This is a genomic window from Streptomyces sp. NPDC111656 (assembly GCF_055656965.1).
Window position 1 is genome coordinate 984,048 of sequence record NZ_JBVKCA010000002.1, and the last position, 42,003, is coordinate 1,026,050.

Annotated in this window: 41 protein-coding genes and 1 rRNA gene (1 of these 42 cut by a window edge); 18 read left to right on the forward strand and 24 right to left on the reverse strand. The window is 70.0% G+C overall.

Annotated elements, in window-relative coordinates; genetic code table 11:
• Positions 1-667, reverse strand: the 5' portion of a protein-coding gene (locus tag ACZ7M3_RS10075) for a LysR family transcriptional regulator (protein ID WP_472062105.1). Its footprint begins 230 nt before the window's first position; 667 of the gene's 897 nt are visible here — the first part of the coding sequence; its start codon is at positions 665-667; its stop codon lies beyond the left edge, outside the window.
• 62 nt (positions 668-729) lie between these two features.
• Here ACZ7M3_RS10075 and ACZ7M3_RS10080 point away from each other — a divergent pair, with 62 nt between their 5' ends.
• Positions 730-1,686: an alpha/beta hydrolase fold domain-containing protein gene (locus ACZ7M3_RS10080; protein ID WP_472062107.1), complete on the forward strand. Its 957-nt coding sequence runs from the start codon at positions 730-732 to the stop codon at positions 1,684-1,686.
• A 58-nt stretch (positions 1,687-1,744) separates the two neighbouring features.
• Here ACZ7M3_RS10080 and ACZ7M3_RS10085 read toward each other — a convergent pair whose 3' ends face one another.
• Positions 1,745-2,629, reverse strand: coding sequence for an NADP-dependent oxidoreductase (locus ACZ7M3_RS10085; RefSeq protein ID WP_472062109.1), 885 nt, complete (start codon positions 2,627-2,629; stop codon positions 1,745-1,747).
• A gap of 144 nt (positions 2,630-2,773) precedes the next feature.
• Between ACZ7M3_RS10085 and ACZ7M3_RS10090 the strand changes: the two genes are divergently transcribed.
• Positions 2,774-3,238 (forward strand): winged helix-turn-helix transcriptional regulator, encoded by a 465-nt coding sequence (locus tag ACZ7M3_RS10090; RefSeq protein ID WP_472062111.1) that lies wholly within the window; start codon positions 2,774-2,776, stop codon positions 3,236-3,238.
• Here ACZ7M3_RS10090 and ACZ7M3_RS10095 read toward each other — a convergent pair.
• Positions 3,163-3,708 carry a MarR family winged helix-turn-helix transcriptional regulator gene (locus ACZ7M3_RS10095; RefSeq protein ID WP_472062113.1) on the reverse strand — a complete coding sequence of 182 codons (546 nt, stop codon included), beginning with the start codon at positions 3,706-3,708 and terminating at the stop codon, positions 3,163-3,165. The genes ACZ7M3_RS10090 and ACZ7M3_RS10095 overlap by 76 nt on opposite strands.
• Positions 3,709-3,794: 86 nt before the next feature.
• Positions 3,795-4,271: a hypothetical protein gene (locus ACZ7M3_RS10100; RefSeq protein ID WP_472062214.1), complete on the reverse strand. Its 477-nt coding sequence runs from the start codon at positions 4,269-4,271 to the stop codon at positions 3,795-3,797.
• 190 nt (positions 4,272-4,461) lie between these two features.
• Between ACZ7M3_RS10100 and ACZ7M3_RS10105 the strand changes: the two genes are divergently transcribed.
• From ACZ7M3_RS10105 to ACZ7M3_RS10130, 6 genes are all read left to right on the forward strand, one after another.
• Positions 4,462-4,800: a YnfA family protein gene (locus ACZ7M3_RS10105; RefSeq protein WP_351313423.1), complete on the forward strand. Its 339-nt coding sequence runs from the start codon at positions 4,462-4,464 to the stop codon at positions 4,798-4,800.
• A 92-nt stretch (positions 4,801-4,892) separates the two neighbouring features.
• Complete coding sequence (locus ACZ7M3_RS10110) at positions 4,893-5,669, forward strand: SDR family NAD(P)-dependent oxidoreductase (RefSeq protein WP_472062115.1); 777 nt, start codon at positions 4,893-4,895, stop codon at positions 5,667-5,669.
• Entirely contained in the window at positions 5,669-5,875 is a 207-nt protein-coding gene (locus ACZ7M3_RS10115) for a hypothetical protein (protein ID WP_472062117.1), read from the forward strand. The genes ACZ7M3_RS10110 and ACZ7M3_RS10115 overlap by 1 nt, the downstream gene beginning before the upstream one ends.
• 37 nt (positions 5,876-5,912) lie before the next feature.
• Entirely contained in the window at positions 5,913-6,296 is a 384-nt protein-coding gene (locus ACZ7M3_RS10120) for a tyrosine-protein phosphatase (protein WP_472062119.1), read from the forward strand.
• Positions 6,275-7,162, forward strand: coding sequence for a GNAT family N-acetyltransferase (locus ACZ7M3_RS10125; RefSeq protein WP_472062216.1), 888 nt, complete (start codon positions 6,275-6,277; stop codon positions 7,160-7,162). Before ACZ7M3_RS10120 ends, ACZ7M3_RS10125 begins: the two co-directional genes overlap by 22 nt.
• A gap of 144 nt (positions 7,163-7,306) precedes the next feature.
• Positions 7,307-8,140: a hypothetical protein gene (locus ACZ7M3_RS10130; protein ID WP_472062121.1), complete on the forward strand. Its 834-nt coding sequence runs from the start codon at positions 7,307-7,309 to the stop codon at positions 8,138-8,140.
• 45 nt (positions 8,141-8,185) lie between these two features.
• Here the strand turns inward: ACZ7M3_RS10130 and ACZ7M3_RS10135 are convergent, their stop codons facing one another.
• Positions 8,186-9,379, reverse strand: coding sequence for an RtcB family protein (locus ACZ7M3_RS10135; RefSeq protein ID WP_472062217.1), 1,194 nt, complete (start codon positions 9,377-9,379; stop codon positions 8,186-8,188).
• A gap of 213 nt (positions 9,380-9,592) precedes the next feature.
• Here ACZ7M3_RS10135 and ACZ7M3_RS10140 point away from each other — a divergent pair, with 213 nt between their 5' ends.
• The 3 genes from ACZ7M3_RS10140 (at position 9,593) to ACZ7M3_RS10150 (ending at position 13,017) form a co-directional block, all read left to right on the forward strand.
• Positions 9,593-10,441 (forward strand): DUF3558 domain-containing protein, encoded by an 849-nt coding sequence (locus tag ACZ7M3_RS10140; RefSeq protein ID WP_472062123.1) that lies wholly within the window; start codon positions 9,593-9,595, stop codon positions 10,439-10,441.
• A gap of 147 nt (positions 10,442-10,588) precedes the next feature.
• Positions 10,589-11,485 (forward strand): DUF3558 domain-containing protein, encoded by an 897-nt coding sequence (locus tag ACZ7M3_RS10145; RefSeq protein WP_472062125.1) that lies wholly within the window; start codon positions 10,589-10,591, stop codon positions 11,483-11,485.
• 203 nt (positions 11,486-11,688) lie between these two features.
• Complete coding sequence (locus tag ACZ7M3_RS10150) at positions 11,689-13,017, forward strand: DUF2637 domain-containing protein (RefSeq protein WP_472062219.1); 1,329 nt, start codon at positions 11,689-11,691, stop codon at positions 13,015-13,017.
• A gap of 73 nt (positions 13,018-13,090) precedes the next feature.
• Here ACZ7M3_RS10150 and lysS read toward each other — a convergent pair whose 3' ends face one another.
• Positions 13,091-14,833, reverse strand: a complete 1,743-nt coding sequence (lysS, locus tag ACZ7M3_RS10155; protein ID WP_472062127.1) for a lysine--tRNA ligase — start codon at positions 14,831-14,833, stop codon at positions 13,091-13,093.
• A 146-nt stretch (positions 14,834-14,979) separates the two neighbouring features.
• On the opposite strand from lysS, the gene argS reads away from it, so the two are divergent.
• The 3 genes from argS (at position 14,980) to ACZ7M3_RS10170 (ending at position 18,857) form a co-directional block, all read left to right on the forward strand.
• Positions 14,980-16,752: an arginine--tRNA ligase gene (gene argS, locus ACZ7M3_RS10160; protein ID WP_472062221.1), complete on the forward strand. Its 1,773-nt coding sequence runs from the start codon at positions 14,980-14,982 to the stop codon at positions 16,750-16,752.
• Between the two features lie 460 nt (positions 16,753-17,212).
• Positions 17,213-17,764 (forward strand): lamin tail domain-containing protein, encoded by a 552-nt coding sequence (locus ACZ7M3_RS10165; RefSeq protein WP_472062129.1) that lies wholly within the window; start codon positions 17,213-17,215, stop codon positions 17,762-17,764.
• 178 nt (positions 17,765-17,942) lie between these two features.
• A complete protein-coding gene (locus ACZ7M3_RS10170; RefSeq protein ID WP_472062131.1) occupies positions 17,943-18,857 on the forward strand; it encodes a DUF4253 domain-containing protein in 915 nt (304 codons plus the stop codon).
• Between the two features lie 142 nt (positions 18,858-18,999).
• Here ACZ7M3_RS10170 and ACZ7M3_RS10175 read toward each other — a convergent pair whose 3' ends face one another.
• Both ACZ7M3_RS10175 and ACZ7M3_RS10180 read right to left on the reverse strand, forming a co-directional pair.
• The gene (locus tag ACZ7M3_RS10175; RefSeq protein ID WP_472062133.1) at positions 19,000-19,902 is read right to left on the reverse strand and encodes an SAM-dependent methyltransferase; all 903 of its coding nucleotides are present in this window, start codon (positions 19,900-19,902) and stop codon (positions 19,000-19,002) included.
• A gap of 81 nt (positions 19,903-19,983) precedes the next feature.
• Positions 19,984-21,234, reverse strand: coding sequence for a helix-turn-helix domain-containing protein (locus tag ACZ7M3_RS10180; RefSeq protein ID WP_472062135.1), 1,251 nt, complete (start codon positions 21,232-21,234; stop codon positions 19,984-19,986).
• A 211-nt stretch (positions 21,235-21,445) separates the two neighbouring features.
• On the opposite strand from ACZ7M3_RS10180, the gene ACZ7M3_RS10185 reads away from it, so the two are divergent.
• A complete protein-coding gene (locus ACZ7M3_RS10185) occupies positions 21,446-22,156 on the forward strand; it encodes a DUF4232 domain-containing protein (RefSeq protein WP_472062137.1) in 711 nt (236 codons plus the stop codon).
• Between the two features lie 4 nt (positions 22,157-22,160).
• Here ACZ7M3_RS10185 and hemB read toward each other — a convergent pair whose 3' ends face one another.
• The 6 genes from hemB to ACZ7M3_RS10215 form a co-directional block, all read right to left on the reverse strand.
• Complete coding sequence (gene hemB, locus ACZ7M3_RS10190; RefSeq protein WP_472062139.1) at positions 22,161-23,174, reverse strand: porphobilinogen synthase; 1,014 nt, start codon at positions 23,172-23,174, stop codon at positions 22,161-22,163.
• Between the two features lie 225 nt (positions 23,175-23,399).
• Complete coding sequence (locus ACZ7M3_RS10195) at positions 23,400-25,121, reverse strand: bifunctional uroporphyrinogen-III C-methyltransferase/uroporphyrinogen-III synthase (protein WP_472062141.1); 1,722 nt, start codon at positions 25,119-25,121, stop codon at positions 23,400-23,402.
• Positions 25,118-26,140: a hydroxymethylbilane synthase gene (gene hemC / locus ACZ7M3_RS10200; protein ID WP_472062143.1), complete on the reverse strand. Its 1,023-nt coding sequence runs from the start codon at positions 26,138-26,140 to the stop codon at positions 25,118-25,120. Before hemC ends, ACZ7M3_RS10195 begins: the two co-directional genes overlap by 4 nt.
• Entirely contained in the window at positions 26,137-27,906 is a 1,770-nt protein-coding gene (locus tag ACZ7M3_RS10205; RefSeq protein ID WP_472062145.1) for a glutamyl-tRNA reductase, read from the reverse strand. The genes hemC and ACZ7M3_RS10205 overlap by 4 nt, the downstream gene beginning before the upstream one ends.
• Entirely contained in the window at positions 27,903-28,667 is a 765-nt protein-coding gene (locus tag ACZ7M3_RS10210) for a redox-sensing transcriptional repressor Rex (RefSeq protein ID WP_355310957.1), read from the reverse strand. The genes ACZ7M3_RS10205 and ACZ7M3_RS10210 overlap by 4 nt, the downstream gene beginning before the upstream one ends.
• Before the next feature lie 352 nt (positions 28,668-29,019).
• Positions 29,020-29,319, reverse strand: a complete 300-nt coding sequence (locus ACZ7M3_RS10215) for a glutaredoxin family protein (RefSeq protein WP_075033738.1) — start codon at positions 29,317-29,319, stop codon at positions 29,020-29,022.
• A 128-nt stretch (positions 29,320-29,447) separates the two neighbouring features.
• Between ACZ7M3_RS10215 and ACZ7M3_RS10220 the strand changes: the two genes are divergently transcribed.
• From ACZ7M3_RS10220 to ACZ7M3_RS10230, 3 genes are all read left to right on the forward strand, one after another.
• Positions 29,448-30,398, forward strand: coding sequence for an HAD family hydrolase (locus ACZ7M3_RS10220; RefSeq protein WP_452974374.1), 951 nt, complete (start codon positions 29,448-29,450; stop codon positions 30,396-30,398).
• Between the two features lie 717 nt (positions 30,399-31,115).
• The gene (locus ACZ7M3_RS10225; protein WP_054230018.1) at positions 31,116-31,895 is read left to right on the forward strand and encodes an ECF subfamily RNA polymerase sigma factor, BldN family; all 780 of its coding nucleotides are present in this window, start codon (positions 31,116-31,118) and stop codon (positions 31,893-31,895) included.
• Positions 31,896-32,167: 272 nt separating this feature from the next.
• On the forward strand, positions 32,168-33,391 hold the full coding sequence (locus tag ACZ7M3_RS10230; RefSeq protein ID WP_472062147.1) for a DUF5667 domain-containing protein: 1,224 nt from the start codon (positions 32,168-32,170) through the stop codon (positions 33,389-33,391).
• A gap of 87 nt (positions 33,392-33,478) precedes the next feature.
• Here the strand turns inward: ACZ7M3_RS10230 and ACZ7M3_RS10235 are convergent, their stop codons facing one another.
• The 10 genes from ACZ7M3_RS10235 to rrf all read right to left on the reverse strand — a co-directional run.
• Positions 33,479-34,561, reverse strand: a complete 1,083-nt coding sequence (locus ACZ7M3_RS10235; RefSeq protein ID WP_261692289.1) for a lysophospholipid acyltransferase family protein — start codon at positions 34,559-34,561, stop codon at positions 33,479-33,481.
• Between the two features lie 14 nt (positions 34,562-34,575).
• On the reverse strand, positions 34,576-35,637 hold the full coding sequence (locus ACZ7M3_RS10240; RefSeq protein ID WP_067367753.1) for an NAD-dependent epimerase/dehydratase family protein: 1,062 nt from the start codon (positions 35,635-35,637) through the stop codon (positions 34,576-34,578).
• 406 nt (positions 35,638-36,043) lie between these two features.
• Entirely contained in the window at positions 36,044-36,142 is a 99-nt protein-coding gene (locus ACZ7M3_RS10245) for a 30S ribosomal protein bS22 (RefSeq protein WP_003948845.1), read from the reverse strand.
• Positions 36,143-36,307: 165 nt separating this feature from the next.
• On the reverse strand, positions 36,308-36,520 hold the full coding sequence (locus tag ACZ7M3_RS10250) for a helix-turn-helix domain-containing protein (protein ID WP_004984898.1): 213 nt from the start codon (positions 36,518-36,520) through the stop codon (positions 36,308-36,310).
• A 129-nt stretch (positions 36,521-36,649) separates the two neighbouring features.
• Positions 36,650-37,465 (reverse strand): phosphatase, encoded by an 816-nt coding sequence (locus tag ACZ7M3_RS10255; protein WP_452974381.1) that lies wholly within the window; start codon positions 37,463-37,465, stop codon positions 36,650-36,652.
• A gap of 428 nt (positions 37,466-37,893) precedes the next feature.
• The gene (locus ACZ7M3_RS10260; protein WP_472062149.1) at positions 37,894-39,066 is read right to left on the reverse strand and encodes an acetoin utilization protein AcuC; all 1,173 of its coding nucleotides are present in this window, start codon (positions 39,064-39,066) and stop codon (positions 37,894-37,896) included.
• On the reverse strand, positions 39,017-40,273 hold the full coding sequence (locus ACZ7M3_RS10265) for an MFS transporter (RefSeq protein WP_472062151.1): 1,257 nt from the start codon (positions 40,271-40,273) through the stop codon (positions 39,017-39,019). The genes ACZ7M3_RS10260 and ACZ7M3_RS10265 overlap by 50 nt, the downstream gene beginning before the upstream one ends.
• A gap of 60 nt (positions 40,274-40,333) precedes the next feature.
• Positions 40,334-41,056 carry a VC0807 family protein gene (locus ACZ7M3_RS10270; RefSeq protein WP_472062153.1) on the reverse strand — a complete coding sequence of 241 codons (723 nt, stop codon included), beginning with the start codon at positions 41,054-41,056 and terminating at the stop codon, positions 40,334-40,336.
• Between the two features lie 134 nt (positions 41,057-41,190).
• Entirely contained in the window at positions 41,191-41,835 is a 645-nt protein-coding gene (locus ACZ7M3_RS10275; protein ID WP_472062155.1) for an HAD family hydrolase, read from the reverse strand.
• A 74-nt stretch (positions 41,836-41,909) separates the two neighbouring features.
• Positions 41,910-42,003, reverse strand: a 5S ribosomal RNA gene (gene rrf, locus ACZ7M3_RS10280); the annotation flags it as partial.

Genomic DNA, 42,003 nt, shown 5'->3' on the forward strand with positions numbered 1-42,003 from the left:
CGCTCGCTCGCCTCGGACTGCCCAGCAGTTCGAGACACCGGTCGACGTGCCCCTGCCGTCCATCGGCGACGTCCACCACGATGTGCGCGCACTCCAGATAGTCCCGCAGCGACACGGCAGGGCGTTGTGCGAGCGGGTGGTGGCTGGAGACCAGGCAGGCGTAGTCCTCCTCGAACAGCACCCGCGAGCGCAGCGGCGGCGGAGCCGAACCACCGTGGACGAGCAGGTCCACCATGCCGTGCTCGGCGTCGCTGAAGACGGCATGGTGCCAGCGCGAGAAGAACACGGTCGAGCCCGGCGACTGCTCGAACACTCGGGCGAGCAGCGCCCCGCTGAGTACGGAGACCGTGTAGTCGGTTCCGGCCAGACGGAACGAACGTGCCGCTGTCGCAGGGTCGAACGCCTCGCCGGAGAAGACGTGTTCGAGCCTTGGCAGTGCGTGCTCCAGTTCGGCCCGGATCCGCTCGGCACGAGGCGTGAGCCGGTATCCGCCGGGCCCGCGCACGAGCAGCTCGTCGCCGAGGGTGGCCCGCAGGCGCTGGAGAGCCCGGCTCATCGAGGGCTGGCTCATGTGCAGCCGGCCCGCCGCGCGGGAGACGTGCCGCTCCTCGAGCAGCGCGTGCAGCGGCGCCAGCAGGTTCAGGTCCACCGAATCTATACGTGGCACGCATGCACCGTATGCAACATATGGCATTGCCGCATAGTCCCTGGATGCACAACGCTGAGGGCATGAGTAAAGAGCAGCGCGAAGCGCTCGACACCCTCTTCCGCAACTGCCCGCTCGACATCGGCGGCGACCGCGTGCAACAGCGCGAGATCTTCACCCGGATGCTCACCTCCCGACCGCTGCCCGACGACGTGGTGCTCACCCCCAGCAGACTGGGCGCGATCCCGGTGCTGGAGATCGACATCGACGGCGTCACCCCGGACGGCACACTGCTGTGGTTCCACGGCGGCTTCTACGTGCTCGGTTCGGCGCGCACCTCGGCAGGTCTGGCCTCGAACGTCGCCCGCCGGACCCGGACAAAGGTGATCCTGGTCGACTACCGGCTCGCGCCCGAGCACCCGTTCCCGGCCGCACCGGACGACGCCCTGGCCGCCTACCGCGCCCTGCTCGGCGAGACCGGAAGCGGCGACCCGGCGCCGATCGCCGTGGTCGGCGAGTCGGCCGGCGCCGGCCTCGCCGGGGCCCTGCTGCTGCGTGCGCGCGAGCAGAACCTGCCGATGCCGGCCGCCGGCGTGCTCTTCTCGCCGTACGCGGACCTGACGCTGAGCGGCGCGAGCATGACGACCAAGATCGCAGTAGACCCGTCGTTCACCCCCGATGCCGTCGCGGTCCGGGCCAAGGACTACACAGGTGCCGCGGACCCCGCGGATCCGCTGATCAGCCCGGTGTTCGCGAACCTGCGTGGCCTGCCACCGCTGCTGATCCAGGCCGGGTCGAACGAACTGCTGCTCGACGACGCGGTCAGGCTCGCGGCGCGCGCGGCCGCGGACGACGTCCCGGTCACGCTCGAGGTCACCCCGGGCGTCCCGCACCTGTTCCAGGCTTTCGCCCCGATGCTCGACGAAGGCGAGGCCGCGCTCGGTCGGGTGACCGCGTTCCTGCACGCGGCCTTCACCCTCCCGCCCCGGACACGCACGACAGCTCGGCCTCACCCCGACAACGTCGAGCCGAACGGGTGAGGGGCAGAAGCACCCAGGACTTCGAGAGCACCCCATGGCCCCTTCGGGCACCCGCGGCTCAGGGGATCAGGACCAGCCGCCCCCGCACCCCGCCCTCGGCCAGCCGCGCGTGCGCCTTCCCCGCCTCCTCCAGCCCGTACGTGCCGGCGACCCGGGTCGTGAGCACCCCCTCGTCGACGAGCGCCACCAGCTCCGCGAGGCGCGCCCCGTCGGCGCGCACCTCCACCGAGTCCGTCCGCACCCCCCGCACGGACGCCGGATGCGTCCCCGGGATGACACCCACGAACACCCCGCCGTCCCGCACCCACTCCAACGCCGCCGCGCCCAGAATCGCCGCGTCCAGCACCCCGTCCACGCCCTCCACGCCGCCCGGCGCGAAGTGGGCCGCCCCCAGCGACCGTACGAGCTCCTCGTCGCCCTCGCGGGCCACCCCCGTCACCACGAGGCCCCGGTGGGCGGCGAGTTGGACCGCGTACCCGCCGACCGCACCCGCCGCACCCGTCACCGCCAGGCTCTGCCCGGGCTCCAGGGCCAGCAGGTCCAGGGCCTGGTCCGCGGTGAGGGCGTTGAGGGGCAGGGTGGCCGCGTGGACGGGGTCCACCGAGCTCGGCGCCCCGGCCACCGCGTCCGCGTCCACGACCACGTGATCGGCGTGCGCGCCAAGGGACTTGACCGCCCCGTACGACAGCGCCACCACCTCGTCGCCGACCCTCCACCCCGCGTCCGCGCCCACCGCGTCCACCGTCCCGGCCACGTCCCAGCCCAGTCCGAGCCGCCGTCCCGCGCCCCCGAAGCCACCCGCGCGCACCCCGGCGTCGACCGGATTGAGCGCGGCGGCCGCCACCTTGATCCGTATCTGCCGGGCACCCGGCTCCGGCACCTCGACCTCCGCGATCTCCACCGCTTCCGGCCCACCGAACTCCGTCACGACCACTGCCCGCATGTCGGCTCTCCCTGTTTCCCGCGCCCAGCGCGTCGATTCACCTGATTCACCCGGGTTTCTCTCCCGTTGCAACAACCCTAGGAAGAGTTACTCTCCTTCGGTAAGTAGGCACCTGAAGGTGCGTACATCACCCGGAGGTGCGTCATGGCGACCACGACCGCGGCACAGCGGCGCGCGCAGGCACGGATCGAGTACGACGCGTTCATCCGCAGCTGCCCCACCAACCAGCTCCTCGACCGCATCAGCGACAAGTGGGTCAGCCTGGTCGTCAGCGCGCTCGCCCAGGCGGACGAGGCGTCGATGCGCTACAGCGACCTGGGCCGCAAGCTCGCGGGGATCAGCCCCAAGATGCTGACGCAGACGCTGCGTTCACTGGAGCGCGACGGCATCCTGGTCCGCACGGTGACGCCGTCCGTGCCCGTCCGCGTCGACTACGAACTGACCCCCCTGGGCACCAGCCTCGCCGGACTGCTCTCCGCCGTGAAGGACTGGGCGGAACGGCACATCGAGGAGGTCAACGAGGCGCGGGAGCGCTACGACGACGGCCAGGTCTCGTCCGAAGGCTCCGCAGACTCCATAGGCTCCGGACGGTCCTCGTCGGCCTCCTGAAGGTCCCCGTCCCGCAGGCGGGCGATCTGCTCCGCGCTCAGGTCCACCGTGCGGCGCATGTGCCCGATGATCAGGGCCAGTTCGTCGTCCGCCAGCTCGTCGAAGAGCGCGTACCAGCCGCCGCCCAGCCGGTCCCACACCCGCCCGAACTCGGCGACCTTCTCCGGCACGGTCGCCACCAGCACCCGTCGCCGGTCGATGGCGTCCCTCTGCCGTACGACATAGCCCGCCTTCTCCAGCCGGTCCACCAGCCGCGTCGCCGACCCGGTCGTCAGACCGGTCAGCTCCGCGATCCGGCCGGTCGTCACCGGCCCGCCCTCCAGACTGAGCAGGTTCACGCACTGCATGTCCGTGGGGTGCAGCTTCAGACGGTCGGCGAGGGCCTGGTTGAAGAGCGCGTACGAGGCCATGTAGCGGCGCGAGACGGTGGACAGCTCGTCGAGCAGCCGCGCACGCGCATTCCCTGGCATGGCACGCCCCTTCGCTGCCGCTTCACCCACCACGGACAAAGATCGTACGTGCAACCAGCACAACCACCCGGCGAACCGGACAGCTCCTAGAACACGTACGAGTCCCCGGTGTCCAGCACCAGCACCCGCTGCCGGTCGTTGCCGTGATTGCGGTCGACCGCACCGCCGCCCCACACCGTGTCGATCTCCAGCATCACCTCCGACGGCTCCCCCAGCAGCCGTACCGTCAGCCGCATCCGGTCCCCCGGCCCGTCCGCCGCCAGCGGCCCCGTACGGCACACCACCTCCCGTTCGCCCGAACGCGCGCAGTCACCGGGCAGCCGCTGCACATCCGCGAGCGGGGCCGACCAGCGCAGCCGGACCGTCGCGTCCTCGACGGTGCTCGGGCCGTGGTTCTGCGGGGTCAGCCACAAATCGACGAGCCCGGCCGCCATGGTCACCGAGCCGTGATAGGCGAGATCGGCCTCGGGGGCGAGGGCACCGACGGACGACGCCCCGCCCATCGCCAGGGCCGCCCCCACACCCACCACACCCATGCCCCGCACCCACGCGCCGTTCCCCATCCCCGACCGCGTCCCCGACCGCTCCCGCAATCGCATCCGCATCTCCATCATCCGCATGACGTCGCTTCCTTCGCTCGGGGCCCGCACGCACGCTCACGTGATCACCCGATGTATGCCACCCCAGACCGTCGACAGGCGCCGTCCATCAGGTGACGGAAGCGGCGGAAGCGGCCCGTGCGAGAGTGACGGCATGGTGATCGTCCGCTCCGCCGCCCTCTTCGTCATCGCCGCGCTCTTCGAGATCGGCGGCGCCTGGCTGGTCTGGCAAGGCGTGCGCGAGCACCGCGGCTGGCTCTGGATCGGCGCGGGCGTCATGGCGCTCGGCGTCTACGGCTTCGTGGCGACACTCCAGCCGGACGCCGAGTTCGGCCGCATCCTCGCCGCGTACGGCGGAGTGTTCGTGGCCGGCTCCCTCGTCTGGGGCATGGTCGCGGACGGCTACCGCCCCGACCGCTGGGACGTGACCGGCGCCCTCATCTGCCTCGCCGGAATGGCCGTGATCATGTACGCGCCGCGCGGCGGCAACTGAGCCCACGACCCCGCGAACGCCGACCGCCTGCCTATCCTGACGAGGACCGACCACACCACGTACGCCTGTCAGCCACGTCCTAGGAGCAACCCATGACGTCCGCCGTGCCCTCCGCCTCCTCCCGTATCGCCGTCGTCACCGGCGCGAGCAGCGGCATCGGCGCGGCGACGGCCCGGCAGCTGGCCGCGGCCGGTTACCGCGTCGTGCTGACCGCCCGCCGCAAGGACCGCATCGAGGCGCTGGCCGAAGAGATCAACGCGACGGGCCACCAGGCGACCGCGTACGCGCTGGACGTCACGGACCGCGCGGCGGTCGACGAGTTCGCCGGCGCCTTCAAGACGATCGGTGTCCTGGTCAACAACGCGGGCGGCGCGCTGGGCGCCGACCCGGTCGCGACCGGCGACCCGGCCGAGTGGCGCCAGATGTACGAGACGAACGTCATCGGCACGCTGAACATCACCCAGGCCCTGCTCCCGGCGCTCACCGCGAGCGGCGACGGCACGGTCGTCGTGCTGTCGTCGACGGCGGGGCACGGCACGTACGAGGGCGGCGCGGGCTATGTCGCCGCCAAGCACGCCGAACACGTCCTCGCCGAGACCCTCCGCCTGGAGATCGTCGGAACGCCGGTCCGGGTCATCGAGGTCGCGCCCGGCATGGTCAAGACGGACGAGTTCGCGCTGACCCGCTTCGGCGGCGACACGGACAAGGCGGCCAAGGTCTACGCGGGCGTGGCCGAGCCACTGACCGCCGACGACGTCGCCGACACCATCACCTGGGCCGTCACCCGCCCCAGCCACGTCAACATCGACCTCCTCGTCGTCCGCCCCCGCGCCCAGGCGTCGAACACCAAGATCCACCGGGAACTGTAATGCCGGAGGGGATACCGGACGGGATACCGATCGAGGCACCGATCGAGGCGCCGGACGAGACGTCGGACGCGCCCTCCGCGGAGCGCCGCCACCTCGCCGCGGAGAAGAAGAACCAGCGCTACGTCTGGTGGTACCTCGCGTACTTCCTCTTCGGCATCCACATCGTGGCCTTCGTCATGATCTACGCGATATCCCACGCGAAGTGATCGCGGCAGCCGTACGTCCGCCGTACGCTGCCGCGATGTGAACAGACACCTGCCCTTCGCCCGTCTGCACAACTTTCGCGACCTGGGCGGATACACCACCGCGGACGGCCGTACGGTCCGCCGGTCCCGCCTGTACCGGGCGGACTCGCTCGGCAAACTGACCCCCGGGACGCAGGACTGGGATCTCTTCCTCTCCCTCGGCATCCGCACGGTCGTGGACCTCCGCTACCCCTGGGAGATCGACGCGAAGGGCCGCGTCCCGGAGCACCCCTCCCTCACGTACCGCAACCAGAGCATCGAGCACCGCCCGTACGACCAGGCGGCACTGCCACCGTCCGTCGCCCCGGCCCCTACCTGGCGGCCCGTTACGCGGAGGTCGCCGAGGACGGCACCAAGGAAATCCGCGAGACACTGCAACTGATCGGGGCAACGGCCGAATCGGACACCCCCCTGGTCTTCCACTGCGCCTCGGGCAAGGACCGCACGGGCCTGGTGGCGGCGCTGGTCCTGTCTCTCCTGGGCGTCCCCGAGCAGACGATCACCGACGACTTCACTCTCACGGAACATGCCACGCCCCTCCTGGTGGCGGACTGGCGCACCGACAACCCCGACCGCGAACTCCAGTGGCCGGCCTACGGCACGGCCCCCGCCGAGGTCATGACCCGGTTCCTGTCGACGATGAACTCCCGCTACGGCTCGATCCAGTCCTACGTCACGGAGACCCTGGGCCTGGACGCCGCCTTCACCGCGGCCCTCCGCTCGACCCTCCTCGAACCGGCCTCTCCCCTCACCTACCGCCAGGCGACCGCGGCCGACATCCCCACCCTGGTCCGCCTCCGAGACCTAGCGGCCCACTGGCAGATCACCCACGGCATCGACCAGTGGAAGCCCGGCCAACTCACCGAACCCCACTTCCGCACCCGCCTGGCGGAGGGCGAAGTCTGGCTGGCCCTCCTGGACGACCGGGTGGCGGGCGCCTGGGAACTCTGGTGGGACGACCCGGCCGCCTGGGGTCCCCAACCCCCCACCGCCGCCTACATACACCGCCTGATGACCGACCGCCGCGTGGCCCCGCCCGGAGCGGGCCGCCACATGCTGGCGGAGGCGGAACGCCGCATCGCCGCCGCGGGCCGCCCGCTGTCCCGCCTGGACTGCCTCTCCACCAACCCCCGCCTGCGCGAGTACTACCAAGCAGCCGGCTACACGGTCGTAGGCGAACAGACCGCCAAGGACGGCGGCCTGGGCACCCCCTACGCGGTGACCCTCCTGGAGAAGCACCTCCGCTAACTCACAAGGGTGAACCACATAGATCACCCATACGACACCAGAACTCCCGACCTAGGCTCGCGCCACAACATCAAACACGACGGCCCCCGGCCGGGACTGCCATCCCGCCCGAGGGCCTGACCAAGAAGGAAGGCGGACTTCCCTGTGGCTGAACGCGAGCCTAGCGCCCACCAGTTCATGGACCTCACGGTCCCCGAGTACGCGTACATGTTCGGCTTCCTGCAGGCCGATGGGCATCTGGCGAAGGGAGCGGGCCAGAAAGGCCGTCTGACCGTCGAGATCAACGCCCGAGACATCGAACTCCTGCGTGAGTTCCAGGGGCTAACGCCGTACAACACCAGCATCACCGAACGCACTCGATCCACGAACTTCGCCGCGACCCACCACTCGGCGACCTGGACCCTTTGCTCACTCGAAGCCAGGACCCTGCTCAACGACCTCGGCCTGCCCTACGGCCGCAAGTCCAGGACGATCGCCCCGCCGCGCGGGAAGTTCTCGCAGCGCGACTACCTGCGCGGGGTCTTCGATGCGGACGGTTCTGTCGGATACACCAAGCAGGGCTGGCCCTTCATTGCCCTGACCACGGCGAGCACCGCAATCGGCGCCTACCTGTGCTTCTACGCAGGAAAGATCACAGGAGCCGAGCGCACCTTGAAGCGCAACGCCCGAGACAGTATCTACAACATCCTCTACACGAAGGAGAACGCCCAGGAGTTGGCAGCTGACCTCTACTACAAAGACTGCCTGTCCCTGCAACGTAAGAAGACTGCCGCCGAATCACTGGGCGCGTGGGTCCGGCCGACGAACATGCGAGTCGCACCTGACCGCCGCCGCTGGATGGCGTGGGAGGACCGCGTGCTGCTGCAACTGAACGACGATGCCGCGGCAGCCAAGGAACTCGGCCGAACCCAAAAGAGCTGCAGCGTCCGCCGCTGCCGCCTGCGGACCGGTAAGGTCCCCCTGCCGACCGACAAATGACCAGCTGAGCGAGGCCCCCGGTTCCCGACCCGGGAGCCTCGCGCGTCAGCCCTTCACACAGATGAACTGCTTCAGCTTGGCCACGACCTCGACGAGATCGCGCTGCTGCTCCATCACCTGCTCGATGTTCTTGTACGCCCCCGGAATCTCGTCCACGATGCTCGAGTCCTTACGGCACTCCACACCCCGCGTCTGCTCTTCCAGATCCTTTGTCGTGAAGCGACGCTTGGCCGCGTTGCGGCTCATGCGTCGACCCGCGCCGTGCGATGCCGAGTTGAAGGCCTTCTCGTTGCCGAGTCCCTTCACGATGTACGAGCTGGTGCCCATCGAGCCCGGAATGATCCCGTACTCGCCGGAGCCCGCGCGGATCGCACCCTTGCGGGTGACCAGCAGATCCACGCCCTCGTATCGCTCCTCCGCAACATAGTTGTGGTGACAGGAGATCTCCTGTTCGAAGACCGGCTTCGCCTTCTTGAACTCCTTGCGGACCACGTCCTTCAGGAGCGCCATCATCAGGGTGCGGTTGTACTTCGCGTACTCCTGCGCCCAGTAGAGATCGTTTCGATAGGCGGCCATCTGCGGAGTGTCCGAGACGAAGACCGCAAGATCGCGATCAACCAGACCTTGGTTGTGCGGGAGTTTCTGAGCAACACCGATGTGATACTCAGCCAATTCCTTGCCGATGTTCCGGGAGCCGGAGTGAAGCATGAGCCACACAGATCCGTCCGAATCGGTACACAGTTCGATCATATGATTTCCCGATCCGAGCGTGGCCATCTGCTTGATCGCACGCTCCTCACGGAACTTGACCGCCTCCGCAACCCCGTCGAACCGCCCCCAGAAGTCGTCCCACCCACTCGTCGCCAGCCCATGGAAGCCGCCCGGGCTCACGGGGGAGTCGTGCATCCCCCGTCCCACCGGAATCGCCTCCTCGATCTTCGACCGAAGCCGCGAAAGATCCCCCGGCAGGTCATTGGCGGTGAGCGACGTCTTGACGGCAGACATCCCGCAGCCGATGTCGACCCCCACCGCCGCCGGACACACCGCGTCACGCATGGCGATGACCGAGCCGACCGTCGCGCCCTTGCCGTAGTGGACGTCCGGCATGACGGCGAGCCCCTTGATCCACGGGAGCGTGGCCACGTTCTGGAGCTGGCGCAGGGCCACGTCCTCGACCGACGCCGGGTCCGTCCACATGCGGATGGGCACCTTGGCGCCCGGTATCTCTACGTACGACATAACATCCTCATTCCCCCGATAAACGACAAAAGTCATAGAACGCAAAACCCGCGCCAAGGTCGACGTATAGGACAACGGACCGGCGTCCACGGCTGTGCGTGCGATACACATTGTCTGCAGGGGCCGCCCCCGTGCGGCAACCGAATAACCACAGGACAGCACCACAGAGCATCCCGGCCACAGGCCCCGGGAGCCGTCGAGAGGAGCCCGACCGTGCAGCGGAAGGCGTACGTTCCCGGCATCGCCGCGCTCCTCGCGGCACTGCTGGCCGGCTGCACCGGAGGTTCGGGAAGCAACAGCAGGGCGGCCGACCCCAAGCCGGGCGACGTCAGCGTGAACACCCCGGCCGCCCAGCCGGGCAAGTACCGCACGCTCCCGGAGGCCTGCGCCGCGGTGAGCCACGACAGCCTCGGCTCCCTGCTGCCCGGCATCAAGCAGATCACCGACCAGGACCAGCGCGACACGGCGTACGAGGGCCAGGCCACCCTCACCTACGACACCGACCGCCGCGTCGGCTGCGGCTGGAAGGTGGAGTCCACGGACGCCACCGACCACCTCAGCGTCGACTTCGAGCGCGTGGTCTCGTACGACAACACGGTGAGCGACGACTCCCGCGCCGAGGACATCTACGCGACCGAGGAGACCGCGGCGAACCTCCCCGAGGCCTCCGCTTCGGCCACGCCGTCCGACACCGCTTCCGCCACCGGTTCCGCCACCGCCACCCCCTCGGCGCCCCCCTCCACGTCCGCCTCCTCGACGCCCTCCGCCGCCACGACGTCCTCCGCCTCGACCTCGGCCGGCCCGAGCCAGACCCCCGACGACCTCCAGCCCCGCAAGCTCAGCGGCCTGGGCGACGAGGCGTTCCTCGACGACAAACTCAACTCCGGCACCTCGACGGCCCAGCAGCGCACCGTGACTGTGGTGTTCCGCACGTCCAACGTGATCGTGAGGATCGAGTACGCCGAGCAGCCGACCGCTTCCACCGGCACCCCGGACAGCGAAGAAATGCAGGACAAGGCCCGGAATCTGGCACAGAAGCTCGTCGACCGGTTCAACGACTAGCGGGTCCGCCGGGGCGCGGGGGCACCCCACGCGAACCCCTCGAACGGGAAACGCATGGCTGCCTCACCGCGTACCGTGGCCCCTCGGACCCGACCGGCCGCACCAGCCATGTGCGGTCGCACCACGAGCGCCACGAGTGAAGGAACCATGCACCGACCAGCACAGCGAGTAGGCCGAGCCCCGCGACTCACCCGCATCCTTGTCAGCGCAGCCGTCGTCCCGGTGGCGCTCGCCGCCGCCGGTTGTTCCTCGGACTCCGGCTCCGGCTCGGGATCGGGTTCGAGTGCCGACGACGCCGCCCAGAAGGGCACGGCCGCGACCTCGTCCGCGTCCCCGAGCACCTCCACGGACGCCGTCAAGCCGGCCGCGTACGCGACGCTGCCGGCCCCCTGCTCGGCGTTCTCGAAGAAGACGCTGGGCGAACTCGTACCGAAGGGCCTGAAGTCCTCTAAGTCGGGCAAGTCGGACGACGTGAAGGACCGCAGCAGCTGCTCCTGGAACAGCCTCGACAACAAGGGCGTCAAGGGTTCCCAGTTCCGCTGGCTGAACGTCTCCCTGCTGCGTTTCGACTCGGACGCGACCCGCGGTGAGGGCAACCAGCTCGCGCAGACCTACTACGACAAGCAGGTCAAGGAGGCGCAGAGGGTGACCGGCGCCACGGGCACCCGGTCGGAGCCGGTCTCCGGGATCGGCGACGCGTCGACGGCGGTGCGCTACGGCCTGAAGAAGAAGGAAGGCTCCTTCAAGCAGCAGACGGTCGTGACGCGCGTCGAGAACGTCGTCATCACGCTCGACTACAACGGCGCCGGTCTGGCCGGCGACAAGGCCCCCAGCGCGGACGACCTGACGAAGGCCGCGGAGAAGGCCGCCAAGGAGGCGGTGGCCGCGGTGGCCTCCGCGAACCAGGACGGCAGCCGGGCGACCACCGCCCCGTCGCAGTCGGCCTCCCCCTCCAAGTCCGCGAGCCCGTCGAAGTCGGCTTCCCCGTCGGCGTCGGCCAGCTCCAAGCCCTCGGCCTCGGCGTCGGCCACCAAGAAGAACTGACATTCGAGAAGTACTGACATTCAACGGGCATCGGCGCGCAACTCGCCTGCCCAGCGGGGCATTTGACGGAGTCCGGTGACCTCACGGGCCGGGCTCCTGCCATACCGGCCGCCCGTGCGCCGTACACATGTGCCACCCTGTTGCGCGCAACAACACGCAAGGAGAGGGGAGTACAGGTGGCCGCGCCAATCCAGCTCACACGAATGCACCGGATTCTCATCGGTGTGGTCGTCGCCGGTGCGCTCGTCATCGCGGGTATCGGCTTCGCCGGTTCGTACGCGGCCGTGCGCGAGCTGGCCCTCAAGAAGGGCTTCGGGAACTTCGCGTACGTCTTCCCTATAGGCATCGACGCGGGCATCTGCGTCCTGCTCGCCTTGGACCTCCTGCTGACCTGGATCCGCATCCCCTTCCCGCTGCTGCGCCAGACGGCGTGGCTGCTGACGGTCGCGACGATCGCCTTCAACGGCGCGGCGGCCTGGCCGGACCCGCTGGGCGTCGGCATGCACGCCGTCATCCCGGTCCTGTTCGTGGTCTCCGTCGAGGCGGCCCGGCACGCGATCGGCCGGATCGCGGACATCACCGCCGACAAGCACATGGAGGGCGTCCGCCTCACCCGCTGGCTGCTCTCGCCCATCCCGACCTTCCTCCTCTGGCGCCGGATGAAGCTGTGGGAGCTGCGCTCCTACGAGCAGGTCATCAAGCTGGAGCAGGACCGCCTCGTCTACCAGGCCCGCCTCCACTCCCGCTTCGGGCGCGCCTGGCGCCGCAAGGCTCCGGTGGAGTCCATGATGCCGCTGCGCCTGGCCCGCTACGGCGTGCCGCTCGCGGAGACCGCCCCCTCCGGCCTGGCGGCGGCGGGCATCGAGCCGGCCCTCCTGCCCCCGGCGCCGCAGTTGGAGGTGGCGCGCGAGCCGGAACCGACGGCACCCGTCGTGCAGAGCAACGCGGCGTCCGTCCGGGATCAGCTTCCCGCCGGTGAGGCGAACGAGCCCCCCGAGCAGCCGGAGGACTACGCCGAGCCGCAGAGTCAGTGGCTTCAGGCGCGGAACCCCCAGTCCGTCGCGTATCAGGGCGGCTACGACCCGACGTACGACCCGGATATCGCGTACCGGCAGTGGTACGAGGAGCAGCAGCAGGCCGAGCAGTTCGAGGAGCAGCAGCAGTTCCGGGCTCGGCAGGAGTTCGAGGAACAGCAGCGGTTCGAGCAGCAGACGTTCCCGCAGCAGCGGTACGAGGAGCAGCCTGCCCCCGCACCGGAGCCCTCTCCGGAGGACACCGGCACCTTCCCGATCCCGTCCGGCCCGGGCCGTACCCGTGAGCTGGGTGCGGGCGGCGGCTCGGAACCGACCGAGGAGGACTACTACCTGGTCTTCAAGAAGTCGATAGACGGCAGCTATCCGACCTCGGGGCAGTTCAGGGGCAACGTGGAGGCGACGTACGGCACCACGCTCCCGCAGCGCGAGGCCGACCGCATGGTCAACCGCTTCACCAACCGCCACACGGCGGAACTCCAGGACGACCACATCGCGTAGGCACGTCAGCGTGCAAAAGGAAGGGGGCGCCCGGTGTTCACCGGGCGCCCCCTTCCTCGTACAGCCGAAGGCCCTACGCGCCGAGCAGCTTGCGCACCCGGTCCTGTCCGACCGCGAGCAGCAGGGTGGGCAGGCGCGGTCCGGTGTCACGCCCGACCAGCAGGTGGTACAGCAGCGCGAAGAACGTGCGCTGGGCGACCTTGATCTCCGGCGGGAGCTCCTTGGCGGTGGCGTCGGCGGGGAAGCCGGCCTGGACCTTGGGGACGCCGTAGACGAGGTGGGTGAGGCCGTCCAGGGACCAGTTCTGCTCGAGTCCGTCGAGGAGCAGTCGCAGCGACTCGCGGCCCTGGTCGTCGAGCGACTTGAGCAGGTCGACGTCGGGCTCGTCGCGCACGACGGTGCGCTCCTCGGCCGGCACCTGGGTGTTGATCCAGGTCTCGGCCTTGTCGAGCCGGGGCCGGGCCTCGTCCAGGGAGGCGAGAGGGTTCTCGGGGTCGAGCTCGCTCAGGATCCGCAGGGTCTGGTCCTCGGCGCCGGCGGTGATGTCGGCGACGGAGGCGAGGGTGCGGTACGGCATCGGGCGGGGGGTCCTGGGCAGGTCTCCGGCGGCGGTGCCGACCGCGCGCGTGTACGCGGCGGCGTCGGCCGGGAGGACCGAGCCGTCGGCGACCTTGCCCGCGAGCTTGTCCCACTCGTCGTACAGGCGCTGGATCTCCTGGTCGAAGGCGATCTTGAACGACTGGTTGGGTCGGCGGCGGGCGTACAGCCAGCGCAGCAGCTGCGGCTCCATGATCTGGAGGGCGTCGGCCGGGGTGGGCACCCCGCCCTTGCTGCTGGACATCTTGGCCATGCCGGAGATGCCGACGAACGCGTACATGGGCCCGATCGGCTGCTTGCCGCCGAAGATGCCGACGATCTGGCCGCCCACCTGGAAGGAGGACCCCGGCGAGGAGTGGTCGACTCCGCTCGGCTCGAAGATGACGCCCTCGTAGGCCCAGCGCATGGGCCAGTCGACCTTCCAGACCAGCTTGCCGCGGTTGAACTCACTCAGCCGGACGGTCTCGGAGAAGCCGCAGGCGGAGCAGGTGTAGGCAAGCTCGGTGGTCTCGTCGTCGTAGGAGGTGACGGTGGTGAGGTCCTTCTCGCACCGGCCGCAGTAGGGCTTGTACGGGTAGTACCCGGCGGCGGAGCTGCCGTCGTCCTCGGCGGCGGCGCCGGAGCCTTCGGCGGCTTCGAGCTCGGCCTCGTCGACCGGCTTCTGGCCCTGCTGCTTCTTCGCGGGGCCCTTCTTGGTCCGGTACTGGTCGAGGATCGCGTCGATGTCACCGCGGTGCTTCATCGCGAACAGCACCTGCTCGCGGTAGACACCGGAGGTGTACTGCTCGGTCTGGCTGATCCCGTCGTACTCGACGCCGAGCTCGGCCAGCGCCTCGACCATGGCGGCCTTGAAGTGCTCGGCCCAGTTCGGGTGCTCCGAGCCCTTGGGGGCGGGGACGGAGGTCAGCGGCTTGCCGATGTGCTCGGCCCAGGAGTCGTCGATGCCGGGGATGCCGACCGGGACCTTGCGGTAGCGGTCGTAGTCGTCCCAGGAGAGCAGGTGGCGCACGGTGTGCCCGCGGCGGCGGATCTCGTCGGCGACCAGGTGCGGGGTCATGACCTCGCGAAGGTTGCCGAGGTGGATCGGGCCGGAGGGGGAGAGCCCGGACGCGACAACGACCGGTTTGCCCGGGGCCCGACGCTCCGATTCCTCGATGACCTCATCCGCGAAACGGGAGACCCAGTCGGTGGTCTCGGTGCTCTGAGCCACGATCGGCACGTCCTTCTTTCTCATACGCCAGTACGGCTGACCCCACCATTCTCCCAGCTCGGGCGTGAACCGCGAAAACGGCTTTTCACCGCATGGGATACTGGCTTTCCTGTACTCAGAAACTCCCGGAACCCGAGCAGAACGGCAGCCACTCCATGGCCTCGGTCACGTCCCTCACCGCCTCCGTCCACCAGCGCCTCGCGGACGCCCTCTCGGCAGCCCTGCCGGAGGCCGGTTCCGGGGACCCGCTGCTGCGACGAAGCGACCGGGCCGACTTCCAGGCCAACGGGATCCTGGCCCTCGCGAAGAAGGCGAAGGCGAACCCGAGAGAGCTGGCGACGCAGGTCGTGGCGCGGGTCGAGTCGGGTGACGTGATCAAGGACATCGAGGTCTCCGGGCCCGGCTTCCTGAACATCACGATCACCGACAAGGCCATCACCGAGAACCTGGCCGCGCGGTACGAGGACGGCGAGCGCCTCGGTGTGCCGCCGGCCGAGAACCCGGGCACCACGGTCATCGACTACGCGCAGCCGAACGTGGCGAAGGAGATGCACGTCGGTCACCTGCGTTCGGCGGTCATCGGCGACGCGGTGGTCCAGATCCTGGAGTTCACCGGCGAGAGCGTGGTCAGGCGCCATCACATCGGCGACTGGGGCACCCAGTTCGGCATGCTCATCCAGTACCTGATCGAGCACCCGCACGAGCTGGACCACAAGGGCGCGGCGGAGGTCTCCGGCGAGGAGGCCATGTCGAACCTGAACCGGCTCTACAAGGCGGCGCGGACGCTCTTCGACTCCGACGAGGAGTTCAAGACGCGGGCGCGGCGCCGGGTGGTCGACCTCCAGGCGGGCGAGCCCGAGACCCTCGCCATGTGGCAGAAGTTCGTGGACGAGTCGAAGATCTACTTCTACTCGGTCTTCGACAAGCTGGACATGGAGATCCGGGACCCGGACGTGGTCGGCGAGTCGGGCTACAACGACATGCTGGACGAGACCTGCCGCCTCCTGGAGGAGTCGGGGGTGGCGGTCCGCTCGGACGGCGCGCTCTGTGTGTTCTTCGACGATGTGAAGGGCCCGGACGGCAACCCGGTCCCACTGATCGTGAAGAAGTCGGACGGCGGCTACGGCTATGCGGCGACCGACCTCTCGGCGATCAGGGACCGTGTCTTCAACCTCAAGGCGAACACCCTCGTCTACGTGGTCGACGCCCGTCAGTCCCTGCACTTCAAGATGGTCTTCGAGACCGCGCGCAGGGCGGGCTGGCTGGGCGACGACGTGCAGGCGCAGCAGCTGGCCTTCGGCACGGTGCTGGGCAAGGACGGCAAGCCGTTCAAGACGCGTGAGGGCGAGACGGTCCGGCTGGTGGATCTCCTGGACGAGGCGATCGAGCGGGCCACCGCCGTGGTGCGGGAGAAGGCCGAGAAGGTGGGCCTGAGCGAGCAGGAGATCGAGGAGAACGGCCGGTACGTCGGTATCGGCGCCGTGAAGTACGCGGACCTCTCCACCTCCGCCGTCCGGGACTACAAGTTCGACCTGGACCAGATGGTCTCGCTGAACGGCGACACGTCCGTTTACCTCCAGTACGCGTACGCCCGTATCCGGTCGATCTTCGGCAAGGCCGGCGATCGTGCGCCGCTGGCCCACCCGGAGCTCGAACTGGCCCCGGCGGAGCGGGCGCTCGGTCTGCACCTGGACCGGTTCGGGGAGACGCTGGACGAGGCGGCCGTCGAGTACGCGCCGCACAAGCTGGCGGCGTATCTGTACCAGCTGGCGTCGCTCTACACGACGTTCTACGACCAGTGCCCGGTCATCAAGCCGGCGCCGGCGCAGGAGGTCGCGGAGAACCGCCTCTTCCTGTGCGATCTCACGGCCCGCACGCTCCACCAGGGCATGGCCCTGCTGGGCATCAGGACGCCCGAGCGTCTCTGATCTCCCGCAGGGCGCCGAGCCCGGCGCACCCGACCCCGTAGTACCTGATCCCGTAGGCCGCTGACGCGCCTGCGGGATCAGGCGTTTCCGCACTCGGACGCGCGTACGCACGATCGCCCGAGCGGGTACCCCTGTCCGCTCGGGACTGTTACTCACTTTCGGGTGACGGCGAAGGTCGCGGACGGGTGGCGCGGCATGGCGAAGAAGTGGCGCAGGCCAGTACTGATGCGGCCACACCCCCCGAAGAGCCGTCAACCCGACACATCTTCACAAACCGTGCACACTACATGCGACTATCACGACAATGTCGTTGATCGGCAACGCCCTCCGATTCCGGGACGTAGCGGAGCACTTCAGTCGGCAAGCTATGCGGTGTCCGGCCAGCAGGCCGGGTGCACGAACAGCGGGCCGACAGCACGATCCTGTCGCCATGGCCCGCCAGTACCCCAAGGGGGCACCCATGACCGCTTCGCAGACCTTCACGGCCCGTCGCCTGGCCGCCGCCGCTCTGTCCGCCGCCGCGTTGGTGGGGGCAGCCGCCCTGCCGGCGGCGGCCAACGGAGCCGAGCCGCGCGGCCCGCAGGTGGAGATCAGCAAGGTCCAGTACGACGCCCCGGGACACGGCTCCAGGTCCAACCGCTCGTTGAACGAGGAGTGGGTGCAGATCACCAACAGCGGGCGCGACAGCGTGAACCTGGACGACTGGACGCTGTCCAACCGTCAGGGCCGCGTCTACACGTTCCACCACCTGCGCCTGAACGGTCACTCCACCGTCCGCGTCCACACCGGCGTCGGCCGTGACACCTACCGCGACGTCTACCAGGACCGCCGCAACTTCGTCTGGGACGACCGCAAGGACACCGCCACGCTGCGCAACGACCACCGTCGCGTGGTCGACACCATCTCCTGGGACGCCAGGCACCACGGCGACGACGGTCGCGGCCACGGCGACGACCGCGGACACGGCAGCGACCGCGGCCACGGCGGCGGTCCGGGCCACGGCCACCGCTGACCCCTGGCGGGTCGGGACCGGCGTACGGACTGCGCCTTCCTCGACCCGCGCCTGACACTCTTCGCGCGGCGTGCCACGAACCACCTGTGGCACGCCGCGCACGTGTGTCCTGGCCGTCCAGGACCTCGAGGGCGGACCCCGAGGCGCGTTGTCAGTGGCGGGCCCTAAAGTCACCGGCATGGCGACACTTCCGAACCCACTGCCCTCGCTGGCGGCAGATCCGAGCGGGCGCGCGCTCGGCCTCGAACTCCCGCCCGGGAAACTGATCGACGCTGGGGGTACCTCCCACGCCCTTAAGGCAGTGGGGGAGGACGAGGGCCCCTGGCACGAGCCGTTGCTGTGGCACGCCGAGGCGCCGGCCGCCCCCGGAGACTGGGCCACGCTGGGTTCCGCCCCGCGCACGGCCGGCCTGCTCCCCCTCCTCATAGACGTCGGCGGCGTCCAGGGCGGCCCGGAGGAATGGGAGTTGATGCCCGAGGAGACGTCGTATCCGGGGGATCACGACGCCGACGAGGTATTGGCGGGGTACTGGGAGGAGTACGCGGAGGACGAGCTCGAAGCCGACGCGGACCACCCCGGCAAGGAAGCGGTCACCGAACTCTTCGGTGAGGCGAAGGAGTTCGCCGAGACGATCGCGCCGCACGGCGTGCAGTGGCCCGGCCTGGCACCGGCCACCGCGCCCGAGGCGGACGCGGACGACCGGGCCACCGAGGTCGCCGACTCCCTCGCGGGCGGCGGTTCCTGGCTGAAGGAGCCGCGTCTCGCCCTGGTCCCGGCGCGCCGCAGCGCGGACATCCCTGCGGCGATCGGCTGGTCCGGTCCGGTGAACTACGAGGGCGACGTGGCCCGCCTCTGCGCGGTCCTGCGCTCCTGGGAGGACCGCTTCGGCATACGGGTCGTGGCCCTCACCTTCGACCAGCTGGTCCTGTCGGTGGCGGCCCCGCCCACGACGGCGGCCGAGGCCGAGGCGGTGGCCGCCGAGCACTTCGCCTTCTGCCCGGACAACATCACGCAGGGCGAGAGCGAGGCGCTGCGCGCGTACGCGGCGGACGAGGTGCTCGGCAGGCGCGTGTGGTCCTTCTGGTGGGACTGACCGGCTCCCTGTCCACCGAAGCGAGTCTTTCAGGGGCGCGGGGAACCGCGCGCCCAGCCCCCACCGGCCCGCAGGCAGGGAACGCACCCGGGGGCTGGGGGCGGGGCCCCAGGTGGACGGGTAGGGGCGGCGGGGGCGGGAGTCAGGGCTTGATGCCCGTCACCCCGTACACGTTGATGTCCGCGTCCGTCACGTCATTGATGTCGCGATAGCGGATCTTCTCGATGTCGTCGAGGCCGGCGAAGTACGCGGGATCCGCCTTCTCGGGCAGCGGAGCCGCACCGTCGGGCCGCCAGCGGTGCACAGGCACGACACCCGGCTCCTCCACCTCGAGCCCGTTCTCCGTGAAGAACCGCTCCACCTCGGCCCTGGACCGCAGCACGAACGTGAACCCCCGCTCGGTGAACGTCCGCTGAACCGCCCGGATGTTCTCCGCGTTGAGATCCTCGGTGAGGTGGCTGAGCACGAGCCGACTGCCCGAAGGCAACGCCTCCACCAGCTCACGCACGATCGGATAGGCCTGCTCGTCCTCGATGAAGTGCAGGATCGCCACCAGCACGAGCGCGATCGGCTGCTCGAAGTCGAGGGTCTTCGCGGCCTCTTGGAGTATCCGCACGGGCTCCTCGAGGTCCGCGTCGATGTAGTCCGTCCGCCCCTCGGGCCCACTGGTGAGCAACGCACGCGCGTGAGCGAGCACAACGGGGTCGTTGTCGACGTACACGACCCGCGACTCCGGAGTGATCCGCTGCGCGATCTGGTGGACGTTCTCCTGCGTCGGCAACCCGGTACCGATGTCCAGGAACTGGCGGACACCCGCTTCCTGGGTCAGCGTGGTGACCGCCCTGCGCAGGAAGTCCCGGTTGTGCCGGACGTCGAGGTACCCGCGCGGATTGGCCACGACCGCCGCGGCGGCCGCGGACCGGTCGACCGGGTAGTTGTCCTTGCCCCCGAGGAAGACGTCGTAGACGCGCGCCGGGTGCGCCTTGGTGGTGTCGATCCTCCTTCTCAGCTCGGCGGGGTCCTGGCTGAGAGCATCACCGGGCATAAAGCCTCTCCCTGGAGAGTCGCGTCATTCAACGGGCAACAACCTAACTCCTAGGGGGACTTGATAGTGCCCGTCTCCTGGCTAACCTGTCGCGGCCGTCTCCCACTCGCTGCCGCCCAGCGGATAGTCGTACGCGGGCCGCCCCACATTCCCGCTCGTCCGGAACGGCTTTCCGTTGTCGTCGATACGCACCGTGCCGCTGCGCGCTCCGCTGGACCAGTCGAGCTCCAGGTACCAGCTCACGTCGTGCGCCCGCGCGTCCGCGAAGACGTAGAAGACCTCGGGATCGGACTCGCTGACCTTGTAGGGGAAGTCCCGCTGCCCGGCCTTGGGCGTGGTCACGGGCCGCCCCGCGTCGAGATCCACGGCGAAGGACTTCGTCTGCACGCCGCCGCCGCAGCCGACGCCCATCGCGTAGTCGTTCCAGGCGAGCGGCGCGTTCTTCCCCACCACCCGCACGTGCAGCCCGTCCAGGACCACGGTGGCCTTCCCGGTCCCCTGCACGGTCAGCGCGAGCATCTGCTCCTGACCGGCGACCCCGCCGAGCGCCGTGACCCACCCGCGCGCGTCCGGCTCGTTCGGCGGCGGGGGCACCTGCTCGGCCTTCCGGTTCACCAGGTAGTGCTGACTGCACGGGCCTTCCCACTTGTACGGGTTGGCGACCACGAGCGGCGCGGTGGCGCCGTCGGCGACGTGCTGGCCCGTACCGCCACCCGAAGCCGCCGTCGAGACGGACGACTCGGGCCCACCACCGTGCGAGGCGCTGACCGAGGCGGACGGCTCCCGGTGCTTGCCGTCGGCCGACGCCGTCCCCCGCGGACTCTCCCGGGGGCCGGACGACGCGGCGGCCCCCAGGACCTCCCGCCCTCCGCTCCCGTCGCCCTTGCCGTCCGGCACGAACCGCACCGCGAGCGCGGCGGACGCGAGCACCGCGACGACGGCGACCGAGGCGAGCAGGACCGTACGCCGTCGCCGCCCCCCGGTCGAAGCCTCACCCGAGGGCCCGCCGACGACCTCCGAAGCCACACCCGGCTCCCCCGAGGAGCCCTCCACCCCCACCGGCGTCACGGCCGCCGCGGGCGCCCCCTTCTGTGCCCGCAGCACATCCGCCCGCACCCACCGCCGATGCAGCTCCACCAGCTCCTCGGGAGTCGCCCCGCACACACGCGCGAGCCGCTCCACGGGTGCGTAGTCCGTCGGTACGGCGTCCCCGTTGACGTACCGATGCAGCGTGGACGTACTCACGTGCAGCCGCTTCGCGAGCACCCCGTAACTGAGTCCGGACCGCTCCTTCAGCTCCCGCAGCAGCCCCGCGAACTCGTCGCCGTCCACCGTTCCTCCACCCCCTCGCGTCCCGGTCCGCATTCCAGGGGGACGGTATTCCCCCTGGTCAGACCCCCTACGAACGTTCCGGCGTCCCGTATCCCCCGGCAACCGTGGCGCCCGGGACGGATCAACCGACAAGCTGTGGTCATCCAAGCACGCCGCTCCCCTCGACCGGTCGAGCGGCCACCGACCAGCCACACCCACAGGGGGATCACCCATGTCCGCACGCACCGCCCGCACCCGCCTCCTCGCCGCCACGACGGTCGCGCTCGCCGCGCTCGCCCTCACGGCGTGCGACAACGGAAAGGGCGTACGTGACGAGGGTCCGTCCGCCGCGTCCAACTCCTCGTCGCAGCCGACCGGGTCCACGGCCGACGGCGGTACGACGGCGAAGCCGGCGGGTGAGACCGGGGGCTCGACGGCCGCCCCCAAGAGCACCACCACGCCGGGCACCACCACGGCGGGCACCAGCGGCGGCTCCGGCTCCCCGGGCAAGAACGGCGGAGGCACCACGAGCACCCGGAACCCCGCCTGCAACGGCGCCAACACCAAGACCACCGCGACCGAGGTCTCCCGCCCCCTCAACCACCTGCTCCTCACCGTCACCAACACCGGTGCGAAGAACTGCGATCTGACCGGTTACCCGATCGCCCGCTTCGGCGAGGCCCAGTCGGTCCCGCCGGTCGCCGAGTCGACCCACCCCCAGGCGGTCGTCACCCTGGCCCCGGGCGAGTCCGGTTACGCGGGCGTCCTGCTCTCGGCCGCCGACGGCAGCGGCGGCAACGGCTACACGGCCAAGACCCTCGTCGTCGGCTTCGCCAAGGGCAGCAGCGCGACCCCGGCGCTCCCGGCGAAGGGCGTGTACGTGGACGACAAGCTCACGGTGACGTACTGGCAGCAGAGGCTGGACGACGCGCTGGCCTACTGAGCGCCTACTGAGCGGCTGCCGGGCCCTGTCGGAGCTTCTGCGCGACCTCGGTGGCCCAGTAGGTGAGGATGTTCTGGGCGCCGGCCCGCTTGATGCCGGTCAGCGTCTCCAGGATCGCCTGGTCACGGTCGATCCAGCCCTTCTCGGCCGCCGCCTCGATCATCGAGTACTCGCCGGAGATCTGGTAGGCGGCCACGGGCACGTCGACGGAGTCCGCGACCCGCGCCAGGATGTCCAGATACGGTCCCGCCGGCTTCACCATCACCATGTCGGCCCCCTCCTCCAGATCGAGGGCCAACTCCCGCAGGGACTCCCGCGCATTGGCGGGGTCCTGCTGGTACGTCTTGCGGTCGCCCTTCAGCGAGGAGGCCACGGCCTCCCGGAAGGGCCCGAAGAAGGCGGAGGAGTACTTCACGGTGTAGGCGAGGATGGCGACGTCCTCGCGCCCGATCTGGTCCAGAGCGTCCCGGATGACCCCGATCTGCCCGTCCATCATCCCGCTGGGCCCCACCACGTGGGCCCCGGCGTCGGCCTGGACCTGGGCCATCTCGGCGTACCGCTCCAGGGTCGCGTCGTTGTCGACGCGGCCTTCCGCGTCGAGCACTCCGCAGTGCCCGTGGTCGGTGGTCTCGTCGAGACACAGATCGGACATGACGAGCAGTTCGTCGCCGACCTCGGCGCGCACGTCGCGGAGGGCGACCTGGAGAATCCCGTCCGGATCGGTCCCGGGGGTTCCGACGGCGTCCTTCTTCGCCTCCTCCGGCACGCCGAAGAGCATGATCCCGGAGATCCCGGCCTCCACGGCCTCCAGCGCGGCCTTCTTCAGGCTGTCGCGCGTGTGCTGCACGACGCCGGGCATCGCCGCGATGGGAACCGGCTCGCTCACACCCTCCCGTACGAACGCGGGGAGGATGAAGTCGGCGGGGTGCAGCCGGGTCTCGGCGACCATGCGCCGCATGACCGGCGTCGTACGCAGCCGCCGCGGCCGCGTACCGGGGAAGGATCCGTACTTCGTCATGCCCTCTACGCTACGCCCGCCCCTCCACTCCCCTTGCCGACACCGTGCCGGTACCCGTTTCGCTCGGCTGACAGCCGGTGGGGCGCTGGGGCACCGGGGCGCAGCCCCGTGCCTCAGGGGCGCGGGGAACTGCGCGACCAGCCCCCACCCACCCGCACCCGAAAACACACAGGGGGCATGAGGAGCGCAGCCCCCATACCCCCTACGCACATCTATGTCGCACGCCTACGTCGTACGACGCCTCCGCGCCCCCGGCCGACGCTCACTCGGCCGAGTGACCGGATCCCCCGCCTCCGCGGCGGCGGCCCGACGCCGGAGACCGAAGTCCGCCAACGCCTCGGCCAGCTTGTGCACGGACGGCTCCGGAGCCATGACATCGACCCGCAGCCCGTGCTCCTCCGCCGTCTTGGCGGTGGCCGGACCGATACAGGCGATCACCGTCACGTTGTGCGGCTTGCCCGCGATGCCCACGAGATTGCGTACGGTCGAGGACGACGTGAAGAGCACGGCGTCGAAACCGCCCCCCTTGATCGCCTCCCGCGTGTCCGCCGGCGGCGGCGAGGCCCGCACGGTCCGGTAGGCCGTGACGTCGTCGACCTCCCAGCCCAGGTCGATGAGCCCCGCGACCAGCGTCTCGGTGGCGATGTCGGCTCGCGGCAGGAACACCCGGTCGATCGGGTCGAACACCGGGTCGTACGGAGGCCAGTCCTCCAGAAGACCCGCGGCCGACTGCTCACCGCTCGGCACCAGATCCGGCTTCACACCGAAGGCGACCAGTGCCTTCGTCGTCTGCTCGCCCACCGCCGCGACCTTGATCCCGGCGAAGGCCCGCGCGTCGAGCCCGTACTCCTCGAACTTCTCCCGCACGGCCTTGACCGCGTTCACGGAGGTGAAGGCGATCCACTCGTAGCGGCCCGTCACCAGGCCCTTGACCGCGCGCTCCATCTGCTGCGGCGTCCGCGGCGGCTCGACGGCGATCGTCGGCACCTCGTGCGGCACGGCTCCGTAGGACCGCAGTTGGTCGGAGAGCGAGGCCGCCTGCTCCTTCGTCCGCGGGACGAGCACCTTCCAGCCGAACAGCGGCTTCGACTCGAACCACGAGAGCTGCTCACGCTGAGCCGCGGCGGAACGCTCACCGACCACGGCTATCACCGGGCGCCCCCCGTCCGGGGACGGCAGCACCTTCGCCTGCTTCAGGGTCTGGGCGATGGTCCCGAGCGTGGCCGACCAGGTCCGCTGACGCGTCGTCGTACCGGCGATCGTCACCGTCATCGGCGTGTCCGGCTTGCGGCCGGCCGCGACCAGCTCGCCCGCGGCGGCGGCCACGGAGTCCAGCGTCGACGAGACGACGACCGTCCCGTCCGACGCCCCGACCTCGGTCCAGCACCGGTCGGAGGCCGTACGCCCGTCGACGAACCGCACGTCGGCGCCCTGCGCGTCGCGCAGCGGCACACCGGCGTACGCGGGCACGCCCACGGCCGCGGCGACACCCGGCACGACCTCGAACGGCACGCCCGCGGCGGCGCAGGCCAGCATCTCCTCGGCGGCGTACGTGTCGAGCCCGGGGTCACCGGACACCGCACGCACGACCCGCTTGCCGCCCCGCGCGGCCTCCATGACAAGATTGGCAGCGTCCCTCAACGCGGGGTCACCAGCGGTCGTTGACGCGGCGTCAACAACCGCTAGTTGAGGCGTGCCTGTGCCCGGATACGTACTGGAAGACGTGCCCAAAGGCGGTCCCCCGTCCGTATTCGTACTCAGTACGGCGACGCCTTGTCTGGCATGGACGCGGACCATGTCGAGTACCTCGTACTCGGCGACGAGAACATCCGCGTTCGCCAGCGCCTCGACGGCGCGCAGTGTCAGTAGTCCCGGATCTCCGGGTCCGGCACCGAGGAAGGTGACGTGCCCGTGTTCGGGACCGGCGGGAAGGTTGGTGGGGCTCAATGTGCTCGCTCCCCCATCAGACCGGCCGCGCCCTTGGCAAGCATCTCGGCGGCGAGTTCACGGCCGAGCGCCATTGCTTGGTCATGTGTCTCGGGCACGGGACCGGTGGTGGACAGCTGCACCAGCGTCGTGCCGTCGGTCGTGCCGACGACGCCGCGCAGGCGCATCTCCTTGACAATCTGCCCGTCGGCCAAGACGTCGGCGAGAGCACCCACGGGTGCGCTGCAGCCGGCCTCCAGGGCGGCGAGCAGGGACCGCTCGGCGGTCACGGCGGCCCGGGTGAACGGGTCGTCGAGCTCTCCGAGCGCGGCGACGAGATCCGCGTTGTCCGCGGCACACTCGATCGCCAGTGCCCCCTGGCCGGGGGCGGGCAAAACGGTGTCGACGGACAGGAAGTCCGTCACGTCCTCTATCCGCCCGAGGCGGCCGAGGCCGGCGGCGGCGAGCACGACGGCGTCGAGCTCCCCGCTGCGTACGTATCCGATCCGCGTGTCGACGTTCCCACGGATCGGGACCGTCTCGATCGTCATCCCGTGGTTACGGGCGTACGCGTTCAGCTGGGCCATCCGGCGCGGCGAACCGGTGCCGACGCGCGCGCCGTCCGGAAGCTCCTCGAAGCGCAGCCCGTCGCGGGCGACGAGCACGTCGCGCGGGTCCTCGCGCAGCGGCACGGCGGCCAGCGCGAGCTCGTCGGGCTGCCCGGTCGGCAGGTCCTTCAGGGAGTGCACGGCGAAGTCGATCTCACCGAGCAGCAGCGCCTCGCGCAGCGCGGTGACGAAGACTCCCGTGCCGCCGATCTGGGCGAGGTGCTCACGGGAGGTGTCGCCGTACGTCGTGATCTCCACGAGCTCGACGGGCCTGCCGGTCACCTGGCTCACGGCCTGCGCCACCAGCCCGGACTGGGCCATGGCGAGCTTGCTGCGCCTGGTCCCCAGCCTCAGTGCCGCCTTCTCATCTGGTCGCCCTTGGGGCGCTCCAGTCTGCCCCTGCGGCGCACGTGGCTCACGTGGCTCACTCATGCTCGCCCTCGGTTCTTGGCGTTCTCGTTGTTGTTCTCGGCCCGCGAGACGGAGGCGACCGTCTCGGGGTCCAGGTCGAACAGGGTGCGCAGCGCGTCCGCGTACCCGGCGCCACCGGGTTCGGCGGCGAGTTGCTTGACCCGTACGGTCGGCGCGTGCAGCAGCTTGTCGACGACGCGCCGCACGGTCTGCGTGATCTCGCCCCGCTCCTTGTCGTCGAGGTCCGGCAGCCGCCCGTCGAGCCGCGCGATCTCGCTCGCGACAAGGTCGGCGGCCATGGTGCGCAGAGCCACGACGGTGGGGGTGATGTGGGCGGCCCGCTGGGCGGCGCTGAAGGCGGCCACCTCGTCGGAAACGATGCTCCGCACCTGGTCCACGTCCGCCGCCATCGGCGCGTCCGCGGACGCCTCGGCCAGCGACTCGATGTCGACGAGCCGCACGCCGAGCATTCGGTGCACGGCCGCGTCGATGTCACGGGGCATGGCGAGGTCCAGCAGTGCGAGCACGGGCGCGGGCCGGGGGGCCTCGGCGACCGGCTCGGGCCTGCGGCGCTCGGGCACCCGGCCGACGGTGGCGACGGCCAGGACGAGCGCGGCGATGGCGTCGGCGTCGGCCTCCGGGTCGAGTACGGCCGCCCCGCGCGGGGCACGGGCCGCGGCATCGCCCTTGTCCACCCAGGCCGCGTGCTGCTCCAGCTCGGCGGCGGCCATTCCGGCGACGGCGGCCTCGCCGAGCACGGAGAAGCCGGCCGTGCCCTGCACGGCGGACAGGTCGAGCGGACAGTCGTCGTCGCTACCGACACTGGTGGGAGCGAGCTGCGCCTGGTCACCCACGACCGCGGACGACGCCGTACGAGCGGAGCCGGCACCGCGCACGGCGGGCTTCGCCGCCGGCTCGGCCGTGGCCACGGACTCTCCCGTACGTCCCTCCACGGCCGCCGCGACCGACTCGGCCGTCAGGACGAGCCCGGTGGCGCCGGTGCACGAGATGGCGATGTCGGCACGTGTCAGCTCGACCGGCACCGCATCCATCGGTACCGCGCGGGCCACCACGTCCGTGTCGCCGCCCTCGTTCTCGTTGAGGATCTGGGCGAGCCGCTCCGCGCGGTCCGGGGTGCGGTTGGCGATGACGATCTCGGAGACTCCGGCGCGCGCGAGTGTCGCCGCGGCCAGCGAGGACATCGAGCCCGCGCCGATGACGAGGGCCTTCTTGCCCTTGGCCCAGGCGTCGACGGCGGTGCCGGCCGACAGCTGCTGGAGGCCGAAGGTGACGAGGGACTGCCCGGCGCGGTCGATGCCGGTCTCGGAGTGCGCGCGCTTGCCGACCCGCAGCGACTGCTGGAGCAGGTCGTTCAGCAGCCGGCCCGCGGTGTGCATCTCCTGCGCGGTGGCGAGCGCGTCCTTGATCTGGCCGAGGATCTGGCCCTCGCCCACGACCATCGAGTCGAGCCCGCAGGCCACCGAGAAGAGGTGGTGGACGGCCCGGTCCTCGTAGTGCACGTAAAGGTGGGGGGTGAGCTCGTCGAGGCCGACCCCGCTGTGCTGGGCGAGCAGCGTGGACAGCTCGGCGACGCCCGCGTGGAACTTGTCCACGTCGGCGTACAGCTCGATGCGGTTGCAGGTGGCGAGCAGCGTGGCCTCGGCGGCCGGTTCGGCGGCGACCGTGTCCTGCAGCAGCTTGATCTGGGCGTCCGCGTTCAGCGTGGCCCGCTCCAGGACGCTGACCGGGGCGCTGCGGTGGCTCAGCCCGACGACGAGGAGACTCATGCCGGCATCACGGCGGGGACGTCCCCGTCAGGACCTTTGCCGTCGTCCTCCTGGGCGGCCTGGGCCACGGCGGCGGCACCGGCCTGGGCCTCGGCCTCCTCGCCGGCCTTGCGCTGCTCGTGGAAGGCGAGGATCTGCAGCTCGATGGAGAGATCGACCTTGCGCACGTCGACGCCGTCCGGGACGGACAGGACGGTCGGCGCGAAGTTGAGGATGGAGGTGACCCCGGCGGCGACCAGGCGGTCGCAGACCTGCTGGGCCACGCCCGGAGGGGTGGTGATGACGCCGATGGAGACGCCGTTCTCGTCGATGATCTTCTCGAGGCCGTCGCTGTGCTGCACGGCGATCCCGGCGACCTGCTTTCCGGCCATCTCCGGATCGGCGTCGATCAGCGCGGCGACCCGGAAACCACGGGAGGCGAACCCGCCGTAGTTGGCCAGCGCGGCGCCGAGGTTACCGATACCGACGATCACTACCGGCCAGTCCTGGGTCAGGCCCAGCTCACGGGAGATCTGGTACACGAGATACTCGACGTCGTACCCCACACCACGCGTCCCGTAGGAGCCGAGGTAGGAGAAGTCCTTGCGCAGCTTCGCGGAGTTGACCCCCGCCGCGGCCGCGAGCTCCTCGGAGGAGACCGTGGGTACCGAGCGCTCCGACAGTGCGGTGAGGGCTCGGAGGTACAGCGGAAGCCGGGCGACGGTGGCCTCGGGAATCCCTCGGCTGCGGGTCGCCGGTCGGTGAGTTCGGCCAGTTGCCACGGTGCTCCTGCGGGTAGCGCGGGGCTGCAGGCGGTCACACGTACCTAGACCGCCCCGTCGAATGCAGGCTATGTCTTTGTGAACGCGTGCACAAAGATGGTGTCCGATTTGCCCGGGCAACGTGACGGGCGTCACGCACTCCCGGCGCGCCTGTATGGAACCGGCGCGCGCACCGCTTCGTTCCGCTCCTGAAGGGGGCAAAACCGCACACTCTCCTCAACGAACCCCGCCCCCGAGACCAATCGCCGTCGATCCTAGGCGACTTTCCGGACCCGTTGGACTCACCGGTCAGGACGGGGTCCGGACCCGATCACGGCACAATCCGGACGGAACACCGCGCCTCACCGGGTCGCTACGGAGCGAGGGCTTTACGCAGCCGAGCCTCGTCCACACGCCAGAAGGTGTGCTGCGCCCCGTCCACCAGCACCACGGGGATCTGCTCCCAGTAGGCACGGTGCAGCTCTTCATCCTCGGTGATGTCCTTGTGCTCCCAGGGGACCCCGAGATCCCCACACACCTTCTCCACCACTTCTTGTGCGTCATCACACAGATGACAACCAGGCTTCCTGATGAGCGTGACCAGCCGCTCCGAGGGTGCCTTCTGCGTCGTACGGCGCCCACCGCGCCGGAACATGGAACTCATACGGGTCATTCTCCCGCCACCCGCGCGGCCCGGAGGTGCCGGTCGGACGACTTCTTTAACGGCTCGGTCGCGGAGAGTTCACAGCCTCGCATCCTCTCGACTCCGGAAGCTCCGAACAAACTGGCTATGCTCACGACATGGCCGCTCTCGGATGGCTCACTCCCCGTAGGCGCTCCGCCACCGCGCGGAGCGTGTTGGCAGGCGAGGCCTCGGCGGAGGCAGCGCGCAAGTCCTCCCAGGAACTGGAGGAACTAGCCCACGACGCCGCGCCCGACGCCGACGCGCCCGACCAGGAACCGGAGTTCCCGGTCCTCGGCGACGAGAAGGCCGCGGCCTTCTTCGACCTCGACAACACCGTGATGCAAGGCGCCGCCCTCTTCCACTTCGGCCGGGGCCTGTACAAGCGGAAGTTCTTCGAGACCCGCGACCTCGCCCGATTCGCCTGGCAGCAGGCGTGGTTCAGGCTGGCCGGCGTCGAGGACCCGGAACACATGCAGGACGCCCGCGACTCGGCACTCTCGATCGTCAAGGGCCACCGGGTCGCGGAGCTGATGTCGATCGGCGAGGAGATCTACGACGAGTACATGGCCGAACGCATCTGGCCCGGTACGCGCGCCCTCGCCCAGGCCCACCTGGACGCGGGCCAGAAGGTATGGCTGGTCACGGCGGCCCCCGTGGAGATCGCCACGGTGATCGCCCGCCGGCTGGGCCTGACCGGTGCGCTGGGCACGGTGGCGGAGTCGGTGGACGGCGTCTACACGGGCAAGCTGGTGGGCGAGCCCCTGCACGGCCCGGCGAAGGCGGAGGCGGTCCGCGCGCTGGCCGGCGCCGAGGGCCTGGACCTCTCCCGCTGCGCCGCCTACAGCGACTCCCACAACGACATCCCCATGCTGTCCCTGGTCGGCCACCCCTACGCGATCAACCCGGACACGAAACTCCGCAAACACGCTCGTACGTTCGAGTGGCGTCTGCGCGACTATCGCACGGCCCGCAAGGCCGCGAAGGTCGGCATCCCCGCCGCGGCCGGAGTAGGCGCCGTGGCCGGCGGCACAGCCGCCGCCATCGCCCTCCACCGCCGCCGCCGCTGACCCCCGGGGCTACGCCCCGGATCCCCCTGCCGTCCGGAAGTTGTTCGACTGCCGGCCGGTGGGGGCCGGTCGCGCAGTTCCCCGCGCCCCTGAAGCGGGGCTGCGCCCCGGATCCCCCGCCCGACATTCTTCGGCCGGCGGCCGGTGGGGGCTTGGCGCGCAGTTCCCCGCGCCCCTGAAGGCCTCCGGGCCGTCCAGTGTGTGAGGACGAGGCTGTTCAGGCGCACGGGGGCCTGAGGCCGGGGCGCAGCCCCGCCCCCAGGCCAGGGGCGCGGGGAACTGCGCGGCCAGCCCCCACCCACCCGCACCCAAAGGACCCACCGGGGGGTCTGGGGGCGGAGCCTCCAGGTTGAGGATGGGACGGGTAGGGGCGGCGGGGGCGAGGAAAGCCACCCGGGGCACCCCACCGGAAGCCGCCCAATCCCCTGTCCTACCCCCGTGGCCCCCCACCCAGTCACCCCACCCCCACACGGCCACAACACGCCCCGCACCCAGACGGAACCCGAACCCATCCGATCAACAACCGGTCACTGTCCGGCACTTGATCAGGCGTCAATCGGTTACAGAAGCGACGTAATCGATGATTTGAGCAACTCGGTGTAGCGCTGCCTGTACGAAGCGTTATTCTCCTCAGACGCAAACCGGTACCCCTCCGTCGCTACGACGGGTGAACGGTCCCGCACTGCACGTGATGGAAGCTCTGCCTCTGGGAGTCCCGTGTACTCACACGTCGGGGTTGACGCCTCGGGCCTGGCTACGCTGCGCGCAACGGTCCTGGACCGCTTGCGCGGCTTCGTCCCCACCGCGTACGCCGTCCCCGCCCTCGCCGCCGTCCCCGCGCCCCTCGGCCCTTGCTACGCCCTGGCCGAGGGCAGCGCGGCGGTCGGCAGACGAGGCCGCTCGGGCTCGGCCGCCACGCCCACCGCACGCCGCCCGGCCGCAGACAGCGACAGCGCCCGGATGATGGATCTCGTCGAGCGCGCGCAGGCCGGCGAGGCCGACGCCTTCGGCCGCCTCTACGACCAGTACAGCGACACCGTGTACCGCTACATCTACTACCGCGTCGGCGGCAAGGCGACCGCCGAGGACCTCACCAGTGAGACGTTCCTGCGCGCCCTGCGCCGCATCGGAACGTTCACCTGGCAGGGCCGCGATTTCGGCGCCTGGCTGGTCACCATCGCCCGCAACCTGGTCGCGGACCACTTCAAATCGAGCCGATTCCGACTCGAAGTGACCACCGGCGAAATGCTCGACGCGAACGAGGTCGAGCGAAGCCCCGAGGACTCCGTCCTGGAGTCACTGTCGAACGCGGCCCTGCTCGACGCCGTACGACGGCTCAATCCTCAGCAGCAGGAGTGCGTCACCCTGCGCTTCCTGCAGGGGCTGTCGGTCGCCGAGACCGCCCGGGTGATGGGCAAGAACGAGGGCGCGATCAAGACCCTCCAGTACCGAGCCGTCCGCACCCTGGCACGGCTCCTCCCGGACGACGCCCGCTGAAACCCGTACGAACACCGGCCCGTGCGAACGCCCCAGCGATCCCACACGCTCAGCGACGCTCAACTCACCTTCCGTGAAAGTCCGTTGACTTCGCGGTCCGATCATCCGTCGTCCGTAACCCAAGTGCCGCGACGCTCGTTGTGCGGGATACAGGCTCCCTGTGGTCACGACCCGGCCATCGCCGATCACTCGATCGTGTGGATGCGCTCGGGGCGTGCAACCCTCAGGACCCCCTGGGGAGTCGACCGTCTTGACGAGAGGAGGTGCCGCCAGTGATCGCGAACGTATCGGCACACCGGCGGGCGGACGCCTTCGCCCAGGCCCTGGAGGAGCAATCCGACCAGGGCACGGCGGCCGAGCAGCCCGATGGATCGGCACCGTCCCAGGCTGCGTCGGAACAGACCGAGCAGGGCCTGCTGTTGGCCCTCGCCACCGGTCTCGGCGAGCTGCCCAAACCGGAGCTGGATCCCGAGGTCAAGGTCGTGCAGCGAGCACAGCTCGTGGCAGCGATGGAGGCCATGCTGCTGGAAGGCACCGCCGCGGGGGGCGAAGGTCCGGACCGTTCCGTGCCCGAGCAGCGCTCGCACCGGGCACGGGGCGCACACCGGGCGACCGGACTGGGGAAGCTGCGACCGCGTTCGCGTTGGTCCAAGGGCCTGGCCGCGGGCGGGCTCACCGTGGGTGTGGCCGCGGGAGCCTTCGGCGGCGTGGCAGCCGCCAGCTCCGACGCCCTGCCCGGTGACTCGCTCTACGGGCTCAAACGAGGCATGGAGGACATCCAACTCGGCCTGGCCCACGGCGACAGCGACCGCGGCGAGCTCTACCTCGACCAGGCGTCCACACGCCTGAGCGAGGCACGCCGGCTGATGGAGCGTGGCCGGTCGGGCCACCTCGACCACGAATCCCTGGGCGAGATCCGCCGCGCCCTGTCGGGCATGCAGCACGACGCCTCCGAGGGCCACCGCCTGCTGTACGAGGCGTTCGAGCGGGACGGTTCACTGGGCCCCATCCAGGCCCTGTCCGCCTTCGCCCAGTCGCACCGCGAGGCCTGGGGCGCACTGCGCGACCGGCTGCCCGTCCAGCTCGGCGACGTCAGTCAGCAGGTGTCGTCGGTGTTCGCCGCCATAGACGAAGAGGTCGACCCGCTGCTCCCGGGCACCCCAGCGAAGGAGGGCACGGGCCGTCACCGGGGTGCCAGTTCGGACGCCCCCGGCTCGTCGTCCGGTACGGACCGTCCGGCGCCCAGCGCCGGCAGCGGCTCCACCACCGGCAGCCACAGCAGCGGCAAGCCGAAGCCGTCCAGCTCCAGCAGCACCGGCGAGGGCCTGCTCGGCGGCACCACGGGCGGCCTCCTGGACCCGCCCAAGGACACCACCAGCTCGTCCCCCTCGGCCGGCAAGTCCACCCCGACGAGCGGCGCGCCGGACGTCACCCTGCCCCCGCTGCTGCCCGGTCTCCTGCCGGGCCTGGGCATCGACAGCGAGGACAGCAGGTAACTCCGCCACGTGGCTGGGGGCGCCCTTCTCAGGAAGGGCGCCCCCAGCCACGTACGTCCGTCGCCGGAACCTCCGGCCGCATGTCCGTCAGAAGAAGACCGACCGGCGCTGCACCAGCAGCTTGTACAGCGTGTGCTGGATCTGCTCCCTGACCTGGTCCGTCAGGTTGAACATCAGCATCGGATCCTCGGCGGCCTCCGGCGGATAGCCGTCCGTGGGGATCGGCTCGCCGAACTGGATCGTCCACTTCGTCGGAAGCGGGACGGCGCCCAGCGGACCCAGCCACGGGAAGGTCGGCGTGATCGGGAAGTACGGGAAACCCAGCAGCCGCGCCAACGTCTTCGCGTTGCCGATCATCGGGTAGATCTCCTCCGCGCCGACGATCGAGCACGGAATGATCGGGACGCCCTGCCGCAGGGCCGTCGACACGAACCCGCCCCGGCCGAAGCGCTGGAGCTTGTAGCGCTCGCCGAACGGCTTGCCGATGCCCTTGAAGCCCTCCGGCATCACACCGACCAGCTCGCCGCGCTCCAGGAGCCGTTCGGCGTCCTCGGCGCAGGCGAGGGTGTGCCCGGCCTTGCGGGCCAACTCATTGACCACCGGCAGCATGAACACCAGGTCGGCCGCGAGAAGGCGCAGATGGCGGCTCTCGGGGTGGTTGTCGTGGACGGCGACCTGCATCATCAGGCCGTCCAGCGGGAGGGTGCCCGAGTGGTTGGCGACGATCAGCGCGCCGCCGTCGGTCGGGATGTTCTCGATGCCCTTCACCTCGACCCGGAAGTACTTCTCGTACAACGGCCGGATCAGGGACATCAGGACCTGCTCGGTGAGCTCCTGGTCGTACCCGAAGTCGTCGATCTCGTAGTCACCGGTGAGGCGCCGGCGCAGGAAGGCGAGGCCACCGGCGACGCGCCGTTCCAGCCCGCCGCTCACCCGTGCCTGTGACGTCGACGGCGCGTCGTTCGGCGTCGACGGCTGAGGCGGCTGTTCCTCACGCGTCACAGGAACATCATCCTGCGGGAAGGTCCGGCCGGGCAGGGGCTGGACCTCACGTACCACCACGGGATCGCCCTTGCGCCGGCTCCCCGCGGCCCGCCGCCGCGGCGGGCGCTGCACAGCACCCCCGCGCGACCGGTCGTCGTCGAACGGAATGACCTTGGCGTCCGCCATCGTCGATGCGCTCCTCAGTTGGCGCTCAGTGTCGGGGGGTGGCCGCCGCCCACGTAACGCAGCGCGGCGATCCGGTCGACGGCCCCCGCGAGGGCCTCGGGGGGCAGGAGTCCGGGCCCCCGGCTGCGTGCGAAGTCCGCGAAGGTCTCCGCGGTCGAGTATCTCGGTTTGTAGCCCAGCGTCTCGCGCATCTGGTTCGTCGACACGACCCTGCCGTGGGTGAGCAGCCGCAACTGCTCCGGCGAGAAGTCCGTCACGCCCAGGGTACGCACCGCCGTGCCCGCCCAGCTGAGCGCCGGCAGCAGCAGAGGCACCGTGGGGCGGCCCAGGCGTCGAGCGCACTGCGAGAGCAACAGGACGCCGTCTCCGGCGATGTTGAAGGTGCCGCTGTTGAGCGTGCCGCGCTGTGGATCGTGCGAGGCGATCCGCAGTACCTCGATCACGTCGTCCTCGTGCACGAACTGCAGCCGCGGGTCGTATCCGAAGACGGTCGGCAGCACCGGCAGCGCGAAGTACGAGGCGAGTGGCGAGTCGGCGCTCGGCCCGAGGATGTTCGCGAACCGCAGCACACACACGGCGACGTCGGGCCGCCGCCGCGCGAAGCCACGCACATACCCCTCGACCTCCACCGTGTCCTTCGCGAAGCCGCCGCTGGGCAGGGACTTGGGCGGGGTGGTCTCGGTGAACACGGCCGGATCTCGCGGCGCGGACCCGTAGACGTTCGTACTGGACTTCACGACGAGCCGCTTGACCGACGGGGACTTCTGGCAGGCGCCCAGCAGCTGCATGGTGCCGATGACGTTGGTCTCCTTGACCGTCGTCCGGCTGCCGCCGCCCAGCGCGATGCCCGTCACGTCCATGTGGACGACCGTGTCGACGGAGTGCTCGGCGAGCACGCGGGCGATCGTGGGCTGGCGGATGTCGGCCTGGACGAACTCGGCCTCGCCCAGATGGTGCTCGGGCAGCACCGCGTCCACGGCGATCACCCGGTCCACCTGGGGGTCACGCTGGATCCGTCGTACGAACCGGCCTCCCAGCTGACGGGCCACTCCGGTGACGAGCACGACCTTCCCCAAGATCAGCGCCTCTCTTCCCGTTCTGGACGTGAGCCGACGTAGCTCCGCTCGTACCCTGCCGTGTTCCCCGTGTGCCGCCAACCTAGCGGGTTGATGTTGCGCTGTGATGACCGCCCGATGCACGAAGTGACGACAGCCACGAACATACGATCAGACCAAGCCACCCGGCACATGGGCGTATGCACAGCATCGCCCTCCGGGGCCCTCGCGCAGGAGACGCGCGCCCGCTCCCCCCGGAAAGTACCCGCTCTGGGCGAAAGCCGCCGCGACGACGGAGGCCGGTACGCCGAAAGCCTGGCCGGAAAACGGCTGTGGCCCCCCACCGGCCGGTGGGGGGCCACAGAGCGCGCCGTTCGCAGCGCTCGCACAAGCGCAAGGACGAGCCCCGGCGATGCGGGGCACGGTCCTACTTCTTGTTGCGACGCTGAACGCGAGTGCGCTTGAGCAGCTTGCGGTGCTTCTTCTTGGCCATCCGCTTGCGCCGCTTCTTGATAACAGAGCCCACGACTACCCTCGCTCACTTCTCTTTACTCGGTGCTGGGCTGCATGGGCCCACACGACCTATGAGGGGCCAGCCTACCCGTCCGAGCGCTGAGGTCGTAATCGAGGGGATCCGAGTGGATTCCCGAGGTGACCACAAGGGCCTCTCGGGAACCCCTCGAAGCAACCGTCAGGCTGTCTCCACCCCCACATAGCTCTCGCGGAGATACTCGTGAACCGCTTGCTCCGGCACCCGGAAGGACCTCCCCACCCGGATCGCCGGCAGATGACCGCTGTGCACCAAGCGGTACACGGTCATCTTCGACACTCGCATCACCGAGGCGACTTCCGCCACGGTAAGGAACTGAACCTCGTTCAGAGGCCTCTCGCCAGCTGCAGCCATGACACACCTGAACCTTCCGCACTCGACGGCCACCGGCTTCCCCTTCCGGTGACTCTTCGTCGTTGCGTGCTCACTCCCCAATGTAGGGGCGGGTGATGCGAGTGGGGAAGAGGAGATGGCATCGGCCGCCTACTGTGACAGACACGCTCGATTGAGTACATAGCGAGTAAGCGGTCGGTAGTAATCAGACCGCACAGCGTCATCAAGCGGAACGACGACGGACACCCGCCCCTCTGCCTCTCCGACGAAGAGCGCAGGATCGTCCGTATCGGCCAGCCCCATGGCCTCGAACCCCAGCTGACCTGCTCCGCAGACCCAGCCGTGGTCCCCGATGACGAGTTCCGGGAGCGGCCCGCCACCCTCCGCGGCAGCCGCCAGAACGGTCCGAACCGGCAGCGGTGAGTGGGTATGTGCGCCGGTCGCACCACCGGGGGCTTGCGTGCCGGGTTCGCGTACCAGCGCGACACCTTGTACGTAGTCAAGGTTGTACGTGCGTAGGCCGAACCGGGTCGTTATGTCGACAGAGCTACCCTGCGCGGGGGTGAGGACGGTACATCCCGCCGCCGACAGGGCGTCCGCAAGGGCGGCGTAGAAACCGAGCAGACGGTGCGGGTGACCGGTCCCGAGGAGTACCGGCTCGCGCTTCCGGGCCGCCGCTGCGAGTCGCGCCGCGAAGGAATCGAGCGCGACCAGAGTCCGCTCGGGGTCGATCACATCATGCCCACTCGTGTGAGTCGGATCGGCCGAAACTCCACACTTGTCGGCCATCAACTCGATCAGATCCCGCTGCTCCCAGGTCCACTCGGGATCGAGCCCGAGCAGCACACGGGGATCGCGGGCCGCGAAGAGCCGATAACTCCGCAGACTCTCCTCACGCGAGGTGGCAACGGGCCCGGCCAACCGGGCCGCCAGCAGGTGCGCACGTAATGCTCCGGTGCTCAACACGACAGCGATGCTGACGCACATACCCCCCCTTCACCCCGAATTTCCCGAAAACGCCCCACACTTGGCGTAATGCACACTCTGGCCCCCTATCCCCCGACAGAGCCCGAGACGGAGCACGGGAGCACGCCCTCCGGGGGCCCGGGGCGAAGCCCCGCGGAGGGCAGGCTGCGGGGGTACGGGGGCGGAGCCCCGCAGGGATCCGGAGGCGCAGCCTCGCCGGGGTGCAGGGGCGCAGCCCCGCAGGGATCCGGAGGCGCAGCCTCGCTGGGGGTACGAGGGCGCAGCCCGCAGGGAACCGGGGGTGCAGCCCCGCCGGGGTGCAGGGGCGGAGCCCCGCCGGGGTGCAGGGGCGGAGCCCCGTCCGGGTTGAAGGGGCGGAGCCCCTGGGGATGGGTCGGGTAGGGGCGGCGGGGGCGAAGGAAGAGGGGTCAGGGCAGGAGGCCCCGAAGGGGGAACACGGCTCGGCGCGTCGCAACGATCGCCTGGTCGAGACGGTCGGCCGGGTCGTACCCGGACTCCCACCCCTTCCAGGACACGGGCCACCGCCCGTCCGTCATCCGCACGGGCGCCAACTGCCGCGTACGAGCGAAGACCTCCTGCCGCCAGCTCTCGGGAATCACCGTCTCGGGGTCGATGGGCCGCCCCGCCGCGACGGCGACCAGATGCGTCCACGACCGCGGCACGACGTCCACGACCGCGTACCCGCCCCCACCCAACGCGACCCACCGCCCGTCGGCGTACTCGTGCGCCAGGTCGTGACAGGCGACCTGCACGGCCCGCTGCGCGTCGAGCGAGACGGCCAGATGAGCGAGCGGGTCCTCGAAGTGGGTGTCGGCACCGTGTTGGGTGACCAGCACCTGCGGCCGAAACTCGGCGACGAGCTCAAGCACCACGGAGTGGAACGCCCGCAGCCACCCCGCGTCCCCGGTCCCGGCCGGCAGCGCGACATTGACTGCGGAGCCCTCCGCCGAGGAGGCCCCCGTCTCCTCCGGCCACCCGGTTTGCGGGAACAGCGTCCGCGGATGCTCGTGCAGCGAGATCGTCAGAACCCGGGGGTCGTCCCAGAACGCCGCCTGCACCCCGTCCCCGTGATGCACATCGACATCCACGTACGCGACCCGCTCGGCCCCCAGCTCCAGCAGCCGCGCGATCGCGAGCGAGGCGTCGTTGTAGATGCAGAACCCGGACGCCCCACCCGGCATCGCATGGTGCAGCCCACCCGCGAAGTTCACCGCGTGCAGCGCGTCCCCGTGCCACACCGCCTCCGCCGCCCCGACCGACTGCCCGGCGATCAGCGCCGACACCTCGTGCATTCCCGCGAAGGCGGGATCGTCCATGGTCCCGAGCCCGTACGAGGCATCCGCGGCCCCCGGATCCACCGACGCGGCCTTGACCGCCTCGACATAGTCCTCACGATGCACGAGCCGCAACGTCGACTCCCCGGCCGGCTTCGCCGCGACGACGTCCACCTCCCGATCGAGCCCGAAGGCATCGACCAGTCGCCGGGTCAGCGCCAGCCGGACCGGATCCATCGGATGGTCCGGGCCGAAGTCATAGCCCGTTACTGCCTCGTCCCACATCAGCTGTGCGCGGCCGCTCATGTCCGTCACCGTATCGGTCCGGTTCGGGCGCGAACGAGCGGGCGTACCCCAAGGTCGCAAGGACCAACACCATCGGCACAAGCATGGCGCCCCGGTAGTTCCAGGCGTCGCCCAACGCCCCCACCAACGGCGAACCGATCAAGAACCCGACGTAATTGAAGATGTTCAGCCGTGCGATGGCAGCGTCCGAAGCCCCGGGAAACAACCGTCCGGCCGCCGCGAACGTCTGCGGCACCAGCACACACAACCCCAGCCCCAGCAACGTGAACCCGAGCATCCCGACCCACGCCCCCGGTGCCACCGCCACCACCGCGAACCCCAGCGCCGCCACGACCGCCCCCAGCCGTACGACGGCCACCGCCCCGAACCGCCGCACCCCGAAGTCCCCGACGGCCCGCCCCACCAGCGTCATCACCATGTAGACGTTGTAGGGAACGGTCGCCAACTGCTCCGAACTGCCCAGCACATCCTGCAGATACTTCGCACTCCAGTTTGAAACCGTCGAGTCCCCGATGTACGCGAACGTCATCACCAGACACAACGGCAACAGCAGCCTGAAGACCAGGGCCCCACTCTCCCCCTGCCTCTTCCCGGCCTCGGCATCGACATTGCCACCGGTATCGGCATCGACCTCAAGACCAGAGGCGGCGCCCCCGTCGACGTACCACCGACTCCCCACGAACGCCGCCGGCAGCAGCACGAGCACCACCGGCAGATAGGACACGAACAGCGAGAGATGCCAGTGCGCCCCCACCCACGCGAGCGAGGCGCCCACGATCCCGCCCAGGCTGTACGTGGCGTGGAAACCGAGCATGATGCTGCGCCCGTACGTCCGCTGGAGGCTCACCCCGAGCATGTTCATGGACGCGTCGAGCGCGCCGACCGCGAGCCCGAAGGCGCCGAGCGCGACCGCCAGTTCGACCAGGCGGTCCCCCGCCCCGACGCCGAGCAGCGCCAGGAGCACAACCGGCTGGGACCAGCGCAGCAGCCGACTGGGCCGTATTCGCTTCACCAGCTGCTCGGTCGTCACGCTGCCGACCCCGGCGAGGATCGGCACGGCGGCCAGGAACGCGGGCAGCAGCGCGTCGGAGACGCCGTACCGGTCCTGGATGGCCGGAATGCGCGTCACGAGCAGGGCAAAGGTGGCGCCCTGAGCGAAGAAGCTGAACGCCAAAGAGGCCCTACCGCGCCGCAGCACATCTGTCATGGCGGCGAGCGTAGGGCCCTGGCTTACCGGTGGGTAGATCCAACCGAAGGTGAATTCTGCTCAACTCTTCGGCTGGACGGTCCCGGCGACCTCGTTCTCCAGCAGCTTCTCCATCGGAACGACCGCCAGCCGCCCACTGACCAGGATGGCCACCGCGATCGAACCGATCATCACGACCGTGCCCAGCCAGACCATCGTGTCGACCGGCAGGGTGTACGCCCCCACGACCCGCGCGACGCACTCGCCGAGCAGCACCACGCCCCAGACCAGGGAGAAGGTCCGCTCGGCCTTCCGGAACCGCGGGGAGCCTGCAACCAGCCGGTCCCACGCGGCGTTCTTGGCCGCGTCGCCCTTGATGAGGAACGGCTTCATGCCCGCCGTCATCATCGGCCTGCCGAGCTTCACGGAGACCAGGATGCCGATGCCGATCACGCTGCTGACCCCGCTGTCCTTGGCCAGCATCAGCCGCGGGTCACCGGCGACGAGGCTGAGGGCCAGCCCGACGACGTTGACGACCAGAATCAGCCCGGCCAGGGCGTTGGCCTTGCGCTCCTTCACCGCGCCCCACACGGTCCGCACCGCCGGCACCACGCTGCTCCAGCCGAGGGCCGCCATGGTGCTCATGCCGAACCCGTTCTTGAGGAGGTAGTACGACCCGACGGGCACCGCCACGTCGAGGATCAGCGGCAGGAAGCTGGGCCTGGCGGCGGCATCGGCACTCGTGGCGGCCGGTGCCTCGACGGTGGTCGCTCCAGTGCTGGTCTCGATGGCCGTGATGCTCATGATCGGGTCCCTCCGTCGTCGCTGTGTACGTCCCGTTCCGATGTACTCAGCTTCGCGGTCGGACCCCACTCGCCAATAGAAACGATCGTCCGGAGCTCGGCGTGACAAATGTCAGTGCCTCGCGATGGGTGCCGTCATACGAGCAGGTCAGCCAACTCGCCCAGCTCGGAGAAGAGTTGAGTGGCACCGGTGAGCTTGGCGGCCGGCGTCATGGCGGTGAACCCGTACACGTCCATCCCCGCGGCGTTCGCCGCCCGCACCCCGAGCGGACTGTCCTCCACGACGACACACCGCTCCGGCGCCACGCCCATCCGCTCGGCCGCGCAAAGAAACAGATCGGGGGCCGGCTTGCCCCGCCCCACATCCTGCGAGCTGAAGACACGCCCCTCGTCGAACCATCGGTCGAGCCCGGTCTTCCGATGCCCCACCCGGATCCGCTCATGGCTCCCGGAGGAGGCCACGCAGTACGGGACCTCGTCCGCGGCCAGCTTCTCCAGCAACTGCACGGCACCGGGAACGGGTTGCAGCTCCCGCTCGAAGGCGGCGAACACCCGCCCGTGAAAGACGTCGTCGAAATCCTCCGGCAGCCGCTGCCCGCTCCGCTCCTGGACGAGCTCGTGGATGCGGTGCATGGCAGACCCCATGTAGTCCCGGATGGACTCCTCGTACGAGGTCGGGTGCCCGAGTTCGGTGAGATAGGCGGCCAGAATCGTGTTGGAGATCGGCTCACTGTCCACGAGGACGCCGTCGTTGTCGAAGATCACCAAGTCATAGCGCATGACAAAACACTAGACCCCCGAACGCAGAAAACCCCCGTACCGATTTCCCGGTACGGGGGTTCTCCCTACAATTAGTTCGGCGGCGTCCTACTCTCCCACAGGGTCCCCCCTGCAGTACCATCGGCGCTGTGAGGCTTAGCTTCCGGGTTCGGAATGTAACCGGGCGTT

Excerpts from the sequence above, each read along its gene's own strand:
- ACZ7M3_RS10265 (WP_472062151.1), bottom strand. The coding sequence starts at position 40,273 with ATGACAGATGTGCTGCGGCGCGGTAGGGCCTCTTTGGCGTTCAGCTTC.
- ACZ7M3_RS10215 (WP_075033738.1), bottom strand. The coding sequence starts at position 29,319 with ATGACCCGTATGAGTTCCATGTTCCGGCGCGGTGGGCGCCGTACGACG.
- ACZ7M3_RS10250 (WP_004984898.1), bottom strand. The coding sequence starts at position 36,520 with ATGGCTGCAGCTGGCGAGAGGCCTCTGAACGAGGTTCAGTTCCTTACC.
- ACZ7M3_RS10270 (WP_472062153.1), bottom strand. The coding sequence starts at position 41,056 with ATGAGCATCACGGCCATCGAGACCAGCACTGGAGCGACCACCGTCGAG.
- ACZ7M3_RS10170 (WP_472062131.1), top strand. The coding sequence starts at position 17,943 with ATGGCGACACTTCCGAACCCACTGCCCTCGCTGGCGGCAGATCCGAGC.
- ACZ7M3_RS10085 (WP_472062109.1), bottom strand. The coding sequence starts at position 2,629 with ATGCGGGCAGTGGTCGTGACGGAGTTCGGTGGGCCGGAAGCGGTGGAG.
- hemB (WP_472062139.1), bottom strand. The coding sequence starts at position 23,174 with ATGACGAAGTACGGATCCTTCCCCGGTACGCGGCCGCGGCGGCTGCGT.
- ACZ7M3_RS10205 (WP_472062145.1), bottom strand. The coding sequence starts at position 27,906 with ATGAGTCTCCTCGTCGTCGGGCTGAGCCACCGCAGCGCCCCGGTCAGC.
- ACZ7M3_RS10260 (WP_472062149.1), bottom strand. The coding sequence starts at position 39,066 with ATGAGCGGCCGCGCACAGCTGATGTGGGACGAGGCAGTAACGGGCTAT.
- ACZ7M3_RS10115 (WP_472062117.1), top strand. The coding sequence starts at position 5,669 with ATGCCGGAGGGGATACCGGACGGGATACCGATCGAGGCACCGATCGAG.
- ACZ7M3_RS10150 (WP_472062219.1), top strand. The coding sequence starts at position 11,689 with ATGCACCGGATTCTCATCGGTGTGGTCGTCGCCGGTGCGCTCGTCATC.
- ACZ7M3_RS10090 (WP_472062111.1), top strand. The coding sequence starts at position 2,774 with ATGGCGACCACGACCGCGGCACAGCGGCGCGCGCAGGCACGGATCGAG.
- argS (WP_472062221.1), top strand. The coding sequence starts at position 14,980 with ATGGCCTCGGTCACGTCCCTCACCGCCTCCGTCCACCAGCGCCTCGCG.
- ACZ7M3_RS10235 (WP_261692289.1), bottom strand. The coding sequence starts at position 34,561 with ATGGCGGACGCCAAGGTCATTCCGTTCGACGACGACCGGTCGCGCGGG.
- ACZ7M3_RS10105 (WP_351313423.1), top strand. The coding sequence starts at position 4,462 with ATGGTGATCGTCCGCTCCGCCGCCCTCTTCGTCATCGCCGCGCTCTTC.
- ACZ7M3_RS10175 (WP_472062133.1), bottom strand. The coding sequence starts at position 19,902 with ATGCCCGGTGATGCTCTCAGCCAGGACCCCGCCGAGCTGAGAAGGAGG.
- ACZ7M3_RS10135 (WP_472062217.1), bottom strand. The coding sequence starts at position 9,379 with ATGTCGTACGTAGAGATACCGGGCGCCAAGGTGCCCATCCGCATGTGG.
- ACZ7M3_RS10145 (WP_472062125.1), top strand. The coding sequence starts at position 10,589 with ATGCACCGACCAGCACAGCGAGTAGGCCGAGCCCCGCGACTCACCCGC.
- ACZ7M3_RS10220 (WP_452974374.1), top strand. The coding sequence starts at position 29,448 with ATGGCCGCTCTCGGATGGCTCACTCCCCGTAGGCGCTCCGCCACCGCG.
- ACZ7M3_RS10275 (WP_472062155.1), bottom strand. The coding sequence starts at position 41,835 with ATGCGCTATGACTTGGTGATCTTCGACAACGACGGCGTCCTCGTGGAC.
- ACZ7M3_RS10185 (WP_472062137.1), top strand. The coding sequence starts at position 21,446 with ATGTCCGCACGCACCGCCCGCACCCGCCTCCTCGCCGCCACGACGGTC.
- ACZ7M3_RS10095 (WP_472062113.1), bottom strand. The coding sequence starts at position 3,708 with ATGCCAGGGAATGCGCGTGCGCGGCTGCTCGACGAGCTGTCCACCGTC.
- ACZ7M3_RS10080 (WP_472062107.1), top strand. The coding sequence starts at position 730 with ATGAGTAAAGAGCAGCGCGAAGCGCTCGACACCCTCTTCCGCAACTGC.
- ACZ7M3_RS10100 (WP_472062214.1), bottom strand. The coding sequence starts at position 4,271 with ATGGGGAACGGCGCGTGGGTGCGGGGCATGGGTGTGGTGGGTGTGGGG.
- ACZ7M3_RS10165 (WP_472062129.1), top strand. The coding sequence starts at position 17,213 with ATGACCGCTTCGCAGACCTTCACGGCCCGTCGCCTGGCCGCCGCCGCT.
- ACZ7M3_RS10110 (WP_472062115.1), top strand. The coding sequence starts at position 4,893 with ATGACGTCCGCCGTGCCCTCCGCCTCCTCCCGTATCGCCGTCGTCACC.
- hemC (WP_472062143.1), bottom strand. The coding sequence starts at position 26,140 with ATGAGTGAGCCACGTGAGCCACGTGCGCCGCAGGGGCAGACTGGAGCG.